Raw genomic sequence first — 46,328 nt, 5'->3', positions numbered from 1 at the left:
ATAATTTGTTATTTGGCAAACTAAAGCTTGTGGAACTAATTTAAAGTATGCTAATAATGTGTGCAGTATTATAATTTAACACTAAGACTATGAATTTAATTGTTACTCGCACTTACCTATTTTTCTTTTTTAGCTTCTTTTATTGATGAGGCTTATCTGTTTGCGCGTAACACCAAATAAATAAGCCTCCCAACCGGGAGGCTTTTTTTTGCCAATGGGAATGAGGACCTATGACTGAAAATACACTAAACGCCCTAAGAAGCGATATCAACGAGATTGATTCTGAATTGTTAATATTGCTAGCAAAGCGGCGTCGGATAAGCTTTAGCGTATTAGAATATAAAATCGCTAACCAAAAGCCTGTTCGAGACGAGCATCGAGAGCAAATCCTACTAGAAAAGCTCATTAGCTATGGGAAATCATTAGGTTTAGACGCTTTTTATATCAACAATGTTTTTCAAACTATCTTAGAAGATTCTGTTTTAAATCAACAAGCACTGCTTCAAAAAAACCTTAATCCTGATACCGTAAGTGATACACACCGTGTTGCATACCTTGGCGGCCCAGGCTCATACAGTCAATTGGCATGCCATAAGTATTTTAGTCGCCGGCCTGGAAAGCTGATTGAAATGGGCTGTCAAAACTTTGAACAGATAACAGAGCAAGTAGAGAAAGGCCAAGCTGATTATGGTTTATTACCCATTGAAAATACCAGCTCTGGTAGTATCAATGAAGTGTTTGACCTACTCCAACATGCACAAGTATCAATTATTGGAGAAGTAACGCACACCGTTGAACATTGCTTATTAGCCAACCCAGATACACAATTAAAAGAGATTCAGAAAATTTTTGCTCATCCACAGCCCTTTGCCCAATGTAGCAAATTTGTCCAAGGTCTTGGAGATGTGCTCCATGAAACCTGTGATTCAACCTCAAGTGCATTACAAAGCGCACTAAACACACCAAATAGCGCTGCAATTGGCTCTGCACAAGCTGGAAAAGATGTTGGTTTAGAAGTTATAAAAACAGCACTGGCAAATCAAACTGAAAACCATAGCCGATTCATCGTTGTTGCACGAAAGGCTATGCAGGTATCTAACCAAATACCTACAAAGACCAGTTTAATTATGGCGACTAAACAGCAAGTCGGTTCTTTAGCTGATGCATTAATGGTATTTAAACAGCATAGTATCAATATGGTGAAACTAGAATCACGCCCAGTACCTGGCAACCCTTGGGAAGAAGTGTTCTACGTCGACCTTATCGCGAATATCGCTATGCCTAATGTGCAAAATGCGCTTGAGAAATTAAAAGACCATACCCAATATGTGCGCATTCTAGGCTGTTATCAAAGCGAATCTATGCAAGCAGTTGATGTATTGTAAACCTTAAATTGCATCCTTCATTGAACAAGCCAGTGTCTTCTCAAACGCTGGCTTTTTTGGCTGAGTTAAACAAGTGGCTTATTCTTGTTTGAGCCCCAGTAATTCTATTTCAGCAATTTGCATTAGCCCATCATTGTTGGCGTTTTTGCTGATGCTTAATCGATAATTTGAGTAGGCGAACGCATTTGAAAAAGTAAATAGCTGCCTTTGTTGTCGTGCATCCCAACTTTCTCCAATCCAACTTTCAACGACTTCCCACGTTTGACCACCATCATTTGACCCCAATAATTGAAAGTTCTCAGGGTCGCGTGCAGGTGCATCATTGGCGCTAGTGATAGCTAAGCCACTAACAACTTGTGCACTGTTAAAATCAACTTGAATCCATGATGGCGCATCGGTAGTTGGTGGGCCTTGCCACTCATTATGATCAAGCCATTTAGTGGTTACATCGTTATCAAAGGCTTTTTGTTGGTTTTCTGCATTACCAATACTGGCACGAGCACTAAAGGTAGTACCTAGTAATTCAGACAAGTCTTGTAATGCATACTGTGGACCAACCAGCTCTATCTGTGCTATTTGCAACAAGCCATCATTATTGGCATTTTTACTGATGGACAATCGATAGTGTGAATAGGCTAAACCATTGTTTACAGCAAATGATCGGCGCTCGAATCGCTGCCCAAATGACTCCCCCATCCAAGTACCTAACAATTGCCAGTTATCGCCATCGTTTGATGCTAACAACTGAAAGTTCTGGGGGTCACGCGCTGGCGCATCGTTCGCACTGGTGATATATAAAGTATTAACCGCCTGCGGTGTTGGCAGGTTTACTTGCACCCAAGCAGGGTTTTCTTCTGTGGGAGGGCCTTGCCAATCATTGTGATCTAACCATTTGCTATTCACGTCACCATCAAAAGCTTGTGCAGCCCCTTCACTGTCGCTAATACTATATCGGGCTAAATAAGTTGCACCTGATGCTTTTGCATGATCAAGGCTTGACACTTCAGGGCCTATCAGTTCCATCTCAGCAATTTGCATTAAGCCATCATTGTTTTATTTTTACTGATACTTAATCGATAACTACGATAGGGTAGTTGATTAGCCATACCAAAAATTCGACGCTCAGCACGACCATCAAAAGACTCCCCAACCCAGCTCCCCAATTGCTGCCAAGTTGTTCCTTCATCATTTGAGCCAAACAGCGCAAAGTTTTCAGGATCGCGTTCCGGTGCATCATTGGCGCTGGTCAGTGCCAGCTGATTAACTGCCACTGCGTCATTAAAATCAACTTGTAGCCAAGACGGCGCTTGCTCCGTTGGCGGCCCCTGCCAATCATTATGATCTAGCCACTTAGTTGTAGGGTCATTATCAACGGCTTTATCTTGATCCTCTGCCTCCCCAATACTGTTGCTGGCTGTCACTAAAGTATTATTCACGTCAGTATGGTCTACACTGGCATACACAGGGCCAACAAATTGAATTTCAGCAATTTGCATTAAGCCATCATTACTTTGGTTTTTAGTAATCGCAAGGCGATAGCGAGTATATTTTTGTGTATTGGCAAACATAAAGCCTTGTCGCTCAAAACGTTGTTCAAAAGCTGCGCCCACGACTTCCCCCAGTTTAACCCACGTATCCCCGGTACCATTTGATGCCAGCAAGGTAAAACTTTCAGGGTCTCGCGCTGGCGCATCATTGGCACTGGTGATGTACACACCATTAATCGCTTGAGCGCTGGCAAAGTCTACCTGCAACCAAGAGGGAGCTTCCTCTGTTGGTGGACCTTGCCAGTCATTATGATCTAGCCACTTGGTTTGTGAGTCGCCATCAAACGCTTTAGCTGCATTTTCACCATCACTTATGGCGTTACTTGCTGTGATGGTAGCCTGTGAGATTATCTCAGCAGTGGATACTTCGCGCATTGGCCCACTCGATACCGGCTGGTCAAATAACGCTAAAGACATGTCAATAATGCCTTGGGCACTCAAGCCAAGCTCCGTAGTTAATGGGTGGAGTTCAATTGCACTATAGATAGGCTGCCTAAATGACTCCAATGCAGCTTCATCTTGTGCTAAAGCATCATTAAGATTACTCACCGCTTTGCTCAATATAACCTTTAATGACCCTTGTGTATCAAAGTGTGCAAAGGCAGAATTAAGTAATGACAGCTTTTGTAAATCTTCTTCAATATAAGTCATCGCGCAGCTTTGTTCACCAGATTCTGAACTGGTACATACTTCACCTTGCTCAAAATGAGCGATTGCATCAGCACTCACTACTGGCATAGTAAAAACATTAATATTTCCTGCTTGCCAGCCCATTGCTCGCAGTAGTAATGCCGACATATCTGCTTGTGCAAGTGCCATTAATTCCGGAGTTGACACATTTCGCCCTGCAGCTGCTTGTTGTTCTATCAGCATAGTTGCCAATGTAGTCAGCACATTAAGTTGTACCGTTGCATCTGCACTGCCATCTGCGCTTGCTCCATAAGGCACTGCGATATGACTTAAAGTCGACAGTGTTACACCTGCAATATACTCGCCACTAACCATGTCACCCATTGCGGCGCTACCACATTGTCTTGCATCACACACCATTTGCGAGCCTTGTGCTGTAGTAGCAGTGACTTTGATAACTGAGTCAATGCCAAAGCCTGCCTTACTGGTAAGCGCTATAAACAACTCACCGGATTGATCTGAACTGTTTCCCTCTTCCACCGTCATTGTGCTGCCATTTAATGCTGTTACTGCAATATTTGCATTGCTCAGCGTTCCTTTTACTAGCGAGCCGGAGATTTCGGCAGTGGTCATAACAGGCGTAACTGGCACGTTTTCAGCTTTGGGATCATCACTGCCTCCCCCACAAGCACTTAGCAAGCCGATAAGTGCAATCATCAATACTGCGCATTTAATTTTGTTTAACGTTTTCATATTTTTCCCTTTTCCTGAGCGCAAAAAACGGCGTTCAGAATTTGCTATCTTTGCTATTTCAATATTGTGCAAATAATCACGTTATTTAGATTAAAACCGATAGGTGAGCCCAGCATAATAACGCTGCCCAGTGTAACTACTACTGCGTAATCTCGCTTTTGAATCATCACCATAAAATGTTCTAGGTTCTTCTTTAGTTAGATTAATTATCGATGCGCTTAAAATTAGATTTTTCATCACGTTATAAGACACATTCACATCAACTTGTTGGTAAGGCTCTTGATACACATTAAGACCGTCGGCAAGACCTAGCGCAGTTTCACCACGACGGTTATAAGATGCCCGAACGCTAAAATGTTCATTTTCATAATATCCAGAAAAGTTAAATTGGTTGTCGGCACTGCCCACTAATGCTGACTCCCCAACTTTTTCACCGTCTACATTAATATCAGCTTGATTGGTATCGTTCAGGGTATAGTTCACATTTACCCCAAAGCCGTTATCAAAAGCATGCTGGGCAAAGAGTTCAATACCACGAGAAGTGGCATTAGTACCATTGGCATTGGTTGTAAAAGGCGCTACGGTGATGTTGCCTGAAGGAACTATTTCAACCCCTGTAAACGGGTTAGTGAAACCTTCAAAAGGCCTTGTTGAGGTAATGATCAGTGGCACAATAAAGTTGTCTACTTTTTTATTGAACACCGCTATTCCCAATGCTGAACCATTGCCATAGTAATACTCAGCAGACAAATCCATCTGCGTCGACTCAAATGGTTTAAGTGCTTTGTTGCCACCTGAGCCCTGCCAACCTGGCTCTACCGGGTTCCCCCTAAACTCCAAGCGGTCATCAGCCCACTCTTGAGAGATAAACGTTAACTGTTCAGGTGCGCCCATGTCATTAAATGGCGGTCTCGACATCGTTCTCGCCAGTGCGCCACGCATCACTAAATTGTCACTGACATCCCACACAAGGTTTAGGCTTGGCAATAATTGCGTGTCGGTAACAGTGCGCTCAGTCATCGTTTCAACATCAACCAATCGCTCATTACCTAAAATATCTTCTTCTGTGGCATCATTAATGTCATCAAGGAAATAGTTGATTTTGTCGGATGACATAATTTGCGTTTGGGTTTGTACATAGCGCACCCCCAAATTACCTCTAAAGTCGCTGAACGAGAAATCGGCTTGCACATAAGCTGCAGTAATTTTCTCCTCAATATCAAAAACAAAGTCAGGCTCTTTGCGGGTATGCTTAACATAGTCGTTGGTGACAATTTGACGGTATTTATCCCAATTGATTGTAGGCATCGTATTGACTTCAAAACCACCGGGAATATTTTGCTCAGACTCTGCATTGAGTATCTGTTCTAGTGCTGGCATACCACCAATCCACTGATAAGACACTTTATCAATTGCTCCTTGGCTAAATGGGTCTAGCTCACCACTGGCTATCTGCTGGGCACCTGCTTGGGTAATAAAAAAAGTATTATTGGTTTCTCTATGTAGGTTTGCTTTGCGATACTTACCACCCACTCGCAAGGTATCAATAATACCGAAGTCAACATGGTAGTCTAAATCCAACTGTGCATAATCTTCTTCTAAATCGCTGACAACAAAACTTGACCCCGTTGAACCAGGATCTGGATCGCCCGCGACACCAGCTTGCAGGTTAGATAATAATGCCGGGTCTGCATAAAGCGAGACTCTATCGCCTAATCGCCACCCTGCGAATGACGCTGCATTTTCTACTAACCCTGAAGCACTTCGACTGGCTGGCTGGCCACTTTTATAAGCTGCACTCCAAGACTCTGATGGGCCCCCGTGGGCTCTAGTATGGCCAAACTTACCTGTTAACTCATACACATCACCCACATACTCAATGGCAAGGTCATACGTATCAGAAGTATCTTTTTCAACCGTATAGCTACCAATCAACCAAGGGAATTCTAAATTACCCTCGACACCCCCAGCACCTGAAGTAAAGTCCACCCCTGTTACGATGGTTTGCGTATCATCAACCGTCACATCGGTTAAATAATTAGGGTGATACTTCCATTCAGGGATCCACATCTGCGATGTGGTACGGTTTTGTCCCAATTCAAAGTGAAAATGATTCATAGTCAGGGATAAATCATTCATTGGCCGCCATTGAATAGTAACCTGTAACCCCTCTCGCTCACGTTTCTCTTTCGTTATACCCACTCCTGCGACTTGAGGTGCCCACACGCCGTCATATACATTGCCATACGCATCTTCTAATGCTGAAAATCGACGTGTGCTATCAACAATTTCTGTCCCATTCGTGTCGGTTGCTGGTAATTGTGAGCTGGTAGCCCAACGCCAACCACCTCCACCAGACATGTCACCACCCAATGCGCGGTTAGTTCTATCTTGCTTGCTGTAACCGACTAATAGTCCTAAGTTTTCATGTTCATTTTTCCATGAATACACGCCACTAAAGTTAGGTTCATATTCTTCAGTCACATCCGCATAGGTATATTCAATATTAAGCGCCCCGGAGTTAGCTTCCATATCCAGAGGCTTGCGACTATGTAAAATCACCGTACCGCCAACGCCCCCTTCATCTAACCTTGCCTCGGATGATTTAAACACTTCCACCGACTGCACCATGGTTGCAGGTAACAACGAATAACTAAATGAACGAGAAGGAGAACCAGCAGAAGAGGCAATGAAATTACCATTAAGCTGAGTAAACGTGAGATCAGAAGAAAGACCACGGATACTGACATTTTCCCCTTCACCACCGCTACGAGATATCACTACACCTGGCACTCGCTGTAAGGAGTCCGCCACATTTTTATCGGGAAACTTACCGATGTCTTCAGCAGTGATAGCATCTACAATAGCATTAGAAAGCCGCTTAATCGCCAAATTTTCCGCCATTGAGGCCCGGATCCCACGTACTTCAATGGTTTCTATTTCCTGTTCGCTCCCAGCGCTATTTTCTTGAGCCATAGCCCACTGAGTACCACAAAGCATCGCGAGCATTAACGCTGACTTGCGAAATTGCTGTGACGGTCCCCTGTCATGGCATCTGTTATTATTATTGGCCATTCCTATCTCCAGTATTTTTATAATTTATAAAGTCATAGTTCGATTAACACGCTATGACGCATCACTGTGTTGCAACCCGTTTTTATTTCCTTTTAAGGGTTAATTGTTTTGTTTAATTGGTATCCAATACTCGTTCAGAATAGGAGTGCACCACAAAAAGTGATAATAGAATTTCGGTTTACACTAAAACAAAATCGGCGTTCAGCTTAAAAAAGGTCCAATTTATTTTTATTTCCTTTATAGTCTATATCACTTTAAAACTTGGCTTTAATTTTTAATAAAAGCACATTAAAACACCTTAATCATTTGAATTTAAAAACTTAATTGAAATAATTAATTATTTAAATCATTTAAATTAAAACACTTAAGTTATTCAAATGTGAGAATATGCTATGAACCCAGCAATGAATTTAGGTAAAAAACTGGAAATCTGCTTAAGCAGTGATGACCTTAATTTACTCAAACGTAATACACACACTACTTTTGCATCTGGCGCAACAAGAATTGAGTTATGCAGTGCATTACATCTGGGTGGACTTTGCCCATCTAGTGCAGCAATCCAATGTGTAGCTCGGCAACTCCCGTCCTTTGGTGAGTGTATTGTGATGCTACGTAGCGATAGTCATTTTTTTATTGACAGTTCCATGCTTTATCAGCTTCAGCTAGACTTACAACGCATCACAGCAGACGGGGCAACTGGCATTGCACTTGGTTTTGTGGATAAGTACGGCAATATTGCTGAACATGCATCTAAGCAATTAATTTTAACTGCCAAGTCTTTAGGGCTTACAGTCACATTTCACCGTGCTTTTGATGCTCTAAAACACTGGCAACGCGCAACAGAGACCTTAATATCGCTCGACGTTACGCGTGTTCTAAGTGCAGGCGGTTGTTGGCAAAGTGGTCAAAGTGCATACCAAAACCAAGCCCAACTTACACGTTTATTGACACAACTCAATGGCCAAATAGAGGTCGTTATTGGTGGTGGTGTCTGTACTCAAAACGCTCAGGCACTTTGGCATTTAAGTGAGTTTGGTGCAATGTCGCTGCATACTCACTCGGGTGTTCACAACACGAATGGTGAGGTATGCCCAGCTAAAGTTCAGACCATACTTGCAAAAAACTCACCACAAAGCAGGAAGAATAATGACTGAAAACACCTTATTTTTAGGTATTGATGGCGGTGGCACAAAATGTAAAGTGCGCCTTGAAAATGGCAATGGACAACAACTAGCAGAAGCAACAAGCGGCCCTGCCAACATAGCGACGTCAACAACTCAGGCGCAATCATCAGTTTTGAACGCCACAATGACAGCGCTGACAAATGCACAATTACCAACCAATGCGCTGGCAAACCTTCACGTATATGCCGGCTTTGCAGGGGCTAACATACACAGTGCAATAGTCACCATGGCCCAGTGGCAACACCCGTTTGCTGATTTTACTTTTACAACTGATATACATATTGCTTGTGCAGGCGCACATCAAGGCCAAGATGGGGGTGTAATAATTCTTGGTACTGGTTTTTGTGCGGGGTTACTTAAAAATGGTCAATGCAACGAGTTTGGCGGCTATGGTTTGTTGCTCAGTGATGGCGCAAGCGGCGGCTGGATTGGGCTAAATTTAGTCAAAACAGCCATTGAAGTGCTCGACAAATTATCTCCTACCAGTGCACTAATTGAAGCCTTTCTCGACCAAGTAAAATGCCAACATACCGAGCAATTAGTGGCGTTAACCCTGCATGCGCCACCTTGCTACTTTGCACAATTTGCTAGGTTAGTATTTACCTATCCTGACGACCCATACGCTAAGCATATTCTCAGCAGCGCCGCACATTTTGTTGAGCGCTATATAAAACAATTACAAGACTTAGGAGTAGATAAAGTCGCGCTAATTGGTGGCGTGGCTGTACCGATTAGATCATGGATACACCGCAACTACCAAAGTAGTTTAGTGACACCTGCTATGACACCAGAAGCCGCCGCAACGCAATTAGCTCGACGTCAATTCTTTGCGTAATTGAGATGGTATTTCACCAAATAAGCGTCGAAACTGTTTACTAAAATAGCTCGGTTCAGAAAAACCACATTGATAAGCCACCTGCGAAACAGGAAGGCGGGTTTCAACCAGTAACTTACGCGCGTTTTCTAACCTTATTTCGTTAATAAACTGATTGGGCGTTTTGGCCAGATGCTTTTTAAAACGGCGCTCTAGGGCACTTACTGACAAATGCGCCAATTGCGCCAGTTCCTCAATACTAATATGACGATGATAGTGCGCACGGATATATTCAACCGGCGCTTCAATAGCACGTACATGAGATAAAGCTTGAGAAGTTTTAGTCAGGTGGCGAGTGACGCCGTAAGTACCGATAATTTTATTTTGTGTATCCAACAATACTTTTTTTGAGGTAGAAAACCAAGCTAAGTCACCACTGCTGGTTTGATTTAATTCAAACCTATCGGTCACCATAAACCCGTCCATTACTCTTTTGTCATCATTAACATATTGAAAAGCCAAATGCTGGGGTGAGAAGTCAAAGTCGGTTTTAAGTAAAATTTGCTCAAGGGTTTTATAGCCTTGATGCTCTACGAAATGCTGATTCGCATAAACAATTTTACTGTCTGTGTCTTTGACCCAAAAGAGAATATCAGGGATCAAGTCAAACGCTGCAATAAGCTGATTAACTCCCGCTTTATTTAGTATTGTTTGCTCGTGCATATGTACTTTTTTGACCTTTTATACTAGATGCAAAGTTTATTATAAACGCCGATTTTGTTGCATTGTCAACCGATATTATATTATCACTTATGCACCTGAGTTACCTATTATCAATAACATCAGATTATTTGATTTTAATCACTCTCGGAGCTTAATAATGGATAACAACAAAATCCGTATGGCAATGGTAGGCGGTGGCGAAGGCGCATTTATTGGCGCAATACACCGCATTGCCGCACGATTAGATGGGCAAATTGAGCTCGTTGCTGGGGTTTTTAGTCGCTACCCAAAAAAATGCTTATCTACTGGCCAGCAGTTAGGGTTAGACCCTAGTCGTTGTTACCATGATTATGAAACACTATTTCGCGAAGAGGCTCAACTACCACAATCGCAGCGTATGCAGTTTGTAGCTATTGTCACCCCAAATCACCTTCACTTTCCTATCGCCAGTGCAGCAATTAAATATGGCTTTCACGTTTTAAGTGATAAACCCGCAACGCTGACTTTAGCACAAGCCTTAATGCTTCAAAACCAACTCAGCGACACTCATTGTTTATATGGCTTAACTCAAACTTATACGGGTTACCCTATGGTAAAAGAAGCCCGCCACCGTATTGCCATTGGTGCGCTGGGCACAGTGAAAAAAATAGTCGTTGAATATAGCCAAGGTTGGCTTGCCAATACTAATGACGAAACCAGCAAACAAGCCAGCTGGCGTTTAGATGCCAAAAAATCAGGTATAAGCTGCTGCATGGGTGATATTGGTGTACATGCTGCCAACCTTGCTGAATATGTAAGCGGACTTGAAGTTAACGCGCTGTGCGCTGATTTAAACACGGTCGTGGCGGGCCGAACACTCGATGATGATGGCACTGTCTTATTGCGTTTTAACAATGGTGCAAAAGGCGTGTTAATGGCCAGCCAAATTGCAGTCGGTGAAGAGAACAATTTAAAACTCAGGATCTATGGCGAAAAGGCCAGCATTGAATGGGCACAAATGGAGCCTAATAGCTTATGGCTACGAGAGCAAAATGCCCCTGCACAACTTATTCGCACAGGTGTTGGCAACTTATGTCCAGCAGCCAGTAAAGCCACGCGCACACCTGCAGGTCACCCTGAGGGGTACTTAGAAGCCTTCGCTAATATCTATCTCAATTTCGCCGAGATGATTCAAGCACACTGCCAAAATAATGCAGTGCAAAACCAAGATTTTGATGTACCCGGTATTAAAGAAGCAGTGCGGGGTATGGCATTTATAGAAAGCGCGGTAGTAGCTAGTGCACAAGACACTAAGTGGCACCCTTTTACAATTGGATAAAATAATAATGAAGCAAATCAAAGGTCCCGCTATTTTTCTGGCGCAGTTTGTCAGCGATGAGCCGCCATTTAACAACTATAACGCAATTTGCCAGTGGGCAAGTAGCCTAGGTTACAAAGGTATTCAAATACCCACTTGGGAATCTAGATTGTTTGACTTAGACACAGCCGCCCAAAGCCAAGATTATTGCGATGAAATAACGGGTATTGCCACTGAATATGGGCTTACTATTTCAGAATTATCGACCCATTTACAAGGCCAATTAGTTGCAGTACACCCAGCCTACGACCAAATGTTTGATGGTTTTGCGCCCAATGCGCTACATGGTTCACCACAAGCCAGAACACAATGGGCCACTGAGCAGCTAATGTTAGCAGCCAGCGCCAGTGAAAAATTAGGACTAACCAGTCATGCAACCTTTTCAGGGGCACTGCTATGGCATACTTTTTACCCATGGCCACAACGTCCACAAGGGCTTGTTGAACAAGGATTTGAAGAGCTTGCAAAGCGTTGGTTGCCTATTTTAAATCGCTTTGATGAAGCGGGTGTGGATGTATGTTATGAGCTTCACCCGGGTGAAGATTTGCACGATGGAGTCACTTTTGAGCGTTTTTTAGACGCGACTGACCATCACCCACGTGCCAATATTCTCTACGACCCGAGTCATTTTGTACTGCAACAGTTAGATTACTTGGCCTTTATTGATATCTATCACGATCGCATCAAAGCATTTCATGTCAAAGATGCTGAATTTACACCAAATGGGCGCAGTGGTGTGTATGGTGGATATCAGCCGTGGCAACAACGCCCTGGACGATTTCGCTCATTAGGCGACGGTCAGGTCGACTTTAAGCAAATATTCAGTAAATTAACACAATATGGCTTTGATGGCTGGGCCGTACTAGAGTGGGAGTGTTGTATTAAACACCCCGAAATAGGCGCACTGGAAGGCGTTGATTTTATTAATCAGCACTTAATCAAACCCACAGATAAAGCCTTTGATGATTTTGCCGCCAGTGTGACCGACTCAGCCCTTAACAAGCAAATTTTAGGCATAAAATAAACAGGACACTGACCATGAATAACAATAATTATAATCGCACAGTTTTCCAACTATGCTGCTTAGCGCTCGTGGTAACGTCAATGACGTTTGCTATTCGTGCCGGCATTTTAGGACAACTAGGCGAGCAGTTTGGTCTGACAGGTGCAGAACTTGGTTGGGTCAATGCCATGGCATTTTTGGGCTTTCCCGTGGCAACAATATTGGGCGGCGCAATTTACAACGCCATTGGCGCGAAAAAACTCGTTGGGCTGGCTTTTGTATGCCACTTTTTTAGGATTAGGATTGACCATTACCGCGGATGGCTTTTGGGGTTTACTGATTTCGACTTTTTTAATTGGTTTTGCCAACGGATCGGTAGAAGCGGGCTGTAACCCACTGATCGCTCAAATGTATCCAAAAAATACCACCACCATGCTCAACCGCTTCCATGTGTGGTTTCCCGGTGGTATTGTGATTGGCGCTTTGGCATCTAACTCAATGACGGCATATGGATTAAACTGGCAATGGCAAGTGGCGTTAATTTTAGTACCTACACTCATTTACGGCATGATGATGCTCAAAGCGCAATTTCCAAAGTTTGACCGAGCAGAACACTCCACCACGAGCAACCTCAAGCACTTACTCTCGCCAATGTATTTATTTTTAGTCTGTTGTATGACTCTAACCGCAACCACCGAACTGGGCACTCAACAATGGATTGAACGTATTTTGGGAGCATCGGGTGCCTCCCCAATGATGATACTGGCATTAATCACCGGCCTTATGGCACTTGGCCGTTTCTTTGCAGGGCCAATTATTCATCGCTTTAACCCGACTGGGGTATTACTAGGCTCGGCAGTGTTAGCCACTTCAGGTATTTTCTTGATGAGTCAAGCTCAAGGCACAACCGTTTATGTAGCTGCCATATTGTTTGCCCTAGGCGTGACCTATTTTTGGCCTACAATGCTTGGCTGTGTTGCCGAATATACCCCCAAAACTGGTGCCTTAGGTATGTCATTGATGGGCGGTGCTGGCATGTTTGCAGTTAGTATGTGGAACCCAATCATTGGTGGCTGGATAGACTCTGCAAAACTTGCAGCACAGTCGGCTAATTTAACCCAACAGCAATCCGATTTCGTCGCCGGACAAGCCGTGCTGGAGAATATTTTAATATTTCCACTCATTCTAATTATCGCCTTTGGTGGCCTGTACTTTTATATCAATAAAAATAAGCGCATTGAAAAATATGCGTAACGCCAACTTGCTTAGTTAAACGCTCTATTTCGAGTGTACTTAAAAGTTGGTATGAATAACAACAAGTAAATAGTGAACAAATGAGGTTCTATTATGCTCAACACCCTAAAAATGCTAACCGTGGCATTGGCTGTCAGTTGTACCGCAAGCGCTAGTGTCACAGACAATCAATTGAGCCAACAAGAACAACAAACTGGCTGGCAGCTGCTATTTAATGGCAAGGACATGTCGCAGTGGCGCAACTTTAAAAGCACAGGGCTAAATAGCCAATGGCAAATAAAAAATGGCGCAATGACACTCACCCAAGGCGGTGGGGGTGATATTTTAACAAAAAAAATGTATCAGAACTTTGAACTTCAACTCAATTGGAAAATAGCTAAAAAAGGCAACAGCGGCATTTTTGTATTGGCTGATGAAACAGGCAATGCCATATATTCTCATGCACCAGAAGTACAAATTTTAGATAACAAAGAACACCCAGATAACAAAATTGACTCTCATTTAGCAGGCTCAATTTATGATTTATTTGCCGCCCCAAGTAGTGCACATAAACCTGCATTATCATGGAACCATGTGCGCATTAAAATGCACAATGACCACCTTGAAGTATGGCAAAACGGCGTGAGTACCACCAGCATTGTGATTGGTAGCAGTACCTGGAATACCCTTGTTGCTAATAGTAAATTTGCCACTTGGCAAGGCTTTGCTCAAGGTAAGAAAGGCCATATTGGGCTGCAAGATCATGGTGATAAAGTGTGGTTTAAAAATATAAAAATTAAGGAGCTATAACCATGGCAACATTTGATCATAAGGTTTTAGTAGTGGGATCTGGCGCAGGTGGCGCAATGGCGGCCTATACGCTCACTAAATTAGGTCATAAAGTACTACTGCTCGAAGCTGGCAGAAATTATGAACCAACAAAAGAAACCCCGATGTTTCGCCGTAACAGCGAAGCACCATTGATGGGTGCAGGTAACAAAGACAAAAACTTTGGCTTTTATGACGCAACGGTTGATGGTGGCTGGCAAGTACCGAATGAGCCATACACTCATGCAGAAAATACTGACTTTTACTGGTGGCGTGCGCGCATGCTGGGTGGGCGAACTAACCACTGGGGCCGATATTCACTGCGCTTTAGTGAACATGATTTTAAAGGTAAAAGCCGCGATGGCCATGGTGCCGATTGGCCTTTTGAGTATCAAGATATCGCCCCTTGGTATGATAAAACTGAAGATATAGTCGGTATCTGTGGCACCAATACAGACCATGACGACATGCCCCCATCAGCACTAGGCATATTACAGCCACCACCAGCACCCAGAATCCCTGAGTTACTCGTTGCTGCTGCATCAAAAAAGCTGGGCATTGCTGCTGTGCCTATGCATAGAGCGGTATTAACACGTAAAAAAGATAATAGAGCTGCGTGCTTTTACGCCACCCCTTGTGGGCATGGCTGTTCAATTGGTGCCGCCTTTCAAACCACGACTTCTTTGCTGCCAATGGCAAAATCCACTGGGAATTTAGAGGTGATAACCGATGCCATGGTCAAATCAGTCACCGTTAATGATGAAGGTAAAGTAACAGGCGTTACCTATGTAAATAAAAAGTCTTCATTGGTACAAACGATTTATGCCGACGTAGTGATTTTAGCCGCCAGTGCGTGTGAATCAGCCCGTATCTTACTTAATTCAAAACATAACAAGCACCCTAAAGGGCTGGCCAACTCAAGCGGTCAGGTTGGTCGTAATCTTATGGACTCGACTGGAGCTTGGTTGGGGGCACAAATTCCTGCCCTAAAAAACCGTCCACGCTATAACGAAGATGGTCACACCGCCAACCATCTGTTTATTCCGTGGTGGGGGCACAAAGCCCATGCCAAAGGTGAACTCGACTTTCCGCGAGGCTACCACTTTGAAATAAGCAGTGGTTTTAGGCAACCGGGTTCTGGGGTATCGGGTGACAAGCAAGGCTATGGCAGCGTACTCAAACAACAAGTGCGAGATGCCTATGGATCATACGTGGGCTTTGCGCTGCGTGGTGAAATGCTACCTAATAAAGATTCTTATATGGAAATTGACGACAAGGTCAAAGATAAATGGGGGATCCCTGTGGCGAAATTCCACTTCAAATGGTCTGACAGAGAATTAAAGCAGATTGAGCATGGCCTAAAAACCGCCAAGCAAATTCTTGAAACTATGGGTGCCAAGGTGGGCGAATTACCTCCTGCTGAAAAGGCTATTTCCAAAGGTGGCGAAATCATCCATGAAGTCGGCACCACTAGAATGGGCAGCTCTGCCAAGGAATCGGTCACCAATCAGTGGGGGCAAACTTGGGATTGTGACAACTTATTTGTAATGGATGCTGGCGTATTTGCCTCCAATCCTCATAAAAATTGCACTTTAACTATTATGACCTTAGCGATGCGCAACTCAACTTGGCTAGCAGAGCAAATTGACCAAGGAGTCTTATAAATGAACACACCCGATAGTATTGACCCTTATAAATATACTTCTGGAATGACCCGTCGTGAGTCACTCAAATGGCTAGGTGTGCTAGCAGCAAGCTCTGCGGTATCGCTCAGTTCAGGTTGCAGCAAAGTCATTAGCGACAATGTAACAAGTGCAGGACATTGGCCTGATATTGATCTAAAACCGGTGACAGCTAAAGGCTACGGCACTGATCCAAACTTAATCATGCCACCAGAATCACCATGGCCGCTCACTCTCAGTGAAGCGCAATTATCATTGGTCGCCGTACTCGCTGACTTTATTGTACCCCGTGAAGGGCAAAACCCTAGTGCTTCACAAGTTCAGGTGCCCAGTGTTATCGATGAATGGGTGAGCGCACCATATGATGGTCAACAAAAAGACAGAGTCACCATTCTCCACGCGCTGGCATGGATAGATGACGAAGCAACACTTCGTTATAAAAACCCATTTTTAAAGCTCAGCAAGGTGCAACAAATAGCCATTATGGATAACATTGCCTACTTTAATGAACAAACCCCAGCGCAATTTCAACGAATTGGTAAAGCTTTTTTACGCTTTAAAAATTTAGTGCTCGGTGCCTACTTTTGTACACCTGAAGGCTGTAAAGATATCGGCTATTTAGGTAATGTGCCTATCGCTGGTGACTATCCAGGACCCACAATTGAAGCCAAAGCACACCTTGATGGTGTATTGGCAGAATTAGGGCTCAGTGAATACGCTTACGCAGATTAAACAATTCATCAAGGTATGACTATGATAAAAATAAAATTTGTTCTTTTAACCACTCTATTGTTTAGCGCTTTGTGTTTTTTTTGCGCCTCGAAGAGTCAAGCAAATACCGCAACCCCAATCCCTATTGGCGTTCAGCTTTGGTCTGTTAGAGATACATTAAAAAACGATTTTGACGGCACATTACAAGCACTTGCCAATATGGGTTTTACTGGCGTTGAATTTGCAGGCCATTTTGGTAACTATGACAACAACCCCAGCGCCTTGAAAAAACGGCTCACTGAGCTTGGTTTAGTAGCAACGAGTGCTCATATTGGCTTTGATGACATTACATCAAGCAAGGCGGCCAACACATTCCTGTTTTATAAAACACTTGGCATTGAGGTACTGATTGTACCTTGGGATAAACGGGCATGGGACACACAGAAAGTACCTGAGTTGGTTGCACAATTAAATGAGGCCCACCAACTCGCTAAGCGATTTAATATGCAGATTGGCTATCATAACCATGAAAAAGAATTTAACGACTACCAAGGCGAAACTTTTTGGGATTATATTGCACAAAATACACCCGCTGATTTTCCGCTACAATTAGACGTTGGTTGGGTTAACTATGCGGGTAAGTCGCCTATTGATTATGTAAAAAAATATGCTGGCAGAACCTATTCAACCCACATCAAAATTCGTACGCATGAAGGCGACCGTTTAAGCCCGATTATTGGTGAAAACAACTATCCGTGGCATAGACTTATCCAAACCATGCAAGAACACGGCGCTACCCAATGGGTTATACTCGAACAAGAAGAATATCCAAAAGGACTCTCGTCACTGCAAAGCGTTGCACGCTCAAAAGCCAATTTGGATAGCATACTTGCTGAAAAATATGTGAATAAGTGATTTATATCTAGCTATAAACTTTAAGGGGTCAAGCCTATTGCTTCATATTACTTTTCAATAAGAACGCACGTTCCTGAATAAGTGATGATGCAAGCAACTTGACCCCATTGGTTATTTTCTTTTGCTTTTCTTATTTACTCATTACCCAAAATGAGTAGCGACCAGGGCTTCCCGCATCTCGCATACCATTTAAAAATTCTGTGTAGCCCATTGTTCGGCTGCCATAACCGCCATAAGGGTCCGCGAACTTAACGTAGCCACCATCGCTTCTATTTGTATCGTAGTAAATTTCATGTACCACCACAAAATGGCCGAAGCCTCGTGATTTTGTAAGCGCAATAATCTGTTGAGTCTCATTTGATGTAAGTGCTGAGTGTAATCGAGATTTTATAGTATTCCTACTGGTGCTTGTTTGTTTACTAACTGCAAAGCCATCATTTCTATTATTAACAATCCGCTCCAAGTGATCACCAGATGCTTCTCTATATGGATTATTTACATAATCTTTATATGAAGAAAATTGCATTAGCTCTGTATGAAACCATTCTAATTGGTTAGCATCGTCAGCGTACTTGCTTCTCAGTACATTCATGGCCGTAGCGAATGCAGCGTGGCCGCATAGCCACCATGTATCGCTAGCTTTTGGATCTGGGTAGCTTGGCATTCTTTTATATTGGAGCTGATCCACCACTTCATAACTATACGGAAGCTCATGAGTGTCAACTTTATATGTAGTGCCTGCAGCGCTGTTAAAAGCAACCGATGTTAAAATAGGTAATATGATTTTCTTCAACATTTTCATTTCCTTAGATTTTAGTTGTTTCTGGGCCGTTATGTATTGGCTTTTAATGTAACCAAAGGGTTGAAAATTGTAAATCACTGTGCTTTTATGGTGTCCATAACCATCTAATATTATGAATATAAAGGATATATTTTGAAAAGCGCAATAGAAATAAGAATAAAGGAATATATCTCAGAGACTGGTTTAACCAACCGGGCTTTTGCAAAAAATGTGGGAATAGGTGAGTCGACATTATATAAAAAATGGCGTGAGCCTGCTACGTTCACTGATAGGGAACTTGAGCTTATCGCAAACTTTATAGGCTGCAGCTTTCAACATATAAAAGCGCTTTGCCAAGCAAATGAAAATATAGTCTCTATAGAGACTCAGAATCAATATTTTGTACCAAAGTGGAGAAGCCGCCCTTTTATTTGGTTTTTCATTTCCTTTCTTGCTGTTTTTTTCCTTACTGCATATGTGTTGTTTCAGAGCTTTTCAGCTTCTGAGTCAAGACAAAACCTGACTGAGTATAGTGGTCGATTTGTTGGTACTGGAGAGGATATAAGTACAAGTGAAATGTCCAATCTAACAAATTTTCACTCTAAACTGTATCAGTATGAGTTTTTGAATGTAGAAACAGTTACTCGGGGTGAGGAGATATTTATTGAAGCTGAGGTTAAATGGCAATCAACCGCTGATCCAGATATGAGTAGAATAGATAAATTTTCAGCAAAGGGGCTGCATATTGGCGATAGTGCCGCGATAATTTATAAAATTCATGATATCAATGACAGCGAAGTATGGATTGGCACAGCAATGCTAACAATTGGCCGTTCTGGCCCAGCTAATGGTTATTGGATGACGATCCACTATGACCAAGACCCTGATGCAACAGGACCGTTCGCGATGGGAACGATTTTCCTAAATAGGGTTGGATTAAAACAGGATTAATATTCAAACATTTAAGTGAATGACTGCTTTAATAATTGCAGAAAACTCAAATTATGAATGCCTCATTCTATGGAAAGCTCACAGGCACTCTTTAAGTTTTTACAACCCCACGGTATCGCGTTTTGGCTTTTGCTAATGTTGTTCAGAAGGTACTTAAAAAATCATTTTAAGCTTAAGGAGCCTACCTATTGCTTCATATTACTTTTCAATAAAAATGTGTGTTCCTAAATAAGTTATGAAACAAATAGCTTGACCCTTTTGCCTCCTATGGCTAGCTTCCATCTCAGTTGCAAACTTGATTGAAAACATTTTAAAGGCATGTAGAAAAGTATCCTAGTTAAAAAGTTAAATCAACTAAATAAGCCAATTAATTCAGTATGTTAAGAGTTGTTTTTTGATTGTTACTCACGTTCAAGATGTTCACTCGGAAATGGGGACATGTTTAGATATTGCACTATTCTAGGTTTATCCGTTAAATTTGCTCGGCTGCCATGAGGTAAGAAGTGGTGCCAAATAATCATATCTCCCGCGTTTGCGGCAATCGGTTTTGAACCGAGCTGATGTAACTTAGCAGGTTCAGGTTGAAGTTGATATTTACTCACTTCATGGGGCAACGTCTTATGAAATCCAGGTACTAAGGTCAAAGCTCCCTGATCTTGTTCTGTATCAGTCAAATAAATAATGCCCTGTGTGCCAAAAGTTAAAGGCTTTGCAAAGTTAACATCCCAATGCAAGTCAGGCCCAGAAAATGGATAGTTAGTAGTTTGGGGCGGGTTAAAGCCACATCGATCTGAAGACACAATTAAGTCTTCGGTATGCCATAGCTGACTAAACGCTTTATGAACTCGCCTACTACGACGCACTTGGTTAAGTGCCTCATGCTGAATAAGCTCAACCATAATTCCTGAACGCTTTTCACTACTATACCATTGGCGCTTATCGGCTATATCTATTTGCAAATATTCACCTATGGCGTGGATAACATTGTCACACATAGCTTGGTCAATCGCATGTTTAACTACAACAAAACCATGTGTTTGCCAGTGCAGCATGTCATCTTCACATAAAACATTATCCATATGTTTAACCTGTGCATTTAATTGTTGAATTTCATCAGGTTGAGCTTCACGCTTTAGATAACGGTAAAGACGCGCTAACGCCAATTCATTTATATTCCCATAGTATGCAAGGCGAGATAGAAAAGTTTGATAGCAATGCGCATTTTCGTAGAGCACCCTCACGGCATCCGCTTGGCTTATGCCTAGTAAATCAAAAATGGCTTTTTCGAGTAAAAAGTCAAGTTTAGTATGCTGATTAGGTTGGCCTGAGAGCGGGTTATGTACTGCGGTCCAAATCTTTTTTAAGTAAATGCCTAGAGTATCGCTTTCAACCTCTAGATTCTCCAACTCCAAGTCATGCTTATTCATGTAACTCCCTTAACGCAAATGACACAAGGCAATTATACATCAGAACACAAGGGGTTGCGCTTTACTTTTTACTAATATTACTTTCAATAAAAACGTGTGTTCATAAATAATGAAACAAGCAACCTGACTTTTTGTAAACCAAATTATTGCCGTTTAAAAATAATAACAGAGTTGCCCTTCCCTGTTGCGACCAATAAATGTCGGTTGTCATGTGTGAGGGTCATTGATGATATTCCCTTTAATTTTTGCCCACCAATATTATATAAAGACTCTTTCAAAACCAGCTTTCCGTTTTCTTGTACATGAAGTTTAAGTGGCTGTCCACGCTAATTAATTTACGTTATTTCGCTTAGTGCTTTTCTATTTAAAAGAAACAGCAAGCTGCAAAATTCGGTTGTCGCGCACTGGCATCCTACAAATTGACTTGCCGCCCCCTTGCTAATTCCATCGTCTTATTCTTAAAGCTTGAAATAATTTTTGAAGAACCTAAAACATAAACAAACCAAGCAAAATTCAAACTTGAGTGCCTATCTATAAGTTTTCTTTTTCTCCAATAATTTTTGATGTTCTTTTGTTGCTTTAGCTGAAGCTATAGTAGTTAAGATAAAACTGTAATAACAATGATGAGAAAGATATACATAATTTTTAATAAAGCTCCGCCATCAGCCGACGACAACCAAAACGCTTTTTGGGCTTGGCGCAAAAGCGAGACAGACGGAGGTTGGATGGCTTTGTTATACTTCTATTACGACTACTGAAGTATTGGCAATAACCCAAAAACCAACAAAGTACAAGCGATTAGTGATAGTAGTGATCCAATACGTACCATAATCTTAACCATAAATTCGAAAGCAGCGGTTGCTGAAAACCCAGCGCCTGCAATTGGGAGTGCTTTACTTGCACCTGTTATAGAAGCAATAGTTATTCCCAGCCAAATAAGTATAAATCCCAGTGCACAGCCATAAGCCACAAAAAATTCTAAAGATAAAGGCAACACAACCTGCGACCAGATAACACCAAAGATGGCCAAGGCCATTCCACATTGAACTGCAGTCAAGTGACCAGAAAGAGCCATCCGGGAGTTTTTTACAGTTGGTATCAATGCACCTTGTATTAAACCAACAAGAAAAAAGATAATTCCAACAAAGATGAGTTGTGCACCTATTTGTGTAAGTTCTATCATAATATTCCCCATGTATGTATAACGCTAGGCTCCGTGGGGCTACTTACATTACAAACATTACCAATGTAAGTCCGATAGCTTTGTTCATGTTGGTTTTTAAATTTTTGAAAAGTACTCATTATTTATCCCCATTGAAAAAAACACATGGTAAACAACGAAATACTAAAATTCATTCACCTAGATTCATTTTTTAATTTACTCAATGTCTGGGGAGCGACACCGAGATAAGAAGCTATATGGTATGACTTAACTTGATTAAATATAAAAGGGTATTCGTCTAGTAAACGATCATATCTTTGTGCAGCAGTCTCTGACATGAGCGAAAGGACACGTTTGTATGTTGCTGAATAATAGGTGCCATGTATCCATATTCTCGCTAAAAGCTCCCATTTTTTTTCTTGTGATATCAACTTATCAAGCTCCTCCAGAGACGCAACATAAAAAACTGAATCTTCAAGAATTTCAAAGTTAAGCATTGACCCTGTTTTTTCATAAAAGCTGACACTATCGTCCATAAAGTGGTTTAAGCCATGTTTACTTTTGCCACGAAAATAGAGTTGCCAAGTATGATCTTTGCCATTCATATCAATAAAATATGATCTGGCTAAACCACTTTTAATAAACCATATCTCACTAAATACTTCACCTGCGTGATGTATTGTTGTTCCTTTTTTGACATGTTTTATGTCAAATATTCCGCAAGCATAAGCCCACTCATCATCATTGACAGGAATATAATGCTCAATCATTTTTCTAAAATATTTCATAGAACTACAGTTGTTGGTTTTTTAATATAATTATTAGCATAAACAGCGGAACAAGTTGAGCGCTTTTTTGCGTCGTTGTTTTATGCAAAAAATTTGAAAGGACAGTCACTTTTAAAAAAGCATAAAGAATCAATAAATAATAGTGATAGTAAAACAACAACCGGAACGCACCAACTCAAAAAGAAAGGTTTTGATGGAATACTACAATTTCATAAATAGCAAAAACTTCTTGTGAACAGGTTTGAATTTGCCATTAAAATATTTCTTTAATGTTGAATTGAATATTAAATTGGCTGTGTTGTTCATACCCCCTCCCCCAAAGATTAACTAAGAAAAAAGGAGCCTTACACATCGAAATATAACAAGAAGTGCTGCAAGGCCCATTGTTCAGGTAGACTCTAAAACAAGCTCAGGGTAGCAAACCTTATAAATGAGAACCCCTACAGCGCTCTATTCATAATCTAAGACTTTGGCATCATTGGCTTTATTCAATAACCCACGGCTTTGCGACAAGAACTGCTTTGCACTTTCAGAGAAGTAACTTTTTGCTTCACTGAATGCACCTATTAGTCCCTCTTTATCACCTTGTTGTAACTTTTTTAAGGTTTGTTCAAAAGTATCTTGGTAGCTGGCTAATAGCCCTTCTACATCATTAAATTGCGCAAGCATAATATCGGAGTAAAGCTCAGGAGACTGTGCAAACAAACGCCCTACCATCATCAGCTCTAATTGATAAATCGGTGATGAGCAGCTGCGTAGCTCTTTTAAAGAATGGCATTGTTTTGCTAAAAACTGGCCATATACGAAGGTCGTTAAGTGGCGCATCACCTGAATAATTTGCATCGCTTGGTCATGCTTTTTAGCGTCTATTTCAACCAACTGGCTGCCCCAAATATTAAGCTGTTGCAACAATCCTATACATTGCTCGTGAAAACGCCCTTCACACACCACAATAGTTTGTTTCACCCAATGCGATATATCTGGGCCAAACATCGGGTGTAGCCCCACTACCGGCCCGCTGTGCTTATCTAGCAATACTTTCAGTGGCTGCTGTTTTACCGAGGTAATATCAACTAAAACACACTCTTTAGGTATTGGCGGTAAGTTTTGTACAATAGTCTCAATGGCATTGATTGGCACACTGATCATCACTAACTTGGCATCCGCTAAAATCTCTTTCGCGTGTGGCTGCTCATTTTTATCTAAAATTCTTACCTCGTAGCCAGAGCGCTCAAACTGCTTAGCAAACAGCTGCCCCATCGCCCCTTTACCCCCTACAATCACCACAGGAGATAAGTGTGGTGCAGCACATGACAGTTTACCCTGCTGGTTTTCGTATGCTTCACGCATCATACGCCTAAGAATGTCTTCAACGAGATCTGGGTTTACATTCAGGATCTGTGCTTGCTCACGTCGAGATGTAATCAGTTCAGCTTCGCGCTCTGGCGCATGCAGTGGCGCGCCCGTTTGTTGCTTAATAATACCCACTTGTTCAGTTAATGCGCGGCGTTTAGCTAGTAAATTAACTAGTTCGGTATCACACGCATCAATACCTTGTCTTAATTCGTTTAAATCCATTATGCTCGCCATAGAGTGTAAAGCAAAATTTACAGCAGTAAAAAATATGATACAGCTAGTCTATCAAGATAGCTAAAATGAAGAAAGCGAAATGCGGTTATATGTTAGTTGAAATTAATGAGTTTACAAACCAAAACAGGCCACTCAAAGAGTGGCCTGTTTTTTTAGCGTAGTAAAAAACGCGCGTATTAGTTAAGTTTCTCTTTAATACGTGCTGATTTACCTGAACGCTCACGCAAGTAGTAAAGCTTAGCGCGACGAACTGCACCGCGACGCTTAACTGCAATGCTGTCGATTAGAGGGCTGTGTGTTTGGAATACACGCTCAACACCTTCGCCGCTCGAAATTTTACGAACAGTGAAAGCTGAATGTAGACCACGATTACGCTTAGCGATTACAACACCTTCAAAGGCCTGTAGACGCTCTTTGCTACCCTCTTTTACACGTACCTGTACAACAACTGTATCACCAGCGCCGAACGCCGGTACGTCTGTTTTAAGCTGCTCTTCTTCAAGCGCTTTAATAATATTTTGGTTTACTTTTGCCATTATATTTCTCACATTCCTAGGTGTAACTGTCTTCTAGCCACAAGCTTCTTGGTACTCGTGCTGAAATTCAGCGAGTAGTGTCGCTTGCTCCTCAGTCAGAGCTAGGTTACGCAACAAGTCTGGACGTCGTAACCAAGTTCTGCCTAATGACTGCTTAGTACGCCATTTGGCTATCTCTTGGTGGTTTCCGCTGAGTAATACAGCAGGCACCTGTTTGTCATCCAATGTTTCTGGCCGAGTATAGTGAGGGCAATCTAACAAGCCATCCGAAAATGAGTCTTGCTCTGCAGATTGGTTATGTCCTAACACCCCTGGCACTAATCGAGCTACTGCGTCGATTAACGTCATGGCTGGCAGTTCACCACCGCTGAGAATAAAATCACCAATGGACCACTCTTCGTCTACATGAGACTCGATGATCCGCTCGTCTATACCTTCATAGCGACCAGCTACTAAAATCAATTTTTCAGACCCAGCTAATTCAGCCGCGCCTTGTTGATCTAGTTTTCGCCCTTGAGGAGACATGTAAATTACTTTAGCGCCTTCACCTGCTGCCGCTTTAGCTGCAAGTATTGCTTGCTGTAATGGCTGTACCATCATCAGCATGCCAGGACCACCACCGTAAGGTCTGTCATCTACGGTTCTATGCTTATCTTTAGCATAATCCCGCGGATTCCAGCAGTTAAAATCGATTAAACCGTTTTTAACCGCACGGCCTGTAACGCCTTGTTGGGTTATTGCATCAAACATCTCAGGAAAAAGTGAAATCACTCCTACCCACAATGGATTTTGCTGACTCATTAAAAGCCTGGATCCCAATCAACAATAATTTGTCTTTCGTCATACTTAACGTCTTTAATAACTGAATCAGTTAAATAAGGAATTAAGCGTTCTGATTGACCAAATGCGTCTTTTTTGTTTGCTTTAACAACCAAAACATCATTTGACCCTGTTTCCATCAAGTCATCAACCTGTCCTAAGTCATAACCTTTATCGGTTACCACAGACATGCCAATGAGATCTCGCCAATAGAACTCCCCATCGGGAAGCGCTGGCAGTTGCGCAGAATCTACAGAAATTTCCACATTGGTATAAGCCATTGCTTGGTCTCTGTCGTTTACTTGCGCAAACTTGGCGATAAAGCCCTTGTTGTGGCGACGCCAGTCGCTTACTTCAAGGGTTTGCCATTTACCTTGTTGCCCTATCAACCATGGGCTGAAATCGAAGATCCCTTGGGGATCATCAGTAAATGAATGTACCTTAAGCCAGCCCTTAATACCGTAAGGGGCACCAAGCTTACCAACTACAATAATCGTGGTGTTTTCTTGACTCATGGTTACACTTACGCCTATTAAGCCGCTTTACGAGCGTCTTTAACTAACTTAGCTACGCGATCTGAAAGAGATGCGCCCTGACCTACCCAGTGTTCAACACGAGATAAATCTAAACGAACTTTTTCTTCTTGACCTTGAGCAATAGGGTTAAAGAAACCTACTTTCTCGATGAAACGACCGTCACGCGAGAAACGGCTATCCGCAACCACAATTTGATAGAAAGGACGCTTTTTAGCGCCACCACGTTGCAAACGAATAGTTACCATACCGTCCTCTGAATAGATTGACTGTTTTCATTAATAAGATTTACTTCCCACTATGGGAAGCTGGGGAATTGTACGAGTTTTTTTCAACAATGCAAGTAACAATTGCGTTTTCTGCCTTTGCCAATGGAATTCAACTCGTATTGGCTTTGCGCATAGTAGATATATGGGCAAAATTTACGGCTAAAGCGCCTCAGACCCACTGAGGCACTTGTCGCTGATTTTAAAATATATATTTCAGTTTTGCAGCAAAATAACGTCCTGGCTGCGTATATTGGTTAAAATTAACCTCTTTATTTTGCCCTGCCACGTCCTGATATGAAATATATTCTTTATCTAGCATGTTAAACACGCCACCATGTAGCTGCCAATTGCCAATTTGATACTGTGCAAATAAGTCTAAAGTACCCCAGCCACTAGTTTGTGCCATTTGTTCATCAGCTACTTTATCCATATGTTGCGCCGCACGAACCGCTGCAGTCAAAGATAATTCTCCTATGTCGTAGCGTGCCTTTATGTAACCATTGAGTGGGCTAATAGAGTCAATGTACTTATCTGTCGTGGTGTCTTTACCATCTAGGTAGGTAATACCTGCATCAATGGCAAAGCGCTCGTTTAACCACATAGTATAGCTTGCCTCAACGCCTTTGATTTCAACATCCGACAAATTCTGATATTGATAGTACGATTTGTTAACACGCGGAATAAAAGTAGGCTCAGACCTTACCAACTTTGATGCAATAAAGCCGTCAAACTGGGTATTAAATGCAGACAACGTAAATTGATGATTTTCAAAGTCGCCTTTTAATCCCAGTTCAACACCTTGACTGTATTCAGGTTCAAGCGCTGTATTGGGTAAAATTTGATAGAACGGCTCAACGCCATGGCTTTGATAGGCTTGGTCGTGTGGTGGAATTTTAAACCCTTCTGCATATTGCACATAAGCACGCATATTGTCGTTCAAAGTATAGATAAGCCCAACCTTGGGTGAAAATGCGGTTTCATCTATATCTTTAAAATCAGCCCCATCATATAGCGGACTATGTTTTGCTTGCATATCAAAATGATCCCAACGTACCGCAAGCTGCAACTCCAATAGTTCATCAACCAGCGCTATATTGCTTTGTACAAACACACCTAGCATGTCAGTATCGGCACCCGGAAAGGCTTTTTGTGGTTGTTTATCAAACTCACTTTGCCCTGTTGCATCTAATCGTGTTTTAAAACGCGGTCGGGTTGTGTCGTAACGCTCAAAGTCAAACCCATAAACAAGTTGTTGGTCAATTCCTCCAGTTACCAGCTTTTTGTCTAACACTAATTTAGCGCCTAAGATCTGCTGCTCAAAACGGTAGTCATTATGATCAACATAAGGGCCTGTTCGCCCATTACCTGCACGAACTTGCGCACTTTTTTGTTCAAAGTCGGTTATATAAACCTGTGCGTCTAAATTATCGTACATACTTGTTGAGGCACTGCTTTTAAAGCCAATAGAAAAAGATAAATTGGTATTTTCATCCACTGTTTCTTGTGCACCAACTGCAACAACCTGCGTTGTTTTTTGCTCAAATAAATCGACGGTTGCCAGCAATGTATCCGTTTGGTTTATTCGTTGCTGCGACTTTAAAACAACAGCATTGCTGTCGTAGTCAAATTCAGGCAAGTCTTCATTGAAGTTTTGTGTTTCTTTGCCATCACGACGCGTCAATACAATGGATGTGGCATTGTCACCAAAGCGCTTAGCAAATGCACCTGTTAATGAGGTTTCATCGCTTAAGCCATTAAAACCCACTTGTACACTGGCAAATTGTGCTTGCTTGTTTAGGTGATCTTCTGGTGTTTTACTTGAGATAACGACGATGCCACCAAGCGCATCAGAGCCGTATAATGAAGAAGCAGCGCCTTTGGCAACTTCTATTTGCTTTACCCCTTCAACATCTAAATACCCGCGACCTACTAATAAACCGTTGCCGCCTTGGTAAGCATCATTAAGCCTGCGACCATCTTTAACATAAACAACTCGATTGCCGCCCATACCACGAATATTTAACGCCTGTGCTTGTCCTGCACTCCCTGTGGCATTAATACCGGTTTGAAAACGAAATGCCGTGCTCAAATCAACCGCAAGTTCTGCAGCTATATCTTGCTCAGTAACCACATTAACACTACCAGCAACATCTGATAGCTTTTGATCAATGCGTGAGCCAGTGACCACGATTACTTCACTATTTTTTTCAAACTCTTCTGCAAACACACTGGTGCTGTTGGCGCACGCCATAATCAAACCAAGAGAAATTGCGGTGTGTTTAAATACCATTTTTATATACCTCAAACAGGGAAACAAGTAATTGCTCGACACTATAAAAGCACAACCACTCAAATGCAAATGAAAATAACTATCACTTAGATATAGATTTAATTCCCCTTTTTATATACACTACACTCCTCAAGTAGCGCGTGCTAACAAGCTAAACAAGCAACAGCTGCTCAAAAAAGTAAGTTCATAAAAGACGAGAAAAAGATGAAACTAAAACTATATCTATTCTTAACATTGTTTATACATAGCTTTAGCGCTCACGCTGAGCGTTTGGTCATTGCCGGTGGAACATTAACAGATATCGTGTTTGCACTGGGCGCTGGCAATCAAGTTGTTGCCGTGGATACATCAAGCACTTGGCCTGAACAAGCAACCGCTTTACCCAAAATTGGCTATTACCGAGATTTAGCAGCTGAAGGCATATTAGCGCAATCACCAACGCTTGTTTTAACACTTGAAGGAAGTGGCCGACCTGAAGTACTCACTCAGCTACGTGATACCGGTATTCGCCTTAATCACTACAAAAAGCCCACCCAAGTAAATGAGTTATTTGCGCTAATAAAAACCATAGGTGACGACTTAAACAAACAACATAATGCAACAGCACTAATTAAGAAGCTAACACAGCAACTGCCCAAGCCTACTGAGCCCACCAGCCTCACTGCGCTGTATATTTTTTCATCTGGTGATCGCGGTGTGCTAGTTGCTGGTAAAGAAACCGTACCAGATGTGTTATTACGCTATACAGGCATTAAAAATTTAGCAACTGGGTCTGGCTTTAAGCCATATAACCTCGAAGCTCTGCTAGCAAGCAACCCCGACTTTATCATTGCTCCTAGCCACAACGTACAGTCGCTAGGCGGCAAAGAAGCGTTTTGTAAGCAACCTTCATTGGCTCTTTTACCTGCGGCACAAAAATGCCAGTTACTGGTAATGGATACCTTGATATCGGTCGCTATGACATCGCGTTTACCTGAAGCCATTGCTATTTTGGCGAACTACACACGCAATACATTATGAACAATATTGCGCACCCACTCCTTAATACCAAACAGCATATTCACTGGTATTGGTTAAGTGCTGCACTACTGGGCGTGCTGGCTTGGTTATCACTTAGTAGTGGTGCCGTTGGCTGGGACTGGAAAATGCCAATTTTATGGTTACTACCTGAGTCCATGACCAGCGATGTTGAACCACTACATATCAGCGTTGTGACTCAAATTCGCTTACCTAGGTTGGTATTGGCAATTTTAATTGGCGCGGTATTGGCAAGCTCTGGCGCTGCCACACAAGCATTGTGCAGAAACCCTTTGGCAGATCCCAGCCTAATGGGCATTACAGGTGGAGCAGCAATGGCTGCCGTAGCTATAATCGCACTCAGTGCCAAAGTCAGCTTTATTCACGAAGCGATGGTGACACCCGCGGCTTTTATTGGTGCTATCAGTGTAACGGCGCTTATTCATAAAGTAGCAAGCCATCAAGGGCAAGTGCAGATCACCACCTTATTATTGGCAGGTGTTGCCATTAATGCGATGGCTATGGCAGTAATTGGCTTATTTAGCTTTTTTGCTGATGATAGCGCTTTACGATTGATGACTTATTGGCAAATGGGGTCTTTAGGTGGCGCAAGTTGGTCAGCAATGCAATATGGCGCACCGCTTATTATTGTGAGTATTAGTGCCTTATTTGTACGACGCAAAAAAATTAATGCGCTCATGTTGGGTGAACTAGAGGCCCGCCACTTAGGCATTAATGTTAAAAAGCTTAAAACAGAAATTGTGATTATTGTCGCGCTAGGTGTTGGCGGTGCTGTCGCATTGGCTGGTATGATTGGCTTTGTAGGGCTATTGGTGCCTCACGTTGCACGCCTACTTGTGGGGCCTGATCTTAGACGTATGTTACCACTGAGTATGTTACTCGGTTGTGTGCTCATGCTCATAGCCGATTGGATATCGCGATTAGTGGTTGCACCTTCTGAGCTTCCTATTGGCATAGTCACTGCGCTTTTTGGTAGCCCATTTTTTGTTTATCAACTTTTAAAGCAAAAGCGAGGTCAACATGCTTAGTTGTCAGCAGTTATCTATTCAGCGAGGACAAAAACGCATTTTGCAAGCGGTTAACTTTACACTTAACAGTGGCGAATTTGTGGTACTACTGGGTGAGAACGGCGCTGGTAAATCAACGTTATTAAGTGCAATTTGTGGCGATATTCCATTTTCTGGTGACATTTGTTTTGCCAATAAAGCCATTGCCGCCCATGACGAACAAACGCTTGCTACCAAGCGAGCGGTCCTTTTGCAAAACAACCGCGTTAACTTTGCATTTTCTGCCGCGCAACTGATTGCAATGGGCCGCTACCCATATCATGAATCTGAAAATGAACAAGCAGCCGTGGTCAGTACACTCATCGATCAGTTAAACTTAGCTAAATTAGCACCAAGAGATATCACTGAATTATCAGGCGGCGAATTTCAACGTGTGCAATTTGCCCGTTGCTTAGCTCAGCTCAACGCACATAAAAGTACCACAAAAGGTAAATTAATGTTGCTGGATGAGCCGACATCAGCACTTGACATGCACCACCAACATCTTACTTTGAGCAAAGCTAAAGCATTTGCTCAACAAGGCAATACCGTGGTCGCCGTGTTACATGATTTAAACCTAACCTCTTTGTATGCTGACCGTGTACTATTATTAAACCAAGGACGACTATGTCACGATGGTAAGCCACAAGAGGTTTTACAGCATTCGGTATTACAACCAATTTATAAAACCGATATGCAAATAACAACGCACCCAAATTATCAAATTCCGATGATATTTTCAGAACCAGAACGAGGAGTAACCCATGCGTGAACAAGCGGCCTTTGAAGCCCGAACATTAGTCAGACAATCCAATGTTTGCGTTATTTCAACTATTTCTAAAAACCTAGCTGGGTATCCATTTGGTTCGGTTTCGCCCTTTATGAGCGACAATGAAGGCCGATTAGTATTTTACATTGCAGGTATAGCGCAGCACTCAAGAAACTTATCTGAAGATAGCAAAGTATGCGCGACGGTATTTGATGCCGCCGAGCAAGGGGACCAAAATGCCCATGCACGCGTAACCATTGTTGGCGATGCCACATTAGTACCCGAAGATGAATGTGAAGCATTGCTCGCACGATACGAGCGACAATACCCAGAAGCGGTCAGCTATCGCCAAGCACACGATTTTGCACTTTGGCGTATGGACGTAAAACGTGTACGTTACATTGGTGGGTTCGGTCATATCTTTTGGATAGAAAAAGACGAATGGCAGCAAGTTCAACCGCAGTGGAATTTAAACGACGAAACCAATATGGTTGAGCACATGAACCAAGATCACAGCGATGCCAACCGGTTAATTTTAAAGCTAACCCATAATATTGAAGCGCAAGAGGTGCTCATGACCACTATTTTAACCGATGGCTGTTACCTGCGCGCGAATGAAAAAAATCACTATGTACAGTTTGAAAAACGCTGCTTAGATGCAACTTCAGTGCGTAAAGAGCTGGTCAGGTTGACCAAAGCTGCGCGTGAGCAAAAAGCGGAGCTGAGTACTATTTAACCTCAATTTATCATGCTTCAGATAGGTTGGATGCGCATTGTGCCATCCAGCCTTTTGGCATATACAGCTCTACAAGTTTTATGTAACCGCACTGATAAGCACCAAAATACTCACTGTTGCAAACAACACCCAAGACAAATGCCTGCCTTTAGACCCCAGTAACGCAATAAGAAAGTGGATACTAAAAGTGATAAAAATAATTTGTGCAACAATGCCCTTGTCCAGTTCAGGCTGCGCTAAAGCAACCACAATACCAGCAAACCCAAGCCATGCAATAGACGTTAAATGCCATGCAAAACGTAGCGTGCGTTTGGTAAAATCGTCACTGCCAAATAACTTTGGCAAGTTGTTACGTTTAAATAATCTACACAGAATGTAACGCTCCCCAAGATATGAATGAGCAATCGCAACTACGAGCAATAAAATGGCACAAAGATATAAGATAAATTCCATTTCTTCTCCTTAAAAAGCATTAACACAGTACACTTCAACAGTTTGCTTAAATGACATTACCAGCAAAACTCAAAAAGTACTATGGCGCTCACCGTCCTTCAAACCAAGTAATATCAATTGCATTAAGTAAGTGTTCAGATATTGCGGCAGATAAATGGCTTAGTAACAAGGCAAATATTTCGCTATGTAGTTATTCTACATGAGAAATGTTTAACGCAGTTAATGAGTTATTTAGCTCGCTAGAATGATCAATAATTTAATAAAATTGGTATAACATATCATCGCGCACTACAACAGCTTTACTCGCTCATCTACACACTCGTAAGAGCCCATTTCAAACTCACGGCATATCCAAGGTCTATTTTCGTAAATAGTGCACATGAAGGTGTCTCTGTCTAAGGCGGCGCATAAGCCGTCGCCTAATCGTTGCATTGTTTCGCCACCATACTGATCACGTTGGATAAACTTTTCTGGCACGCCGGTGTCTGACATAATCATCACTTCAAGGCGGCAACAACATGCTTGGCAACTAGCGCAAGATACACTGCTCGAAAGAGTGTCTTTGATCGGTATATTCATGAGTACCTATAATTTTACTAATTATCCATAATACCTGAATTCTAGTATGGCTACTCTCTATTTATACCAAGTTAGATAATTTAGGTAACACCAATAATTAAACCCCCGCAAAATTCACAGTTTTACCCATAAAAAACCGAATGCAGTACATTCGGGTTTTTCTTTTTCCTCTTTGCTTTACGGCACGTAGTGCATACTCGGTACGATTAATTGCCTACCTCCAAACTCTGACGCATCTGCATCAAGGTCCATGGAATTTATAGACTGCACTAAATTCTCAAACATCCATTCCACTTTTGCATCTGTCATGGTAGCAATGCTATCTGATAGTGTAACCTCGGCCTTACCATGCAGGATATTTTTGTCCCAAATTCTTGTCTGAGCATGTTCAATGCCAACTGCCGTAATACTGCGAGATTTTCTGCTCCATTATCTTGATAAATTTGGCAATTATCCTCATTCATACTCACATCCAGTACCCAATGCAGACTGTTTTCTATTTGCCAATGGTGGCGAACGCCATTAGCCAGTTGCTGTTCATTTAAATTGACTGAACTGATGTGATATCGGTAGCTTAATTCTGGCTCTTTGCCTTTGGTTGCCCGAAAGCCAATGCTCATGCCTAGTGTACGCAATTGGGGCCATTGGGGAAACTGCTCTGCCAGCGCGCTGGCATCTTGTGTATAGTATATTCTGGCCTCAATTCGAGCCTTATTTTTTCTATAATAATGCCATCCATCGGCTGCTGACGCTGGGTTTTAAATGCTCGTTTTACCGCTTCAAATAAGGTGCTTTGATTTGCTTTTAGTGCTAATAAATAGTCTCCTCCCTTATCAATAATTTTCTCGGCAATATCCGTTTGGCAGCCCATTGCGTCAATGGATACCAGTGCGCCACTGACGTCTAACATATCTAATAACTCTGGAATGGCAGTAATTTCATTCGACTTATCAGCTGTGTTTATTTGCCCAAGGACAAGTTTGTTGGCGCAGGCAAAGACGTTCACCATATGAATGGTGGCGCTGCGGTCATCGCGATGATAAGAGCTTCGCAGTGTCTTGCCGTCTATCGCAATAAGTTCGCCTGAAGTGTTTTTTTGAATATCACGCATCCAATTGGCGAAACAAAACTGAAACGGTTCCGGGTCAATGCGTGATAACGTGCGGGCAATCGTATCGTCGGCGGGTACACCATCAACCAAAAAGCCATGCTTTTGGAACCACTCAAGATATCCTTCTGCATAATCTCGAATATCTGACCAGCCTTGAGCACCTGCAATTATTCCACACAGGGACACGAACATTAAGTCATGCAGCGGATAGTGGACCTTAGCAGTTTGTCGGCAGTCTTTAATTGCATTAAAGTGGGTAGTAAAGCTTCAAGGAACATGGAGTGATGCTCAAAAATGAGTATGAGCTCACAGCAAGCGCGCGAGGTCAACTTTAGAGTATTTTTTGCTTAAATAATGTTCGCGATCTTGCCCTGATGCTTCGTACCGTTAGGAAGAGTATATTCTCTAGAGGTAACAGGTCTAGAAAGGTTATAACTCTCAAAATACCTATGATTTAGTAAATCCATTTATCTGTCCTTAAATTAAAGCTTTTTATAGAAAAATTTGAAAAGCACCAAAGAGAATTTAAAATAAAAATTAACAAGCCCACCTATAACGATAAAAAAAACAAATAACCCGGGAGCACCAAATAACAACAAAGCCTCTTTTGACTCGTAAATAAAGAATCGCTCTACCTCACCAGCTTCGTTCAACCCACCTCCCCCCATATAAAACAAATGATAACAAGCGTACGCAGCCAAAAAGTGATATACAAAAAGATGTAAAAATCCATAGCACAGCTTTTCTGACTTACTATAGTTTTGAAAAGATTTTTTTACCCTCTTAATCACAACCGAGCTGTCACACAAGAAAAAACCAACTAATGAAACTGGTATAAAAAACAAGACCCACACAGTATAAATACCGCCATGATATGGATACATATAACCGGAAGACAACTCCTGCGCCTTCATAACAGGGTTTATTCCTCGATGAAACTCAACAATAGCACTATACCAATATGGGTATGCAGAATCAGTACTTAGGCGAAGCATCACTGCTTTATAATCTACCCAAAAGTAATAAATCATTACATGTAAAAAAATATAAAATAAAAAGAGAACACATATGGATCTTATTGCTAATAATTCAACTCGTGGGTACCAAACTGGTTCTTTCTCAAGCTTTTTAAAACACACATTTAAAAAATAAAGTAACATATTTAAACCTTATAGAACCTAAACACCATCTTCAACAGTACAGAGCCAATACTTTATGTGTTTAGATGATATGATTTGGCAATTACCGCATCAGCGATGGTGTCAAGTTGAGGATCAAAGTGCACCAGTACATTATCTGGATCAATACCACCTACTAACCCAGTATCAACGGAGAGCTCCGAACCTATTAGCCCACCTTCGGTAATAGAGCCGTCAGTATTAATCCAACGTTTAGTGCCATCTGGTAAAGTATACTCCCGAGCCACAACAGGCGTTGACAAGCTATACTTTTGAAAATATCTATGCTGTAAATTATCCATTTTGGAAGCTCCCTCTTAAATTAACTTTTTAAAATAATAACAAACTCTAATATAAACATGGATCAAAGAACCAATAACCATAAAGAAAAAAACAGGCCCGCCGCTCCAAAAAACATCAGCTCCTCTTTATTCCTATAAATAAAAAATCGCTCCGAAACACCATCATTATTAATATACGGGGTCCCCATAAGAAAAATATGGTAATATGCATACCAGCAAACGAAATGCAAAACAATCAAAATAATAATAACAAATAAGTATGAATAAAGTTTTGTTCGTCCTTGAATCTTACTCTTAAGGTTCTTTACTAGTAGAGATAAGTTGGCGAAGAGCAGACCATATAAAATCATTGGTACAGAAAATATCACCCACACGGTATAAATCGCACCATGGTAGAGTTCCATAGAGCCCGATGCCTTTGCTTGTTGCTCAAGAACTGGATTAAAACTGCTATGCCAATTAACAATGACTTCAAGCCATTTCGGATACCCCTCTACACCACCCGAAGCACTATATACTTGAGGATCAATCAACACGTAGTAAATAAAAATATGCAGCAAAATAAATAAAGCCAACATAGCGTATAGAAAATAATTGGCTTTCTTTATATCTATACCAGCAACTGAATACGGCTCCTGTATTTTTTTAAAAAAACGCTGCTTAAAACACATATTCCACCTCATTAAAATAGCAAATATAAAAAACCAAAAAACACCACCACTCCCTTTTATTATTTACTTTATACAATCGACTCAAAGCAAAAAACACAACACCATATATAAAAAACAAAAAGGAGAATAAAACCCAAACAGTGTATAGCGCAATACTGTAAGGGTTTATTTTAAGCGATGATTGTATATGGGGTGCTAGAATAGGCAATTTAATACAGTAGCAATCAATCAAGTATAAATACCACATTGGAAAACCTGATTGACCTCCACTGCGAGTATATTCTGTAGGTTCAATAAGGAAAAAGTAAATCACAACATGAAGAAGTAAGAACATGAGCAACATACTAAGAAGGCATATAAGCCTCACTTTCTTTATGTTAGTACTTATGTTCTCAAAATATGATAATTGATCAAAAACTTGTGTTCGCAACATACACTCTTTCCTTAAGGTAGTTAGTTGTACTTACTACGTTTAATGTCAGCGCTCCCTCGCGCCTTCTTGCATATGCTGCATAACCGGTGACAGTAAAAACTCAACAATATATCGCTGCCCTGTTTTTACTTCAGCGGTTACATTCATCCCTGCGCTCAAGGGAACTTCTCTACCATCCACATTGAGGGACTGCTTATCAAGTTTAACTTTTATTGGAAAAATCAAACCTAATTGTTCGTGCTCTACAGCATCGGTAGAGACATCAATTAGAGTCCCTTCAATCACCCCATACCGCGTAAATGGAAAGCTCTCTACTTTTACTTCAACACTTTGCCCTGCATAAGCAAAACCAATGTCTTTGTTGAGTAACCCTGCTTCTACAATAAGCTCATCATCTTGCGGCTCTGCGCAGCATTAATCACAGGGTCTAACTCAAGTAACAAATCCCCTTTACTGACCTTTTGCCCTTCTTCCACATAAATTTTAGACACGACACCGGTTTCCATCGGCTGAACTGTTTTAACACGCTGCTTTGGAACAACTTTTCCATTGGCGGTAGCAACAATATCAATCGGACTAAAACACACCCAAGCAACCCCTACAATCAATAGTGACACTAATGCCCATACTATACCGCGAGCCAACTTAGGTGGAGGGGCAGCCTGTATTTCCAAGGCTGCCGGTAAAAATTCATAATCTATCACTTGAGACTTCATACCAGCTGCCTATTGAGTTTTGTTTCACTAAATTGCAGCTGGTAAAGGTAGTGGTAATGGCCTTGAGAGGCTAATAACTTTTTATGTGTTCCTTTTTCCACAACTCTTCCCTTATCTAACACCACAATACTGTCTGCATGTTGCACAGCACTCAGACGATGCGCGATAATAAATACCGTTCTGCCATGGCTGATCTTTTGCATGTTCTGTTGAATGATCCTTTCAGACTCGTAGTCAAGCGCACTTGTTGCCTCATCAAAAATCAAAATAGATGGGTTAGTCAGTAATGCTCTTGCAATGGCAATACGCTGTCTTTGTCCACCAGAGAGGTTAGCACCTTGTTCACCGACTTCTGTATCGTAGGCATGTGGCAATTCCAAAATAAAATCATGTGCACCCGCCAGTTTTGCAGCTTTTATAACTAAATCTAACGATGCTGAAGGATCGCTAAGCGCGATATTGTCACGTACACTGGCATTAAATAAAAAGTTTTCCTGCAACACCACCCCCACTTTTTGCCTGAGCCAACTGGGGTTAATCAATGAAAGGTCAACATTATCTACCAGTACTGGCCTGAGTTCACTAAATATAAACGCTGAACTAATTTAGTTAACGAACTTTTCCCTGACCCTGATCTACCCACAATACCTATAGTTTCGCCAGCTTTAACATCAAGGTTGATATCGCTCAACACATTAGGCCGCTCAGGCGAATAACAAAAGCTCACATGTTCAAAACGTACTGAGCCATTGAGTTGTGGTAAAGACAGTTTGTTTTTTTCGCCACTTTCAGTCGGGGAGTTAAGTATATCTCCTAGTCTTTCGACGGATATTCTCGCTTGTTGGAAGTCTTGCCAAAGGTTTGCAAAACGCATAATCGGAGCTGTAATTCTCTGCGCCAGTAAATTAAAGGCAATAAACTGACCTATCGAGAGGTTGCCATCTGTCACAGCTATTGCACCGAAATACAAAATGAGTAACCCAGTTAATTTAGTAATAAAAGAAGAACATTGACCATAAACATTATTTAATTGCCCAGATTTAAAAGACACGCTGACATAATCTGCCAATTTATCTTCCCATTTGCTGCGCATTTGCGGCTCAATCGCAAGCGACTTTACCGTTTCTACACCATGAACTGATTCAACTAAAAATGAATGATTTTCAGCACTTCGCTGAAACTTTTGTTCCAGATTGTGCCGGAGTTTCGGGCCTAGAATAAGTGCAATAGCAAAATAAAATGGTAGGCTACCAACAACAATCCAAGTTAGCATTGGTGCATAATAAAACATGACAGCAAAAAACACCGATGTAAACAGCATATCCAGTACAACTGTCAGTGCCGACCCTGTCATGAAGTCTCGAATGGTATCTAACTCTTTTAATCTAGCAACGGTATCGCCCACTCTGCGTGACTTAAAAAAGGCAATAGGCAGCTTCAGCATATGATCATACAAAAGAGAGCCCAGCTCAACGTCCACTCGGTTTGTTGTATGACTAAATAAGTAACCGCGTAAACCTGTTAGCAATACTTCAAAAGTAATAACGAAAAGAAACCCGATTGCTAACACATCAAGCGTGGTCATCCCTTTATGAACCATAACTTTATCTATCGCAACTTGGAAAAAAATGGGGGAAGCAAGCGCTAGTAACTGGATAAAAAATGAAGCGATAAGCACATCAGTAAAAAAGCGCTTGTACTTAGCCATCACGGGTAAAAACCATTTAAACCCAAAACGCGCAGTTTGTGTCAGTAACCCTTGGCGTGGGATAAGCATCAAAAGCTGTTGTTCATAGCTTTCATAAAACGACTCATTGGATACCAGCTCAACAGGCTTGCTGGAAGTAACATCTTGTACCAATACTCCCTTCTCTGAGCAACCCACAATGAGCACAAAGTGTCCCTCAACATGTTTTGCAATCACAGGAAATATTTTCTGGTTAAGCATTGAGACAGGGGTTGCTTTAAACTTAGCTCTAAACCCCAGTGACTTTGCGGCACGGATCAACTGGATATTAACAAACTTAGATTCGCTAAGTTTAGAGTCTGTAAAGTTACGCCTCAACTCGTCGATATTAACGGCTCGCTTGTGGAACCTACCTGCCAAAGCAAGGCAAACCAGTCCTGATTCGAACTGGTGGTAATTTTTATCATCCATGATACTTCTTTTATATAGTAAATGTGTGACGCAGTGAATGCAGTTAAAACCACACCCTTTTATGGCCGCAAGTCTAGCATAGCCAGATACACTTTAAAATAAATTTAATACATTGATTTACAATGAAAAACCCCATTTTAATTAATGATTTGATTTCATTTTTCACACAAGAAAAACATAATACTAACTGGTAAAACGCATTATTAACTTACCCTTTATGTTACGCATTACCACTGGTTAAAACATAACCATACAGCACAAACATTACATACACTTTACCCTTCTTAGTAATGAACTAGAAACATCTGCACACACCAGTATCAAACAGCGATGCGAGCACGCTAAAGAAGGTAAACAACCAAGTCAATTAGCTCGATTTGCAGGCAAACCAAGAAAACATATCTCCAAAGGTCTACCTTTTGAACTCAAATCTTACCTAGAATTAGTTGAGCTGACAGGTAAGTGTATTCGAGCCGATAAATATGGCTATTTATAGAATCGAATCAAACGCCTATTTTAAAGCGCCTTAATATTAAAGCCGAAAACTGGCTTAAACTAACCACTCAATTTGAAAAGGTATTTCATAGCGCTGTAGGCAGAGCCAATTCGCTTGATATATATTGCCAAAGGCAAAAACGAAAACGAAAACGAAGAAATTGCATATCCCACACGAAAGCATTGTTAGTCTGACGCAAAATATTAATTTATTTAATATGATAATATGCCAACCCAATGGTCGCTATCACTATGGCAAAAATAAGCTAATACGCCCTCTGATACGATTAAAATCCTAAGAATAAGCTCACTTACTACCATTCAAAACCAACTCAGAGCAAAAAAACAGCAACAAAAAGTTCAAGTTAGTTATTCAAAAAGTGACTGTCCGTAGTTATGGATATGGTTTTCGAAGCATAGCACGCATAATACTTTGATTTTATTCTGCTTTATTGAAAAAGCTAAAAGCAATACCAACTCCTGCACCGATAACTATACCAATACCCACATTATCAAAAACAAATTTGCCAAAAATAATACCTATTCCAGCTCCCATAGCTATAGCTAGCCCCATATTGCTAGCTTTAGGTGCTTTGCTTTTATCATCTTCGTTCATCTGAAATATCCTTGTTATGAGTATCACATCAATGTATGAAACCAACGCCTTGCTCTGCTGCACATACTGCGAAGAGCTATTTGTGAAAAATTATCGCACCAACGACACACGCAAAACAAACGCGGCAGTATGTGCCAGATGGAGCAATTTGTTAGGGGCTGCCCAAAGCCATGACTGTTACCATTAAAAATAATGTTAAAAATACTGCATACACAGTCACGAAAGCACCGTAAATAATTGAATTAAAAGTTAAAAAGCGAACAGATTAAACTGTGTAGCATCAGCTCCTGAAACGAGCAACTCTACAACCTCAACGCCTATTAAATGGGCTTAAAACTGTTGGCTAAAATTAGCAATGCACGAGCAAAAAGCCAACAGTTGTTTTGTTCGTTTGATTGCCTTGTTATATTTTTTATACCATAATCCAATATATATTGGTACTTGAGGTTTTTCATTATGGCTAAAAATACGAGCGTAACATTAGGCGAGCATTTCGATCAATTTATAAACCAGCAACTTAACTCAGGTCGCTATGGTTCTGCAAGTGAAGTGGTTCGTGCCGGTTTAAGAGTATTAGAAGATCAAGAAACAAAAATGCTTAATTTACGTAATATGCTTGTAGAAGGTGAAACCAGTGGTATTGCTGATTATTCGTATGATTCCTTAGTCTTAGAGCTAGACAAAGATAACAACTAATGTCGAAATTTGAAGTATCAGGAAAAGCTAAAACAGATTTAATTAAAATAGCTAGATATACTCAATTAACTTGGGGAATAGAACAAAGGAATGATTATTTAAAGCTGTTAGATAATACTTTCCATCAACTAGCAAGTGAACCTATGTTAGGAGTTAGTTGCGATTATATAAGAGAAAGTTACCGAAAATGCCCTCAAGGTAGTCACGTAATTTATTACAAAGAATACCAAACAAGCCAAATTTTAATTGTAAGGATCTTACACAAGAGTATGGATGTTAGCCGCGCTCTGTGAAAAATATAACAGCTTATTCTCTCCCAAAATATCGGAATAACTACCGACAAAACAAGCTATATTACGTGTCTCAATCTTCCCTCGCAAAAAGCGTAATGTAAACAACTGGTAAAGAGCGCTCAAAAATAGCCTTCGTCAAATGTGGACAAAACGTGCCGTAATAATGCTATCGGACAAATAACTAGCTATAAAAAACAACACTTCTAACACAAAAAACGGCTTATAACGTTATGTTTTTTGACCATAGTGTAAGTGTCGTTGTGCTAACAAATAGGCACAAAAAACCCGAGTTTAACCCGAGTTTAACCCGAGTTTAACTCGGGTTTTTCTCACTCATTATTCATTAAAACTTAGGGCCACCACCGCCCATCATGCCCGGTGGCATCATGCCTTTCATGCCACGCATCATTTTTTGCATGCCACCTTTACCTTTCATCTTTTTCATCATTTTTTGCATTTGCGTAAATTGCTTCAACAATTTGTTGATGTCTTGTACTTGTGTACCAGAGCCTGCTGCAATGCGTTTTTTACGTGAGCCTTTGATGATTTCAGGACGTGTACGCTCTTTCGGTGTCATGGAGCTAATGATAGCTTCCATTTGTACAAAAGTTTTGTCGCCCACTTGGCCTTTTACAGCATCAGGCAAATTGTTCATGCCCGGCAGTTTTTCTAACATCGACATCATACCGCCCATGTTTTTCATTTGCTTCAGCTGCTCTGCAAAGTCTTCTAGGGTAAAGCCATCACCTTTAAAGACCTTTTCAGCCATTTTACCGGCTTTGTCTTTATCAACCTTCATCTCTACTTCTTCGATGAGTGATAACATATCACCCATGCCCAAAATACGAGACGCTATACGGTCTGGGTGGAATGGTTCTAACGCGTCAGTTCGCTCCCCTACACCCATAAATTTAATTGGTTTACCGGTAATATGACGAATCGATAATGCTGCACCACCGCGCGCATCACCATCAGTTTTAGTTAAAATCACACCGGTTAATGGTAATGCTTCATCAAATGCTTTGGCTGTGTTGGCCGCATCTTGACCAGTCATTGAGTCAACCACAAACAACGTTTCGATTGGGTTTATCGCACTGTGCAGTGCTTTAATTTCATCCATCATGTCATTGTCGACATGTAAACGGCCTGCAGTATCAACAAGTACCACATCGATGAACTTTTTCTTGGCGTGGCTAATTGCATTAGTGGCAATATCGACTGGCTTTTGCGAAATATCACTTGGGAAAAAGTCAACGTCTACTTCGTTTGCCAAAGTTTCAAGCTGCTTGATTGCCGCTGGACGGTATACGTCGGCACTGACCACAAGCACAGACTTTTTCTTACGCTCTTTTAAAAACTTAGCTAATTTACCAATACTGGTGGTTTTACCCGCACCTTGCAGACCTGCCATCATTACAACCGCTGGCGGCTGTGCAGCTAGGTTCAGCTCTTCATTTGACTCGCCCATGGCTTTTTCAAGCTCTTCGCGAACAATTTTAATGAATACCTGACCGGGACTAAGGCTTTTGGTTACCTCAACGCCAACCGCACGTTCTTTTACTTGTTTAACAAACTCACGAACCACAGGTAACGCGACATCGGCTTCAAGTAGCGCCATACGGACTTCGCGCAGTGTTTCTTTGATATTATCTTCGGTTAGACGGCCTCTGCCGCTGATGTTTTTTAGCGTTTTACCTAAACGGTCCTGGAGGTTTTCAAACATGTATTAGGTTCCAATAAATCGTAATTGCTAAACATTATACTGATATGGCCCCGACTAATACAGTGTTCAAGTGCATACAAAGTTTCTTTTTAGAAACTCTATGCAAGAAGCAATGCTTAAAATACAATGGCTCTATAAAGGAAATTTATTATTAGGCACACTTTGATGTTGATTGTTAGCTTGTCTTTATTTGCCAGTCTGTTTTATGTGCTTGCCACAGGTCATGTTTTATCACGCCTGTTTGACAAAGACGGCCCAAATCAAAAGCTCACCATTATTTTAAGTACACTGGCAATTTTGTCGCACATGCTGCTGCTAGTAAACTCCGTGTTTACTCATGAAGGGCAAGATTTAAGCACCGTTAACGTTGCTTTGCTAACCTGTTGGGTAATTGTAGTCAGTGTCACCACAGTATCATTAAAGTTTCCTGCCACCTTATTGCTGCCTGTAGTGTATGGCTTTGCTGCCATTTTACTTACTGCAAGCCTCTTTATTCCCCATCACATGGTGATGCAAACCATCAATATTGATTTAGGTTTGGTGGTGCATATTTCTTTGTCTTTACTTGCCTACTGCGTGCTTATTATCGCGACTTTATATGCGGTACAATTTTTTTACATAGATAACCGATTAAAACATAAAGACCTCGCAATTATGCACAGCCACTTACCGCCGCTCATGCAAGTAGAAAGACAGTTGTATCAACTGCTAACCATAGGCACAACATTGTTAACATTGGCACTTATCTCAGGGTTTACATTTTTAGATGGCATGTTTGCTAAAGAGTTTATCCATAAAACGGTATTGTCTTTGATGGCTTGGACTATTTTTGCAACGGTTACTTTAGGTCATCATAGATTTGGCTGGCGTGGCAAATCTGTGGTAATTTCTATCATGGTAGCTTCAGGTTTAATGACTCTTGCTTATTTTGGCAGCAGATTTATTCAAGAAGTTATCCTAGGTAAGTTTTAGCTTGACTCTTATAGCCAGCTAACGCTTAATACACGCTCAAAAGTAAGAAAGGGATCCACTGTTGGACGACATATCTACAAGCACTTTATTTATTGTATTGGGCTTGCTTATCATGATGTCAGGCTATTTTTCTAGCTCTGAAACTGGGATCATGTCAATAAACCGCATTCGACTGCGTCATCTCGAAAAAGAAAACCACCGTGCAGCTAAGCGTGTAAGTAAACTGCTACGGCGCCCTGACAGGCTCATTGGCCTAATTCTCATTGGTAATAACTTAGTAAACATTGCTGCTGCTCAAGTAGCAACCATTATTGGCTTGCGCTTGTATGGTGATATGGGCATTGCTATCTCAACCTTTGTGCTCACATTAGTGGTGCTCATTTTTGCTGAAGTAACACCAAAAACATTGGCAGCGCTTTACCCTGAAAAGGTCGCTTTTCCTAGCTCCATTATTTTAAAAGGTTTATTAAAAGTACTCTTCCCGCTGGTAGTGACCGTTAATTGGATAACCAATGGCATGTTAAAACTATTTGGTATTTCTAATAAACAAATTGAAGAGCATAGCTTAAGTAAAGAAGAACTAAAAACGGTTGTGAACGAATCAAGTGCGCTACTTCCAAGTAACCACCAAAACATGCTCACCTCGATTTTAGACCTTGAACAAGTTACCGTTGAAGACATTATGATCCCGCGCAACGAGATCAATGCCATTGATATCAACGATGATTGGAAAATCATTTCGCGTAAGCTAACCCATGCACAACATACCAGAGTGCTATTATTTAGAGACCAAATTGATGATGCAGTAGGCTTTATTCACTCTCGTGATGCGCTGCGCCTACTCACTAAAGAGCAATTTGATAAACCTTCATTACTGCGTGCCGTGCGTGAGATTTACTATATTCCTGAAGGTACATCACTCAATACGCAGCTGTTAAAATTTCAGCAAAGCAAAGAGCGTATTGGTATTGTGGTCGATGAGTATGGCGATATTCAGGGGCTCGTCACACTTGAAGATATTCTAGAAGAAGTAGTTGGCGACTTTACTACCACACAAACACCTGCAGCCAGTGACGAAGTTAATATACAAAGTGACGGCTCAGTACTTGTTGATGGAGCAGCAAATATTCGTGATATCAATAAAGAAATGAACTGGGTGTTACCAACCGAAGGCCCTAAAACACTCAGTGGTTTAATTGTTGAGCACCTTGAGGATATTCCCGATGCGCCTCTTAGTCTAATGATAACCAACTACAAAATGGAAGTCGTTGAATTAAAAGAGAATATGGTTAAACTTGTTAAAGTCATGCCGGGCAAGAAAAAGCATTAACCTATCTATCAGTGTATAAAAAAGCAC

At 41.4% G+C, this 46,328-nt stretch carries 42 protein-coding genes and 4 pseudogenes; 20 read left to right on the top strand and 26 right to left on the bottom strand.

All coding sequences use genetic code 11. The features are described from left to right. Window positions 1-230 precede the first annotated feature (230 nt). Complete coding sequence (locus tag SANK73390_RS02520) at window positions 231-1,385, top strand: chorismate mutase (protein ID WP_462763126.1); 1,155 nt, start codon at window positions 231-233, stop codon at window positions 1,383-1,385. 78 nt (window positions 1,386-1,463) lie between these two features. On the opposite strand, the gene SANK73390_RS02515 is transcribed toward SANK73390_RS02520, so the two are convergent. The 3 genes from SANK73390_RS02515 to SANK73390_RS02505 form a co-directional block, all read right to left on the bottom strand. After that, window positions 1,464-2,423, bottom strand: a complete 960-nt coding sequence (locus SANK73390_RS02515; RefSeq protein WP_462763123.1) for a discoidin domain-containing protein — start codon at window positions 2,421-2,423, stop codon at window positions 1,464-1,466. After that, on the bottom strand, window positions 2,423-4,315 hold the full coding sequence (locus SANK73390_RS02510) for a discoidin domain-containing protein (RefSeq protein WP_462763121.1): 1,893 nt from the start codon (window positions 4,313-4,315) through the stop codon (window positions 2,423-2,425). The genes SANK73390_RS02515 and SANK73390_RS02510 overlap by 1 nt, the downstream gene beginning before the upstream one ends. A 90-nt stretch (window positions 4,316-4,405) precedes the next feature. Continuing rightward, window positions 4,406-7,390, bottom strand: coding sequence for a TonB-dependent receptor (locus SANK73390_RS02505; RefSeq protein WP_462763119.1), 2,985 nt, complete (start codon window positions 7,388-7,390; stop codon window positions 4,406-4,408). A 392-nt stretch (window positions 7,391-7,782) separates the two neighbouring features. Between SANK73390_RS02505 and SANK73390_RS02500 the strand changes: the two genes are divergently transcribed. Together SANK73390_RS02500 and SANK73390_RS02495 are read left to right on the top strand one after the other, a co-directional pair. Further along, complete coding sequence (locus SANK73390_RS02500) at window positions 7,783-8,544, top strand: copper homeostasis protein CutC (RefSeq protein WP_462763117.1); 762 nt, start codon at window positions 7,783-7,785, stop codon at window positions 8,542-8,544. Then, entirely contained in the window at window positions 8,537-9,409 is an 873-nt protein-coding gene (locus SANK73390_RS02495; protein ID WP_462763115.1) for a glucosamine kinase nucleotide-binding domain-containing protein, read from the top strand. The genes SANK73390_RS02500 and SANK73390_RS02495 overlap by 8 nt, the downstream gene beginning before the upstream one ends. Here SANK73390_RS02495 and SANK73390_RS02490 read toward each other — a convergent pair. Next, complete coding sequence (locus SANK73390_RS02490) at window positions 9,383-10,111, bottom strand: PAS domain-containing protein (protein WP_462763112.1); 729 nt, start codon at window positions 10,109-10,111, stop codon at window positions 9,383-9,385. The genes SANK73390_RS02495 and SANK73390_RS02490 overlap by 27 nt on opposite strands. Before the next feature lie 157 nt (window positions 10,112-10,268). Here SANK73390_RS02490 and SANK73390_RS02485 point away from each other — a divergent pair, with 157 nt between their 5' ends. The 7 genes and pseudogenes from SANK73390_RS02485 (at window position 10,269) to SANK73390_RS02455 (ending at window position 17,840) form a co-directional block, all read left to right on the top strand. Continuing rightward, on the top strand, window positions 10,269-11,429 hold the full coding sequence (locus SANK73390_RS02485; RefSeq protein ID WP_462763110.1) for a Gfo/Idh/MocA family protein: 1,161 nt from the start codon (window positions 10,269-10,271) through the stop codon (window positions 11,427-11,429). A 7-nt stretch (window positions 11,430-11,436) separates the two neighbouring features. Next, entirely contained in the window at window positions 11,437-12,492 is a 1,056-nt protein-coding gene (locus tag SANK73390_RS02480) for a sugar phosphate isomerase/epimerase family protein (RefSeq protein ID WP_462763107.1), read from the top strand. 14 nt (window positions 12,493-12,506) lie between these two features. Beyond that, window positions 12,507-13,725 (top strand): annotated as a pseudogene (locus tag SANK73390_RS02475) (MFS transporter). 93 nt (window positions 13,726-13,818) lie between these two features. Beyond that, window positions 13,819-14,514 (top strand): 3-keto-disaccharide hydrolase, encoded by a 696-nt coding sequence (locus SANK73390_RS02470; protein ID WP_261593251.1) that lies wholly within the window; start codon window positions 13,819-13,821, stop codon window positions 14,512-14,514. Between the two features lie 2 nt (window positions 14,515-14,516). Then, on the top strand, window positions 14,517-16,196 hold the full coding sequence (locus tag SANK73390_RS02465) for a GMC family oxidoreductase (RefSeq protein ID WP_462763103.1): 1,680 nt from the start codon (window positions 14,517-14,519) through the stop codon (window positions 16,194-16,196). Next, window positions 16,197-16,946, top strand: coding sequence for a gluconate 2-dehydrogenase subunit 3 family protein (locus SANK73390_RS02460; protein WP_462763100.1), 750 nt, complete (start codon window positions 16,197-16,199; stop codon window positions 16,944-16,946). It abuts the gene before it with no gap. 21 nt (window positions 16,947-16,967) lie between these two features. Next, window positions 16,968-17,840 (top strand): sugar phosphate isomerase/epimerase family protein, encoded by an 873-nt coding sequence (locus SANK73390_RS02455; RefSeq protein WP_462763098.1) that lies wholly within the window; start codon window positions 16,968-16,970, stop codon window positions 17,838-17,840. A gap of 130 nt (window positions 17,841-17,970) precedes the next feature. Here the strand turns inward: SANK73390_RS02455 and SANK73390_RS02450 are convergent, their stop codons facing one another. Continuing rightward, window positions 17,971-18,636 carry a hypothetical protein gene (locus SANK73390_RS02450; RefSeq protein WP_462763096.1) on the bottom strand — a complete coding sequence of 222 codons (666 nt, stop codon included), beginning with the start codon at window positions 18,634-18,636 and terminating at the stop codon, window positions 17,971-17,973. A gap of 138 nt (window positions 18,637-18,774) precedes the next feature. On the opposite strand from SANK73390_RS02450, the gene SANK73390_RS02445 reads away from it, so the two are divergent. Next, window positions 18,775-19,572: a helix-turn-helix domain-containing protein gene (locus tag SANK73390_RS02445; protein ID WP_462763093.1), complete on the top strand. Its 798-nt coding sequence runs from the start codon at window positions 18,775-18,777 to the stop codon at window positions 19,570-19,572. A gap of 401 nt (window positions 19,573-19,973) precedes the next feature. On the opposite strand, the gene SANK73390_RS02440 is transcribed toward SANK73390_RS02445, so the two are convergent. From SANK73390_RS02440 to SANK73390_RS02400, 9 genes are all read right to left on the bottom strand, one after another. Next, a complete protein-coding gene (locus SANK73390_RS02440) occupies window positions 19,974-20,999 on the bottom strand; it encodes a phytanoyl-CoA dioxygenase family protein (protein WP_462763090.1) in 1,026 nt (341 codons plus the stop codon). 751 nt (window positions 21,000-21,750) lie between these two features. Then, complete coding sequence (locus SANK73390_RS02435; protein ID WP_462763088.1) at window positions 21,751-22,182, bottom strand: hydrogenase; 432 nt, start codon at window positions 22,180-22,182, stop codon at window positions 21,751-21,753. 173 nt (window positions 22,183-22,355) lie between these two features. Continuing rightward, the gene (locus SANK73390_RS02430) at window positions 22,356-22,949 is read right to left on the bottom strand and encodes a Crp/Fnr family transcriptional regulator (RefSeq protein WP_462763085.1); all 594 of its coding nucleotides are present in this window, start codon (window positions 22,947-22,949) and stop codon (window positions 22,356-22,358) included. 450 nt (window positions 22,950-23,399) lie between these two features. After that, window positions 23,400-24,539, bottom strand: coding sequence for a bifunctional chorismate mutase/prephenate dehydrogenase (tyrA, locus tag SANK73390_RS02425; protein ID WP_462763083.1), 1,140 nt, complete (start codon window positions 24,537-24,539; stop codon window positions 23,400-23,402). A 176-nt stretch (window positions 24,540-24,715) separates the two neighbouring features. Next, on the bottom strand, window positions 24,716-25,075 hold the full coding sequence (gene rplS / locus SANK73390_RS02420) for a 50S ribosomal protein L19 (RefSeq protein ID WP_261595299.1): 360 nt from the start codon (window positions 25,073-25,075) through the stop codon (window positions 24,716-24,718). Between the two features lie 33 nt (window positions 25,076-25,108). Then, window positions 25,109-25,876 carry a tRNA (guanosine(37)-N1)-methyltransferase TrmD gene (trmD, locus tag SANK73390_RS02415; protein WP_261595298.1) on the bottom strand — a complete coding sequence of 256 codons (768 nt, stop codon included), beginning with the start codon at window positions 25,874-25,876 and terminating at the stop codon, window positions 25,109-25,111. Beyond that, window positions 25,876-26,409, bottom strand: coding sequence for a ribosome maturation factor RimM (gene rimM, locus SANK73390_RS02410; protein WP_462763078.1), 534 nt, complete (start codon window positions 26,407-26,409; stop codon window positions 25,876-25,878). The genes trmD and rimM overlap by 1 nt, the downstream gene beginning before the upstream one ends. Before the next feature lie 17 nt (window positions 26,410-26,426). Continuing rightward, entirely contained in the window at window positions 26,427-26,675 is a 249-nt protein-coding gene (gene rpsP / locus SANK73390_RS02405; RefSeq protein WP_261595296.1) for a 30S ribosomal protein S16, read from the bottom strand. 220 nt (window positions 26,676-26,895) lie between these two features. Then, window positions 26,896-28,986 carry a TonB-dependent receptor domain-containing protein gene (locus tag SANK73390_RS02400; RefSeq protein ID WP_462763074.1) on the bottom strand — a complete coding sequence of 697 codons (2,091 nt, stop codon included), beginning with the start codon at window positions 28,984-28,986 and terminating at the stop codon, window positions 26,896-26,898. Window positions 28,987-29,190: 204 nt separating this feature from the next. Here SANK73390_RS02400 and SANK73390_RS02395 point away from each other — a divergent pair, with 204 nt between their 5' ends. From SANK73390_RS02395 to SANK73390_RS02380, 4 genes are read left to right on the top strand one after another with little or no spacing between them, the layout of a single operon-like run. After that, on the top strand, window positions 29,191-30,006 hold the full coding sequence (locus tag SANK73390_RS02395; RefSeq protein WP_462763071.1) for a heme/hemin ABC transporter substrate-binding protein: 816 nt from the start codon (window positions 29,191-29,193) through the stop codon (window positions 30,004-30,006). Continuing rightward, window positions 30,003-31,052, top strand: a complete 1,050-nt coding sequence (locus SANK73390_RS02390) for a FecCD family ABC transporter permease (RefSeq protein ID WP_462763068.1) — start codon at window positions 30,003-30,005, stop codon at window positions 31,050-31,052. Before SANK73390_RS02395 ends, SANK73390_RS02390 begins: the two co-directional genes overlap by 4 nt. Next, entirely contained in the window at window positions 31,045-31,842 is a 798-nt protein-coding gene (locus tag SANK73390_RS02385) for a heme ABC transporter ATP-binding protein (protein ID WP_462763066.1), read from the top strand. The genes SANK73390_RS02390 and SANK73390_RS02385 overlap by 8 nt, the downstream gene beginning before the upstream one ends. Further along, on the top strand, window positions 31,835-32,575 hold the full coding sequence (locus SANK73390_RS02380; RefSeq protein WP_462763063.1) for a HugZ family pyridoxamine 5'-phosphate oxidase: 741 nt from the start codon (window positions 31,835-31,837) through the stop codon (window positions 32,573-32,575). Before SANK73390_RS02385 ends, SANK73390_RS02380 begins: the two co-directional genes overlap by 8 nt. A gap of 78 nt (window positions 32,576-32,653) precedes the next feature. On the opposite strand, the gene SANK73390_RS02375 is transcribed toward SANK73390_RS02380, so the two are convergent. The 10 genes and pseudogenes from SANK73390_RS02375 to SANK73390_RS02330 all read right to left on the bottom strand — a co-directional run bounded on the left by SANK73390_RS02375 (window position 32,654) and on the right by SANK73390_RS02330 (window position 40,176). Beyond that, window positions 32,654-33,028 carry a hypothetical protein gene (locus SANK73390_RS02375; RefSeq protein ID WP_462763060.1) on the bottom strand — a complete coding sequence of 125 codons (375 nt, stop codon included), beginning with the start codon at window positions 33,026-33,028 and terminating at the stop codon, window positions 32,654-32,656. A 288-nt stretch (window positions 33,029-33,316) separates the two neighbouring features. After that, window positions 33,317-33,607 (bottom strand): YkgJ family cysteine cluster protein, encoded by a 291-nt coding sequence (locus SANK73390_RS02370; RefSeq protein ID WP_462763058.1) that lies wholly within the window; start codon window positions 33,605-33,607, stop codon window positions 33,317-33,319. 177 nt (window positions 33,608-33,784) lie between these two features. Then, window positions 33,785-33,916 (bottom strand): hypothetical protein, encoded by a 132-nt coding sequence (locus SANK73390_RS02365; RefSeq protein WP_462763055.1) that lies wholly within the window; start codon window positions 33,914-33,916, stop codon window positions 33,785-33,787. Beyond that, a pseudogene (locus SANK73390_RS02360) lies at window positions 33,913-34,961 on the bottom strand (ISAs1 family transposase). The gene SANK73390_RS02365 and the pseudogene SANK73390_RS02360 overlap by 4 nt, the downstream one beginning before the upstream one ends. 239 nt (window positions 34,962-35,200) lie before the next feature. Next, window positions 35,201-35,878 carry a hypothetical protein gene (locus SANK73390_RS02355; protein ID WP_462763052.1) on the bottom strand — a complete coding sequence of 226 codons (678 nt, stop codon included), beginning with the start codon at window positions 35,876-35,878 and terminating at the stop codon, window positions 35,201-35,203. Window positions 35,879-35,931: 53 nt separating this feature from the next. Further along, window positions 35,932-36,198 (bottom strand): hypothetical protein, encoded by a 267-nt coding sequence (locus tag SANK73390_RS02350; RefSeq protein ID WP_462763049.1) that lies wholly within the window; start codon window positions 36,196-36,198, stop codon window positions 35,932-35,934. Between the two features lie 62 nt (window positions 36,199-36,260). Continuing rightward, entirely contained in the window at window positions 36,261-36,869 is a 609-nt protein-coding gene (locus SANK73390_RS02345) for a hypothetical protein (protein WP_462763046.1), read from the bottom strand. 478 nt (window positions 36,870-37,347) lie between these two features. Further along, window positions 37,348-37,656, bottom strand: coding sequence for a leukotoxin secretion protein D (locus SANK73390_RS02340; protein WP_462763129.1), 309 nt, complete (start codon window positions 37,654-37,656; stop codon window positions 37,348-37,350). Between the two features lie 23 nt (window positions 37,657-37,679). Then, the gene (locus tag SANK73390_RS02335; RefSeq protein WP_462763043.1) at window positions 37,680-38,018 is read right to left on the bottom strand and encodes a biotin/lipoyl-binding protein; all 339 of its coding nucleotides are present in this window, start codon (window positions 38,016-38,018) and stop codon (window positions 37,680-37,682) included. Further along, a pseudogene (locus SANK73390_RS02330) lies at window positions 38,015-40,176 on the bottom strand (type I secretion system permease/ATPase). The gene SANK73390_RS02335 and the pseudogene SANK73390_RS02330 overlap by 4 nt, the downstream one beginning before the upstream one ends. 298 nt (window positions 40,177-40,474) lie before the next feature. Here SANK73390_RS02330 and SANK73390_RS02325 point away from each other — a divergent pair. Continuing rightward, a pseudogene (locus SANK73390_RS02325) lies at window positions 40,475-40,866 on the top strand (hypothetical protein); the annotation flags it as partial. 244 nt (window positions 40,867-41,110) lie between these two features. On the opposite strand, the gene SANK73390_RS02320 reads toward SANK73390_RS02325, so the two are convergent. After that, window positions 41,111-41,287, bottom strand: coding sequence for a hypothetical protein (locus SANK73390_RS02320; RefSeq protein WP_462763041.1), 177 nt, complete (start codon window positions 41,285-41,287; stop codon window positions 41,111-41,113). A gap of 456 nt (window positions 41,288-41,743) precedes the next feature. On the opposite strand from SANK73390_RS02320, the gene SANK73390_RS02315 reads away from it, so the two are divergent. Both SANK73390_RS02315 and SANK73390_RS02310 read left to right on the top strand, forming a co-directional pair. Beyond that, a complete protein-coding gene (locus SANK73390_RS02315) occupies window positions 41,744-41,983 on the top strand; it encodes a type II toxin-antitoxin system ParD family antitoxin (RefSeq protein WP_462763039.1) in 240 nt (79 codons plus the stop codon). Further along, window positions 41,983-42,276, top strand: a complete 294-nt coding sequence (locus SANK73390_RS02310; RefSeq protein ID WP_462763037.1) for a type II toxin-antitoxin system RelE/ParE family toxin — start codon at window positions 41,983-41,985, stop codon at window positions 42,274-42,276. The genes SANK73390_RS02315 and SANK73390_RS02310 overlap by 1 nt, the downstream gene beginning before the upstream one ends. A gap of 343 nt (window positions 42,277-42,619) precedes the next feature. Here SANK73390_RS02310 and ffh read toward each other — a convergent pair whose 3' ends face one another. Then, entirely contained in the window at window positions 42,620-43,999 is a 1,380-nt protein-coding gene (gene ffh / locus SANK73390_RS02305) for a signal recognition particle protein (RefSeq protein ID WP_261595285.1), read from the bottom strand. Window positions 44,000-44,164: 165 nt separating this feature from the next. On the opposite strand from ffh, the gene SANK73390_RS02300 reads away from it, so the two are divergent. After that, window positions 44,165-44,971, top strand: coding sequence for a cytochrome C assembly family protein (locus tag SANK73390_RS02300; protein ID WP_462763033.1), 807 nt, complete (start codon window positions 44,165-44,167; stop codon window positions 44,969-44,971). Between the two features lie 61 nt (window positions 44,972-45,032). Beyond that, on the top strand, window positions 45,033-46,301 hold the full coding sequence (locus SANK73390_RS02295; protein ID WP_462763030.1) for an HlyC/CorC family transporter: 1,269 nt from the start codon (window positions 45,033-45,035) through the stop codon (window positions 46,299-46,301). Window positions 46,302-46,328 lie beyond the last annotated feature (27 nt).

Source organism: Pseudoalteromonas sp. SANK 73390 (assembly GCF_054966645.1).
Note: the sequence above shows the minus strand (reverse complement) of the source record. Positions and strands in the feature narration are given on the sequence as shown.

Excerpts from the sequence above, each read along its gene's own strand:
- SANK73390_RS02520 (WP_462763126.1), top strand. The coding sequence starts at position 231 with ATGACTGAAAATACACTAAACGCCCTAAGAAGCGATATCAACGAGATT.
- SANK73390_RS02515 (WP_462763123.1), bottom strand. The coding sequence starts at position 2,423 with ATGCAAATTGCTGAGATGGAACTGATAGGCCCTGAAGTGTCAAGCCTT.
- SANK73390_RS02510 (WP_462763121.1), bottom strand. The coding sequence starts at position 4,315 with ATGAAAACGTTAAACAAAATTAAATGCGCAGTATTGATGATTGCACTT.
- SANK73390_RS02505 (WP_462763119.1), bottom strand. The coding sequence starts at position 7,390 with ATGGCCAATAATAATAACAGATGCCATGACAGGGGACCGTCACAGCAA.
- SANK73390_RS02500 (WP_462763117.1), top strand. The coding sequence starts at position 7,783 with ATGAACCCAGCAATGAATTTAGGTAAAAAACTGGAAATCTGCTTAAGC.
- SANK73390_RS02495 (WP_462763115.1), top strand. The coding sequence starts at position 8,537 with ATGACTGAAAACACCTTATTTTTAGGTATTGATGGCGGTGGCACAAAA.
- SANK73390_RS02490 (WP_462763112.1), bottom strand. The coding sequence starts at position 10,111 with ATGCACGAGCAAACAATACTAAATAAAGCGGGAGTTAATCAGCTTATT.
- SANK73390_RS02485 (WP_462763110.1), top strand. The coding sequence starts at position 10,269 with ATGGATAACAACAAAATCCGTATGGCAATGGTAGGCGGTGGCGAAGGC.
- SANK73390_RS02480 (WP_462763107.1), top strand. The coding sequence starts at position 11,437 with ATGAAGCAAATCAAAGGTCCCGCTATTTTTCTGGCGCAGTTTGTCAGC.
- SANK73390_RS02470 (WP_261593251.1), top strand. The coding sequence starts at position 13,819 with ATGCTCAACACCCTAAAAATGCTAACCGTGGCATTGGCTGTCAGTTGT.
- SANK73390_RS02465 (WP_462763103.1), top strand. The coding sequence starts at position 14,517 with ATGGCAACATTTGATCATAAGGTTTTAGTAGTGGGATCTGGCGCAGGT.
- SANK73390_RS02460 (WP_462763100.1), top strand. The coding sequence starts at position 16,197 with ATGAACACACCCGATAGTATTGACCCTTATAAATATACTTCTGGAATG.
- SANK73390_RS02455 (WP_462763098.1), top strand. The coding sequence starts at position 16,968 with ATGATAAAAATAAAATTTGTTCTTTTAACCACTCTATTGTTTAGCGCT.
- SANK73390_RS02450 (WP_462763096.1), bottom strand. The coding sequence starts at position 18,636 with ATGTTGAAGAAAATCATATTACCTATTTTAACATCGGTTGCTTTTAAC.
- SANK73390_RS02440 (WP_462763090.1), bottom strand. The coding sequence starts at position 20,999 with ATGAATAAGCATGACTTGGAGTTGGAGAATCTAGAGGTTGAAAGCGAT.
- SANK73390_RS02435 (WP_462763088.1), bottom strand. The coding sequence starts at position 22,182 with ATGATAGAACTTACACAAATAGGTGCACAACTCATCTTTGTTGGAATT.
- SANK73390_RS02430 (WP_462763085.1), bottom strand. The coding sequence starts at position 22,949 with ATGAAATATTTTAGAAAAATGATTGAGCATTATATTCCTGTCAATGAT.
- tyrA (WP_462763083.1), bottom strand. The coding sequence starts at position 24,539 with ATGGCGAGCATAATGGATTTAAACGAATTAAGACAAGGTATTGATGCG.
- rplS (WP_261595299.1), bottom strand. The coding sequence starts at position 25,075 with ATGGCAAAAGTAAACCAAAATATTATTAAAGCGCTTGAAGAAGAGCAG.
- trmD (WP_261595298.1), bottom strand. The coding sequence starts at position 25,876 with ATGAGTCAGCAAAATCCATTGTGGGTAGGAGTGATTTCACTTTTTCCT.
- rimM (WP_462763078.1), bottom strand. The coding sequence starts at position 26,409 with ATGAGTCAAGAAAACACCACGATTATTGTAGTTGGTAAGCTTGGTGCC.
- rpsP (WP_261595296.1), bottom strand. The coding sequence starts at position 26,675 with ATGGTAACTATTCGTTTGCAACGTGGTGGCGCTAAAAAGCGTCCTTTC.
- SANK73390_RS02400 (WP_462763074.1), bottom strand. The coding sequence starts at position 28,986 with ATGGTATTTAAACACACCGCAATTTCTCTTGGTTTGATTATGGCGTGC.
- SANK73390_RS02395 (WP_462763071.1), top strand. The coding sequence starts at position 29,191 with ATGAAACTAAAACTATATCTATTCTTAACATTGTTTATACATAGCTTT.
- SANK73390_RS02390 (WP_462763068.1), top strand. The coding sequence starts at position 30,003 with ATGAACAATATTGCGCACCCACTCCTTAATACCAAACAGCATATTCAC.
- SANK73390_RS02385 (WP_462763066.1), top strand. The coding sequence starts at position 31,045 with ATGCTTAGTTGTCAGCAGTTATCTATTCAGCGAGGACAAAAACGCATT.
- SANK73390_RS02380 (WP_462763063.1), top strand. The coding sequence starts at position 31,835 with ATGCGTGAACAAGCGGCCTTTGAAGCCCGAACATTAGTCAGACAATCC.
- SANK73390_RS02375 (WP_462763060.1), bottom strand. The coding sequence starts at position 33,028 with ATGGAATTTATCTTATATCTTTGTGCCATTTTATTGCTCGTAGTTGCG.
- SANK73390_RS02370 (WP_462763058.1), bottom strand. The coding sequence starts at position 33,607 with ATGAATATACCGATCAAAGACACTCTTTCGAGCAGTGTATCTTGCGCT.
- SANK73390_RS02365 (WP_462763055.1), bottom strand. The coding sequence starts at position 33,916 with ATGACAGATGCAAAAGTGGAATGGATGTTTGAGAATTTAGTGCAGTCT.
- SANK73390_RS02355 (WP_462763052.1), bottom strand. The coding sequence starts at position 35,878 with ATGTTACTTTATTTTTTAAATGTGTGTTTTAAAAAGCTTGAGAAAGAA.
- SANK73390_RS02350 (WP_462763049.1), bottom strand. The coding sequence starts at position 36,198 with ATGGATAATTTACAGCATAGATATTTTCAAAAGTATAGCTTGTCAACG.
- SANK73390_RS02345 (WP_462763046.1), bottom strand. The coding sequence starts at position 36,869 with ATGTGTTTTAAGCAGCGTTTTTTTAAAAAAATACAGGAGCCGTATTCA.
- SANK73390_RS02335 (WP_462763043.1), bottom strand. The coding sequence starts at position 38,018 with ATGAAGTCTCAAGTGATAGATTATGAATTTTTACCGGCAGCCTTGGAA.
- SANK73390_RS02320 (WP_462763041.1), bottom strand. The coding sequence starts at position 41,287 with ATGAACGAAGATGATAAAAGCAAAGCACCTAAAGCTAGCAATATGGGG.
- SANK73390_RS02315 (WP_462763039.1), top strand. The coding sequence starts at position 41,744 with ATGGCTAAAAATACGAGCGTAACATTAGGCGAGCATTTCGATCAATTT.
- SANK73390_RS02310 (WP_462763037.1), top strand. The coding sequence starts at position 41,983 with ATGTCGAAATTTGAAGTATCAGGAAAAGCTAAAACAGATTTAATTAAA.
- ffh (WP_261595285.1), bottom strand. The coding sequence starts at position 43,999 with ATGTTTGAAAACCTCCAGGACCGTTTAGGTAAAACGCTAAAAAACATC.
- SANK73390_RS02300 (WP_462763033.1), top strand. The coding sequence starts at position 44,165 with ATGTTGATTGTTAGCTTGTCTTTATTTGCCAGTCTGTTTTATGTGCTT.